We start from the raw sequence: 57,671 nt of genomic DNA on the forward strand, positions 1-57,671 counted from the left end.
CCCTGAACCGGTTATGAGGACTCTGTTCCCCATGTCTGCACCTCCCTCTGATAATTTCATTATGTGGAAAAGAAAGAAATATTGCAAAAGATATCAAAAAAACACCTTCTCCGACAGAAAGCAGAGAAGGTGCTTTTTAAAAGTCCATATTATCCTTCCAGAAGGAGGGCTTCCGGATCTTCAATAAGTTCTTTCACTTTTACGAGAAATCCGACAGCATCTTTACCATCAATAATTCTATGATCATAAGATAATGCGATATACATCATCGGACGGTTCTCAAACCGTTCGTTATCGATAGCTACCGGACGCATTTGTATCTTATGCATTCCCAGTATACCTACCTGAGGAGTGTTTAATATAGGCGTAGACCATAAAGAACCGAATACTCCTCCGTTTGTAATTGTAAAAGAACCTCCCTGTAAATCGCCGAGTCCGAGTTTCTTGTTATGTGCTTTTTCCGCGAGTGCCCCAATTTCCTTTTCAATTCCGGCAAAATCCATACGGTCTGCATCGCGGACCACCGGAACCACCAACCCGTCATCTGTAGAGACGGCTACACCAATATCAAAGAATTTCTTTAATACGATATCGTCACCATCAATTTCTGCGTTCACGTACGGATATTTTTTAAGGGCGCCAATGACAGCTTTAGTAAAGAAAGACATAAACCCGAGCTTCACACCATTGTCATCGAGAAATTTATCTTTCCTTCGTTTACGAAGTTCCATTAAATTTGTCATATCCACTTCGTTAAAAGTAGTCAGCATAGCTGCGGTCTGCTGGGCCTCAACGAGACGGTTAGCGATCGTTTTACGCCGGCGGGACATCTTAATCCGTTCAACAGGTTTAGATGGGTCTCCTTTTTCTTCTTTTGCTCCTTTTTCAGGTGCCGGCTCAGGTTTGGAGGATTTTTGTTTTGCTTCAAATTCATCAATATCTTCTTTTCTTACCCGTCCAAGCGGGTCACGTGGATTAATGTCATCGAGGTTGATCCCCTTTTCCCGGGCATACTTACGGGTAGCAGGAGATGCAAGCGGCCGGTGATCGCTTTCTGAACCACCAGACTCTCCCGTCTTCTCTTGTCCTGTTTCATCTTTTTTGTCCGCCTGGGCTTCATTCTCAGGTTGGCTTTCCTTTATTTCCTTCTGTTCCTGCTTAGTATCGCTTGTGCTTTCCGAAGCTTCTCCACTAGTATTAATTTTGGCGATGACATCGCCTACTTTCACAGTATCTCCAGGCTCAAATAAAGTTTCTTCTAAAGTCCCCGCTTCATCTGCGGCAATTTCAACGTTTACTTTATCTGTTTCAAGTTCTACTATGTCTTCCCCTTTTTCTACATAGTCGCCCGGCTGCTTAAGCCATTCGGCAACTGTGCCTTCTGTAACCGATTCTGCTAATTCAGGTACTTTAATTTCAAGCATTATTCAGGACTCCCTTCGAGGTTTCGTGTGACAGCTTCAGTAATAATTCTTTTCTGCTCTTTTTTGTGTACTTTAGGATCTCCTTCAGCAGGACTGGAGCGCCGTTTCCGGCCGATAAAGTACACGTCGCATTCCTGCCCTGTATCTTGCAAGTAAGGCAGAATATAATGCCAAGCCCCCATATTTTGCGGTTCTTCCTGGAGCCAAACGAGCTCTTTTACATTCGGATACTTTTCCAGTTGCTCTTTAATATCTTTAGACGGGAACGGATAAAGTTCTTCAATTTTGACTGCCTGGAGCCAGTCAAGTTTATCTTTTTCTTCTCTGATTTTTTCATCGAGCTCCACCGCTACTTTACCGGAACAGAACACCAGCCGTTCCACTTTCTGCGGATTTTTGCCAAGATCTTTATTTACGATTACAGGTTCAAACTTCCCTTCACTGAAATCCTCAGGAGATGAAGAGACATTCTCATTTCTGAGAAGGCTTTTAGGCGACATCAACACTAAAGGTCTGATCTCATTTTCTTTTAACAGTTTTGCCTGCCGGCGAAGCAAATGGAAGTACTGGCTGGCTTTAGTTAAATTGGCCACGTGCCAGTTATTTTCAGCAGCAAGGGTTAAAAACCGTTCCATCCTACCGCTGGAATGCTCAGGCCCCTGTCCTTCATACCCATGAGGAAGAAGGAGGACAATGCCCGATTTCTGGCCCCATTTCGCCCGGCCGCTTGAAATAAACTGGTCAAATATAACCTGAGCACCATTTGAAAAGTCTCCGTATTGGGCTTCCCAGATGGTTAATGTTTCCGGTGATTCTACATTGTAGCCGTACTCGAACCCTACACATGCAGCTTCAGATAAAGGACTGTTGTGTACTGCAAAAGAGGCTTTAGCTGACGGCAGAGTGTGAAGAGGTGAATAGATATTATCGGTCTCATAATCATGTAAAATCAGATGACGGTGAGAGAAAGTCCCCCGCTCTGAATCCTGGCCAGTAAGCCTGATCGGAACCCCATCTGAAATAATCGAGCCAAATGCCAGCGTTTCTGCCAGTCCCCAGTCGATTTTCCCGTCGTCTTTCAAAGAATCTACACGCCGCTTAAGAATCTTCTCAAGCTTCGGAAAAACATTAAATTTTTCCGGAAAAACAAGCAGGTCATCGTTAATCTGGCGCAGCGTTTTAAGCGGCACCTTAGTATCTATTCCTGCAAGAGTGCTTCTGACATAAGCTGGCGGCTTCATCGTTTCGTCTATATGTTCTCGTTTATTTTGCTTAATTTTATCAAACTGGTTTTCCAGCTTAGAGATAAATTCAGATCTTAATTCTTGAAATTTATTTTCTTCAATCAGTTTTTCATCAACAAGTTTTTTTCCGTATATTTCAAATACTGTCGGATGGTCTTTGATTCTTTTATACAAAGATGGCTGGGTGGCCAGAGGTTCGTCCATCTCATTGTGGCCGTACCGGCGGTAACCGATTAAATCTATGACAATATCTTTAGTGAATTCCTTACGGTAAAGATACGCTAAATGGATAGCTGCAAGGCAGGCTTCAGGATCATCTGCATTCACATGAATCACAGGAATTTCATACCCTTTCGCCAAATCACTGGCATATTCAGTTGACCGTGAATCGTCGCTCACAGTCGTAAATCCAATCATATTGTTAGCAATCACATGGATTGTCCCGCCTGTTGAGTAACCATTTAACTGACTGAGGTTTAACGTTTCAGCTACAATCCCCTGACCAGGAAAAGCAGCGTCACCATGGATCAGAATCGGAAGAGCTTTATTCTTTTTCTGCTTAGGAAACCCGGGTGATTTCCGGTCCTCCTGTGCTGCTCTTGCGAAGCCTTCAACCACCGGATTGACAAATTCCAGATGACTTGGGTTGTTTGCAAGAGTAATCGTTGCGTTTGACTTGCTTTCTTTAATTTCCCGGTCAGCGCCTAAATGGTATTTTACATCACCGGTCCATCCGTAGTTAATTCCTACAGACCCTTCAGAGGGCACTAAATCTTTATTAGGGGCATCGTGGAATTCTGAAAAGATCATTTCATACGGTTTGCCGAGTACGTGGGCAAGGACATTTAATCTGCCTCGGTGCGCCATACCAACCATCAGTTTTTCAGTGCCGTCTTCCACTGACTCGCGTACCACCTCATCAAGCATAGGAACCATGGTATCAAGCCCTTCAATGGAAAAACGCTTCTGTCCTTTGAATGTTTTATGGATAAAGTGTTCAAAACCTTCTACTTTATTTAATCTTTCCAGCATCTGCACTTTTTTTGTGTCGGTTAATTCAGGAAGGTAGTCTCTCGATTCAACCTTTTGGAATAACCAGCGCCGTTCTTCAATGTCCTGAACCTGGTCAAATTCAAAAGCAAGCCGTTTAGTATAGGTTTCTTTTAAATGCTCAACAGCTTCTAGACCATTATTTAACGAGGAATAATGGTGCGGGGACAGAAGTTCAGGAGGTACTTGCCGAATTTCTTCGTCAGTAAGACCGAAATCTTCGTAATTAAATATGTTGCTTTTCTCCTTCAAATTAACAGGAATAATGTCAGCCATTAAATGGCCATTGCGCCTTATGGATTCTGAGAGCTTCATTGCCCGGATAGCAGTAAAATAAGTATGAGTGCTTGTTTCTTTTAAGTCCTTGCTCTGGACCGGGGCTGCGGGCTCGGTTTCTTCTTTATAACCCCCCCATTTTCTGAAAAAACTTTGTAATTCTTCTTCTACTAATGCCGGGTCATCCTGGAAATCTTCATATTTTTCCAGCATATAGCCCAGGTTTGGCCCGTAAAACTGGGACCACCCTTCGCTCAATCTAATAGATTGATTTGCCATGTCGGTAACCTCCATTGATAATAAATATGTACATCAACCTATTTAACAATACACAAATAGGATAAAAGCGTTTACAAAGCTATTCTATCACTTTACCACTTTAACCTCAAAGGGTTAGTTTCTGAAAATAGCGATTTTTGACGTAATTTATCTACATTATCTCTTTCCCGCTTAAAATAAAATAAACCGCCTAACTGCATTTTTGTTAATTATACCTAATGCTTTCAATAAAAAAACTCAACTAAACCTGAATAGACCCAGTTGAGTTTGCTTACTTTATATAATTTTTTTCCAGAATTTATCTAATCTCCGGAGTGCTTCTTCCAATTCATCCATAGAATAAGCGTACGATAAACGTATATATCCTTCGCCAAAAGAAGAAAAGGCGTCACCCGGCACCACTGCAAGCTCTTCTTCTTCCAGCAGTTTTACAGCAAAATCAAAAGAACTCATTCCCGCTTTTTTGATAGACGGAAATACATAAAAAGCTCCTGACGGGGCTACAGCCGGTATGCCTATTTCCTCCAGTTTTTTTGTCATAAAATTTCTTCTCGTTTCATACTGGCTTTTCATCTCTAACGGATCATTCTGCCCGTTTTTAACAGCTTCCAACGCTGCATACTGAGAAACGGAACTTGCACAGCTCACGTTATACTGGTGAACTTTCAAAATATGCCTGCTGATCTCCTCCGGTGCAAAAACAAACCCTATTCTCCACCCTGTCATAGAATGGGATTTGCTGAGTCCGTTTATGACAATTGTTTTCTCGCGCATGCCTTGGAGGCCGGCAATAGATTGATGTACTGAGGAATAATTAAGCTCTGAATATATTTCATCCGCCATAACAAACAGATCTTCGTTTTTTAAGTAGTCTGCAAGATCTTTTAACTGCTCTTCATTAAGAACAGCACCTGTCGGATTGGAAGGATAGGGAAGGATCACTGCTTTCGTTTTTGGCGTCCTGTGTTCTTTTAATTGGCCGGGTGTAAGTATAAATTCTGTCTCTGTTGTGTCAATAAGTACTGGATTTGCCCCGCTAAGGCGGATGATTGGTTCATACGCCGGGTAAACAGGTGCGGGAATAAGAACTTCATCACCGGGTTCCAGAATAGTACGCATCGTAATATCAATTCCTTGGGATGCACCGGTGGTGACGATCACTTCTGTATCAGGTTTATATGTTAATCCATATTTACGTTTAACAAAATCACAGGCGTAATGTCTTAACTCCGGTAAGCCAGCATTAGGTGTGTACCGCGTTTTGTTACTGTCAATAGCCTCTTTTGCAGCCTCTTTTACGTGTTCAGGCGTATGAAAATCAGGCTGGCCCAATGTCAGCTGAACCGCTTCCGGATACTCCTGAACACGATTGAAAAACTGCCGGATTCCTGATATTTCAATGGCTTTTGCATGTCTGTTAATTCTTGATTCCATATAAACTGCCTCCATAATACTGCGTTTTAAATAAGGTGAGAAAGAATAGTAATCTTCCAGCAAATTTCATTCGGCCTCCTGGATGAATGAAAATAGAGGAAGTTTCCACTCTGAAGTTAGACAGGGCTGACCCATGCAATCACTAACAGCGTGATAATAAAGTGAAAAACATACAATCCTATGGCACCGGTAAACACGCGCCAGAACCACTCCCCAAACTTTCTGTTTACCGATAAACGTTGTTTAACTATATTTAATGATAAAGCTGTAATAATTATAAGGTACAAGACGAGATACAGAATTTCCACCAGCAAATTAGACCCTTGAAGCGGCTGGGCTACTGTATCCGTCATTAAAAGAGTCACATTTGCTCCTAAAGCAATAAATTTAGCTATAAACAATTGAAAAAAAATAATCATATTCAGCCACCACGACCATGTTTTTTTTAACAAAATTCCGGCAGCCGCCGGAATAAACAGTAAAAATAAACTATCGGACACCAGAAGCGTGAACATCCTTTCTCCAAAGCCCCATAACACGCCTATATACAGATAATAGCCGTAGTAAGCCAGGACAAACAGTAACAGAAATATGGCGTAGATATTAATTAAGATAGTCAGTTTGCGTTCCATATATAAACTCCTTCTTGTAGGACCCTTTCATATTACTGGTTTAACAGGTCTGCACCCGACCGCCCAATAAGATAGGCTGCTATAGCAAACGCCTCGGTCTGGTCTCTGACACGGTCTAAACCTTGAGGAGGCTGCCGCACCTGCAAATTATATCTGTCGGTAATCTGCAAGGTGTTCTGGTTCGCCTGCCTTAAAAAGCTGGAGGTTTCCTGTAAACCATATCTGCCGCTTTGCATCACTTCATAAAAAGAAACGAACCCGTGCATAACTCCTCTGTATCTTGTAGCCCTGACCGGAACCCCCTCTTCGGCAAGCCTTTCAGCATAAGCCTCGCCCTCATCTCTTAATGGATCAAACTCAGCAGTAATAATTAAAGCCGGAGGTAATCCGCTTAAATCCTCTGCATGAAGAGGAGAAGTATAAGGGTTGGTCCACATTACTTCTTCAGGTGTATAGAAATCCCGCGCCCGGTACATCACTTGCCTGGAAAGTAAATAATAGCCGCTGTCATAAATTTCCCTAGATTCAAAAGGAACGTCCTTAAAAGTTGTTAACGGGTATAACAGTACTTGGGAAAGAATGTCAGGGCCATCCCTGTCTCTTGACATCATCGCAGTCACCGTTGCTATATTCCCACCTGCACTGTCACCAGCGACACTCAGCCGGTCTATATCCCCGTTAAACGTATCAGCGTGGTCTACCGCCCATTCAATAGCCGAATAACTGTCTTCTACAGCTGTAGGAAAGATATAGTCAGGGGCAACACGGTAACTCGGAGCGATGACCACACTGCCGGTTCTTGCAGCGAGTGCCCTGATAATATTATCATGAGTATCAATATTTCCATATCCTTCCAGAAATGCCCCCCCATGATAGTACATAATAATCGGGAAAGGTCCTTCTCCCTGTGGCCTGTACATTCTCATAGGTATTTGAACGTCTCCCTGCACGGGGATATAAAGGTCCTCTCTTAATAACGGCGACCCGCCCCCTCCGCCCCCTGTCACAATACGGGGAGGCCTGATATTAATATCAAGGCTGACTAAATTATTATTTATTGCATGAAGAACGACAGCAGTTTTGGCCGGCAGTCTCCCTTCATCAGTGGACTGCCATAAATAGACAGCTACAGATATAATAATTAACATAGAAGCTACAAATAATGCGGTTAATAAGAACAGATGTTTAAAAATTTCCTTTGCCCATCTCATGTTGACCAAAAACCTCCTGGTAGTCTAATCCACTGAGCCGCGATTTTATTGAATATTTTTAGTTTAATATAAAAGTGAAAGCTTCCAGTCAGGCCAGCCTCAGCTTTTTTATATTTTCAAGGCGCTTCATTTATAATTATGCCTGTTCTTAATATATGCTTTTAAAATTATAGCCGGGATGCTTATCCTGCCATTTCACCTGGATGTAATTTATCAGAAACTGTTAGTTTAAAAGTTTTGACAGGAAATTGTATGTTTATTTATATTTTAACACTTTCAAGAGAAGCTTTGTATTTTTTAATATGTAGCCTGTTAACTTACAGTTTAAACTAAGCTTTTCCTTATCATTAAAAATATGGACAGGTTTACGGATAAATCCAGAAATTGTTGGCAAGCTAATTATACTTTAAATGATAAAAGAGGTGTGCGGAATGAGGATGCAATTAATAGCTAAAGACAGTGCTATTCCTTGCGAGGTCACGGCAGATGCGGATAATGGGATATATACTATTCGAAAAAACGATACTTCCGGCGAAGTGTTTAATGACTTAACATCTTTGATATCCTGGGTGCAGGAATACTGGGGGCCAGATCAGTTTGTGGCGCATTCACAGTATAATGAATTGCTGGCTAAGCTTTCTGACCTTGAAAAAGATGACCTGTAATAAAAAGGCTTAGTCTGAAGCCGGTTAGACAGCCAGACTAAGCCTTCCAATAACTATCTCAATGATAAGAAAAGAAAACCGGTGACAAACAGCCAGTCAGTAAAATTATGCGCGTCGGCCCTGTTTGAGGAAAGGTTTTCTTCTTTTTTCGTGTTTTCAGGGAGATCATAACTGAAAAATGGTAAATCGAGAGGTTCTCTTTCTTCAAGAGCGCTGAAACTTATCAGCCGGTTCTCCTCACCGCGTACCGTCAGTAACCCGTTATCAGAAATCGTAAAGGTTATTTCTTCATTTTTATTTGTACTTACCGGTACCTTCACAGGAAAAATAAAATCTGCCATAGGAGATTCATTCTCAAAGGTGAGCCACTGCGTCTCGTAATGTGCAAACGCATAATCAAGCAGTTTTAAGGTGTCAGCCACTCCATGATTTCTTGATGGACTGCTTAAAGTAATTATAATCAGCTCTGTATCGTCTTTAACTGCTGCAGTCGCAAGGGTATAACCTGATTTACGCACATAACCATTTTTAATACCTATGACCATCTCTTGATCCCTGAGAAGCGGATGGTGATTATAAAGTACCGTTTCCCAGCCTTCTCCCACCCACTCAACAGATCCCGTGCTTACAAGATCTCTAAATGCTTCATTTTTCATGGCGTAAGCGCTTATTTCAGCCATGTCTTTCGCTGTAGTAACATGTTTCTCGTCAAAGAGCCCGTGAGGATTAGTAAAATGTGTATTTTTAACACCAATGTGGTTTTGTAAAAAATCATTCATCTTATCAGCGAAGTTATCTACTGATCCTGCGATATGTTCGGCTAATGCAATCCCCGCGTCATTCCCTGAACTGACCATCAGCCCATGCAGAAGCTGCTGGACAGTCACTTCTTCTCCTTCAAGCAGGTAAACGCGTGTCCCTATAGCATTTACCGCTTTCTCGCTGACTGTTACTACGTCATCCATCTCCTGCGTTTCTATCGTTATTATAGCGGTAACCATTTTTGTAATACTGGCTGGATACATAGGCTTATTAATGTTATTTCCAAATAATACTTCACCCGTGTTTGCATCCATTACCGCATACGCTTCACTGTAAATGCCGCCTGTCATTCCGCTTGATGACGAACTGGACACAAACAGGGGTGAAACCGTAAGAAAAATCATGGAAATAACTGCTATAACTAGTAATTTAAGACTAAAAACCTTCATTTAATCACCTTTTTATTTATGATATTTTTATCATAAACAACTTAACATAAGATGAACAAGTCAATCATTATTACAATTACATTACAAAATAATACTTTTCCAGTATATTGTAATTCTTAGTGGGGTCAGACCCCCCATTAAATGGAAATAGAGGATCAGTCTTCCTGATCCTCTATTGAATAGTCTAGGTTTATTTATCTTTTACAAGCAGAACATCGAATGCCGGATCTCCTTTTAGCAGCCCGACAGCGATTGCTGTATAGTTTTCTCCCTGTTTAAGCTCTACGTTAGGGATATTAAATACGGCTTCTTCCTGACCTGCTGGGCGGATATCCAATGAGTACTCCCCGGCTGGAAGAGTATCATACTCACTTGCTTCAGGGAAACCTAGGCCGGACACCAGCAGCGTATCCAATGAATACACATCGACTTTTGGGGCATCGGGTGATAAGTGGATCACTCTTAACTTGGCTTCATCCTCAGTTGCAGTTAAATCATCCTTGTAGACAGCTAAAGCCAGGTCTTCCAGTTTTCCGCTTGCAGCCACAGTATAAGCTTCACCGCCCATAACTGTAATATTTTCTTCTAAGACAGCCTCAGCCTTTTTAGGCTTGTCCCCGGCAGCGTAAATTTTAATGTCATAACTTCCCTCTTCAAGAGGAAGGTATTCGCTTATTTCTTTAAATTTTATCCCACTTAAGATTCTATCTTTGTTAACATAGACATCAACAGCCGGTGCATCCGGAGAAGCATGCAGAACGCGTACTTTTGCTCCATCAGCTGTTTCAGCGGCCTCTGTGCTGATAGCAGCCGGAAGGAACATGGTTAAAAATGCCAGAAGGCTGAATACTATTAGAAAATGCTTTTTCATTCTATTCACTCCATTCGATGTATTTGACAAGGTTATCCTGTCCTATATTGATGGAATTTATGTAAGTTTTTATTTGTATGTTAACTAACTCCTCTCATACTGCTGCCGCTGAACGAGATAACCTAATAAATATAAGTGAGGGATAATTTTTATGAAAAAACTAGCAGACAATTTAAAAAAATTAGACGGAAAATCTTACCGTGCCCTAAAATCCATTCAAGGAACATACAAAGGCGGGTTTTACCATTTATATTTAGATTATGTGCAAGGAGATCCTTTTGCGGCGCCCTCAAGGCTTCGCTTTTTTGTACCTGAAAAACATACAGATTTTAAAACCGGACAATTTAACAATAAAGTCCGCGAGACAGCATTTAAACATTTCTTTGCAAAAGAATGCCAAAAGCAGATTTTTAAAACAAAAAACCCTGTTCATGGAACAGGAAAAAGCGGCATGATATTTATTGACAGCCCCGGCCAGGAGATGATTGACCGGACAGCAGTAAAAATAACAGAACAAGGAATAGAATTCCGGCTTTCTGCAGGGCTGCCAGCACAAGGAAGAAGGATCCTCGGCCACAAAGCAGCTGACCTGCTTACTGACGCCATTCCGGAAATAATCAAGAAAACGATAAACCAGTATGACCGCAAGTCTCTGGAAGAAATATTGCTGCTTGCTGATGATCAGGAATTTATCCGCCACGAGCTTAAGACAAGAGGCCTGATTGCCTTTATTGCCAATGACTCAATTCTTCCCCGTCAAAGCGGAGTCAGCAATAAACCGTTAAATAATGAAAAGGTCATTCCTTTTAAGAGCCCGGAAGATTCAGAAGTAAGCTTCAATTTGCCTTCAGGGAATACTGTCAGCGGCATGGGAATAAAAAAGGGAATTACATTAGTGATTGGTGGTGGTTACCACGGTAAAAGTACACTGCTTCAAGCCGTTGAGCGGGGAGTTTATAACCATGAGACAGGAGACGGCCGTGAATATGTACTGACCGATGAAAGTGCCGTTAAAATCAGGTCTGAAGACGGCCGTTATGTTGGTAACGTCAATATCTCACCTTTCATTAACGACCTTCCCTTCGGTAAGCAAACGACTGACTTTTCATCAGAAGATGCCAGCGGCAGTACATCGCAGGCAGCCAATATTATGGAAGCTCTCGAAATGAATACGAAACTTCTGCTTATTGACGAAGATACAAGTGCAACAAACTTCATGATCAGGGACGGGCGGATGCAGCGGCTCGTCAAGAAAGATAAAGAACCGATTACCCCTTTTATTGACCGTGTCCGCGATTTATACGAAAAGAAAGACGTCTCTACCATTCTTGTCATCGGGGGTTCGGGGGATTATTTTGATGTGGCAGATTATATTGTGATGATGGATGAATACAGACCTTACAATAAAACATCTGAAGCTAAATCATTGGCTGAAGAAATGATTACAAACCGGACAAAAGAAGTATCGGCATTTGTGAATACAGAGCAGCAAAGGGACCTCCATCGCCGAGAGATCGAAAAATTGTTTGATAAAAAAGAAAAAGTTGAAAGCAAAGGGCTGCACACTATCCGGATTGGTAAAAGCAACCTTGCGCTGAATGATGTCGAACAGCTTGTAGACTCCAGCCAGACACAAGCTGTCGCCCTTATGATTAAAAAGATAGTAAAAGACAGAAATGGCTCGCGTGAGCTAAAAAAAGCTATAGACGATTTATATGAGCAGATCGAAAAACACGGATTGGATATCCTTTCGCCATTTCAAAATCAGCATCCGGGAGACTTTGCACTCCCGCGGAAATTCGAAGTGGCAGCGGGGTTCAACAGAATAAGGAAATAGCTAAAAAGGCAGGTGCATTTACTTTGCACCTGCCTTTTTTATATGCTGACGTTATCTCTGAGCTGTGTTCTTGGATTGTGTTTATCAGACGTTAAAAGGATTTTTTGATGATAATTATTCAAACATACTGATAGAAGGGCTAAAATCGCCGATAGAATCCCATTTTTCTTTAATAGAAAAAAATCTACAGCATCTTTTATTTAAAAATTGACTTAAATCCCCCGTACCCTTCTTCTTCAAGCTGGTCTGCTGGAATAAAGCGGAGGGAAGCGGAATTGATGCAATACCGTAATCCACCAGGTTTGGGCCCGTCTGTGAAAACATGTCCCAGATGAGAGTCTGCTTCGGCACTTCTTACCTCAGTCCTGATCATAAAGTGGCTTGTATCTTTTTTCTCAACTACAGCATCACTTTTAAGAGGCTTTGTAAAACTGGGCCATCCACAGCTTGATTCAAACTTATCGTTTGAACTGAACAACGGTTCGCCGGATACAACGTCTACATACAGCCCTTCTTCAAAGAAATCCCATAAAGGATTTTTAAACGGAGGTTCCGTACCGTCTTCCTGTGTCACTTTATACTGTATTGGTGTCAGTTTGTTTTTTAAATCTTCTTTATTCATTTCTGTACCCCCCACTCCCTTTTTATAAAGCCTTCCCGTCCGCTGCCTTTTCTGTACATTTTATAATGAAACGGGTTCTTTTTATGATAATCCTGATGATATTCTTCTGCCGGATAAAAGACCGATGCTTCCCGAATTTTCGTGGCAATTGGCTCTTTAAATTTTCCGCTTTCTTCAAGTCTCTTTTTCGATAATTCTGCAATATGTTTCTGCTCTTCGTCGTGATAAAAAATGGCTGTCGTATAAGATTCCCCCCGGTCATGGAACTGGCCGCCAGGGTCTGTAGGGTCAATCTGCTGCCAAAACAGCTCAACAAGCTTTTCATACGGAAAAACAGCCGGATTATAAGTAATTTGCACAGCTTCCAGATGTCCCGTCGTTTCTGAACAAACTTCTCTATATGTGGGATTGCGGGTATGTCCGCCCGTATATCCTGAGATAACAGAGTGGATTCCCGGCTCTTCATCAAAAGGAGAGACCATGCACCAGAAACACCCTCCGGCAAATGTCGCTTTCTTTAACTCCTCTTCCGCCATAAAATAACCTCCTTGTCTGCTAATTGAGTGACTTATCCAACTTGGCATCATTATAACATGGGAAATGGTGGATTCCTCGCCATATGCTTTTTGCTGGATATAAGGTTCACTATCCTGGCATTCTTCACTTTCCGTACTTTAAATACCCTCATTTTCTTCCTTTTTTGTCAAAACGCCTGCCTCTTGTTAAAGAACTATGTTTTTTGTATGATTAATCAGTATGTGCGTACGCAGTTTCAAACCTCCTGCGTTATCATCACTAAGGAGACGATAGTTATGCCCAATGAAATGATATGGTTTATTTTTGCCGCTGTTAATTTTAGTATGCTTCTTTTATTTTACCGGTTATTTGGAAAAACAGGTTTGTTTGTATGGATCGGTTTTTCAACTGTCGCAGCCAATCTGCAGGTTATTAAACTGGTTGAACTTTTTGGCCTTGTTGCTACTCTCGGTAATATTATGTATGGAACAGTGTTTTTAGCTACTGATATTCTTAATGAAAAATATGGAAAGAAAGAAGCAAGAAAAGCTGTCTGGTTCGGTTTTTCATCTCTTCTAGCCGTAACAATCATTATGCAGTTTGTTCTTGCTTTCCAGCCCCATGCAGATGATATGGCTCATGAGCACTTATCTTTTATTTTTGAGCTCCTTCCACAGGTTGTCGTGGCGAGCCTGCTTGCTTATTTGATCAGCCAGCTCCTGGATGTGCAAATCTATGCTTTATTTAAAAAAGTTTTTCATAAGCCATCGCAGCTATGGATGCGCAATAGTTTCAGCACCGCAATCAGCCAGTTTATTGATACGGTTATTTTTTGCAGCATTGCATTTTATGGATGGTATGAATTTGGCGTCTGGCTGGAAGTACTTCTGACTACTTATTTTATTAAGTTTATTGTGGCAGCAATTGATACGCCATTTATATATATTGCAAGAAAGCTTAATCCAAAAGAAAATTAAAGCGAAAGAACATGGCTGGGACAAAAGAATAGTAATCACAAAGACATCCGAACAAAATATCAATTTTTGTTCGGATGTTCTTTCGGGAAAAGCAGTGATTTCTGTCCGCCTGGGGACGTTTGCCCAGGGACTTGTCTTCAGCAAAATCAACTTAACCTGTATATCTCTTTAATATAAAATCTACCTGACTTCCATACATTTCGCCAAACATATTTAAATGTACAAATAAATAAAACAGCTGATACAAAGGTTTTCTGTTATTATATTCACTATCCACCGGCAACCGGTCTTTATAGGCATCGTAAAAGTTATTTGAAAAGCCTCCGAACAATTCTGTAAAAGCCAGTTCCATTTCATGATGCCCGTAAAATACTGAAGGATCGATCAAATAAATATCACCGCCAGATGAGGTCATCCAATTACCGGACCATAAATCCCCGTGTAACAGCCTGGGGGTAATATCTGAACCCGGGATCCATTCATCCAGCCTTTCTAACAGTTTTTCTACCCTTTTCTTACGTATGGCAGGCAATAGTCCGTTTTTTTCGGCGATTTCCGCCTGGCTCCTCAACCTCTTTCTTTTATAGTAGGTGCACCAGTCAGTCCACCAGCCATTTTGCTGTGGTATTTCACCTATATAAGTTAATTTGCTGTAGCCGAAAGACGTGTGAGTCATCTCATGTAAATTAGCTATTGAATTTCCCAGTAATTGATCACCCCTGCCGGGGGCCTTGCCATCCTCTATCCATTCCATCACAAGGCCATGCCGTTCCGGGCTTTCAGTTGTGAATACCCCAAATACTTTCGGAGTATAAACTTCATTAGCCTTTCCAAGTAGCCTTAGACCCTCTGCTTCTATATTAAAAAAATCAGCAGGCATGGATCTGTGTGTCTTTATAAACAGCTCATGGGTTTGTGTAGTTATATGGTATGACTCGTTTATATCTCCTCCAGAAACTGGCTGGACATTTAAAAGACCGCTATTTAACCCTGTTTGCTTTAAAGCTTCTTTTATCCATGATACCTCCGTCATAGCGGGACCTCCTTTAGCAAGGCATTTTTTTCGTAAAAATTTTGAATTTTCGTTATAATTAAACTGTAACTCTCTCTCATAAGGAGGTGTTTCTATTTTAAAGAAAGACGCAGAACAAATCTGGGCAAAAAATAAGTATGAAATTATGATGAAAGGGTATAAGTCCTACAAAAATATTCAAGCGTCATTAAAAACGGCTTCCTCTCCAGAAAATTATAAAAAAATTTACGAGCAAATTCAAAGTATTAAATCTGACCCTTTTCTGCATAAAGATGTTATTAATACTCTCGAACATCTCTGGGGTTATTTTAAAGTTAAAGCTCACCCTGGTGATAAAGAGCAGTTTTTCATCTTGTTAAACAGGTGCAGACAGCAGCCAGTCATTTCCTACCTCTATTACCCGGAAGACGTCCGGTACACTCTCGCCTTTATTTCTTATTTATTAGAAACACATCCAGACCCTTATTTACTTCAGTCCACTTTGTTTTTACCTCAGAATGAATGGAATACTTTACCGGATTCGCCCCCAAGTAAAATATGACATGATAAAGGAGGGAATTCCATGAATGAAGAGCACACCTGCCCCAACTGCGGCGGGACACTGATCGATGATATATGGGAAACAATTAATACAAGTGCTGATGGTTCTTATACGATTCACTCTTATCTCGCAAAAAAATGTTTGTTAAAATGCGGTTATTTTACTCCTTTAATTAAGGAAGAGTAGACGGGGGCGTCTACTCTTCCTTTTTTACCTCGGAGTCTCCCTTTTAAACAGGAAGCTGATCGAGAACATTTTTGTAAGCAAAACCACGAACAGTTTCTTCACTGTACCTTTTTTGTAATTCATTAATCAGGTTCTGATATTTTCCGCTGTGTTCCAGATTTTTCACAAAAGTACTGATACCATCGAAGTCCGATCCCAATGCTACGTGCCGTTTACCCCCCAAAGCGCAAAAATGGTCTATATGGGCAATTAAATCGTCAACGCCTGCAACTTCACCTTTAACAAACTCAGGACAATAAACAACCCCTATTAATCCATTCTTTTTAAAAATGGCTTCAGCCTGTTTATCATCGAGGTTACGTCTGTGCGGGCACACACTTTTCGAGTTGGAATGAGTGGCGACCGGATAATTAGCAGCTTCTGCCGCATCCCAGAAAGACCGTTCAGAGAGATGAGACAGATCTGTCCATACTTTTGCCTCGTTATTCATTCTCACCACTTCAAAGCCGAGCTCTGTAAGCCCTGCCCCCCGGCGTTCTCCCACGCCATCAGCACAAAGGTTGGCGTTATTCCAGGTTAAACCGACTGATTTCACACCTAGCTGATAAAGGGTCCTCAATTTTGTTAAATCGTTTCCGAAAGCATCCGCTCCCTCAAGGGATAATAGCGCGCCTGTCTCATTTTCGTTTAAACTCCGCAAATCATCCCAATCGGTTATTTTTTTAATCTCCGGGTGCTTTGCTATTATTTCGGTATGGAACAAATCAATTTGTTCAAGTGCTGTCTGAAACTTTTCATCACTTGGAATGTACGGTTCCACAAAAACAGCAAAAACCTGGAGTCCTATCTCCCCCTTAGCTAATCGTTCAGCATTTACATTTAGAGCAGGAGCATCCTTAAAAGATAATGTCCGGTCTTCATGCAATTTCAGCAAGGCGTCGCAGTGTAAATCAAAAACTCTCATCCCTAAGCCCCTTCCGGCATTATTCTGTTGGTCTTACCATCTTTTCAAGGTTAATATATTCATCAAATTGCTCTTCTGTTAAATAGCCTAGTTCAACAGCTGTTTCTTTGAGAGTTGAATTATTCTTAAAGGCCGTTTTAGCAATGGCAGCCGCCTTTTCGTATCCAATGTGCGGGTTAAGGGCAGTCACAAGCATAAGAGAATTTTTCACATGCTTTTCTATAATTTCCTCATTTACTTCAATTCCAACCATGCACTTCTCATTAAACGAATCCATCGCATCACTTAAAAGCCTTACTGACTGAAGGAAATTATAAATAATTACCGGCTTAAAGACATTTAATTCAAAGTTCCCCTGGCTTGCCGCAAATCCAATTGCCGCATCATTTCCAAACACTTGTGACACTGTCATAGTTAAAGCTTCAGACTGAGTGGGATTGACTTTGCCCGGCATAATTGAGCTTCCTGGTTCATTAGCAGGAATAGTAATTTCACCAATGCCTGAGCGTGGCCCGCTTGCAAGCCAGCGCACATCATTAGCAATCTTCATCAGGTCAGCCGCAAGGCCTTTAACAGCCCCGTGGACATAGACAATCTCATCATGGCTTGTTAAAGCATGAAATTTGTTTTCAGACGAACAGAATGTTTCTCCTGTTATTCTGCTGATTTCTTCTGCTGTATAGTCGCCGAATTTAGGATGGGCATTAATCCCTGTCCCAACTGCTGTTCCGCCTATCGCTAAATTGCGCAGCTGTTCGGATGACTGTTCGATCATTTCTTCTGATTTTTTAAGCATATGAGCCCATCCGCTAATTTCCTGGCCTAAAGTTAGCGGAGTGGCATCCTGCAAATGCGTACGGCCAATTTTTATAACATTATCAAATAATTGTGATTTTTCTTCCACCGTCTTTTTCAGTCGCTGCAAAGCAGGAAGCAGACGTTCTTTCACATCTTTTAACGCGGCAATGTGCATCGCAGTCGGAAAGGTATCATTGGAGCTTTGCGAACGGTTAACATCATCGTTCGGATGAATTTTTAATTCACTTCCATTTTCTGAAAGCACTTCATTTCCGCGATAAGCCACCACTTCATTCATATTCATATTGGACTGTGTCCCGCTTCCTGTCTGCCAGACAACCAGTGGAAAATGTTCGTATGTACCCTGTTCTCTTAATTCACGACAAACATCCTGTATAACCTCTCCTTTTTCTTTTTCAATGTTACCAAGACGGAGGTTTGCAGCTGCCGTCGCTTCTTTTAGTATAGTAAAGGCTTCCACTACTTCTTTCGGCATTTTTTCAGACCCGATTTTAAAATTCTCCAGACTTCTTTGCGTTTGAGCCCCCCACCATTTTTCAGACGGGACTTTCACTTCACCTAACGTGTCTTTTTCCATACGATAGCTCATCATACATCCTCCTCATTTTTAAAAGTCTGTTTGGTTCTTCTGTCCACGACTTGCCTTAAATAAGAATCATACTTACAGTAACCACTTGCTGAATAATATAAACAATCAGCAGAATCACTCCAATAGTAAGTATAACCCGGAACACAGCCCCTACAATTCTCAATAGGACAATCCCTACAACAATTAATATTAAAACTGTCAAAATATCCACTTTACTCACCCCTTATGCCCTTATGTTTAAGTTACTTTTCTTTATAAGAAAAATCAAGAATGAACATTTGTTTCCTTCTTTTTAAAATAATAACTTTATAAAGGTTTGAAATTTCAAAATATTAAGTTTATGATATTTGTATAACTGATTTTTTGGAGGTGGCGAGTATGGAAGTTTTACAACCTAAGCAAGAGACTTATCAGTTAAATGATTATGAAAAAGCCAGAGAGTCATTTCAATGGGATGATGTAAAAAAAGAATTTTCATGGTATAAAAGCGGCAAAATCAATGTGGCATATGAGTGTATCGATCGCCATGCAGATGAAGGAAAAGGAAATAAAACTGCCCTGCTTTATTCGGATGCTTCAAGAAATGAAAGTTATACATTTAACGATCTGAAAAAAAGAACAAATCAGGCCGCTCACATGTTCCGCAGATTGAATGTGAATAAAGGTGACCGGGTATTTATTTTCATGCCGCGTTCTCCTGAACTCTATATCGCTCTTCTCGGTGCAGTTAAAATGGGGGCAGTAGTAGGGCCTTTATTTGAAGCATTTATGAAAGAAGCTGTCCGCAGCCGTCTGGAAGATAGTGAAGCAAAAGTAATTGTGACGACTCCGGAACTCGTATCGAGAGTTCCGCATGAGGAACTCCCCCACCTTGAGAAAATCATTCTTGTAGGAGAACATGCCGCCACAAACGATCCGTTTTATTCTTTCTCCGAAGAAATGAAAGCGTCACCAAATGACGACAGCGCTATTGAGTGGGTGAATTTGGAAGACGGACTTATTCTCCATTATACCTCAGGATCTACAGGTAAGCCTAAAGGGGTTTATCACGTGCATAACGCTATGCTCCAGCATTACCAGACAGCTAAATGGGTGCTGGATTTGCGGGAAGATGACATTTACTGGTGTACAGCGGATCCTGGCTGGGTGACAGGGACCTCTTACGGTATTTTCGGCCCCTGGCTAAATGGCGTAACAAATGTTGTACGGGGTGGACGTTTCTCTCCTGACGACTGGTATAACACAATTGACACGTTCAACGTCACTGTCTGGTACAGTGCCCCTACGGCATTCCGTATGCTGATGGCAGCGCCGAAAGATATACTTGAAAAGTACGATTTAAACTCCCTGCGCCATATTTTAAGTGTGGGTGAACCTTTAAATCCGGAAGTTGTGCGATGGGGATGGGATGTCTTTAAACATAGAATTCATGACACGTGGTGGATGACCGAAACAGGCGGTATGCTGATTTGTAATTATTTAAGTGAACCTGTGAAACCCGGCTCCATGGGCAAACCCTTCCCTGGCATTCATGCTGCCATTATAGACAATGAAGGGAATGAATTACCGCCGAATGAAATGGGCCATCTTGCTATTCAAACAGGCTGGCCTGCCCAGATGAGAAAGATTTGGAAAAACGATGAAAAATTCCAGGAGTATTTTTCTATCCCCGGCTGGTACGTCTCTGGAGATACAGCTTTCAGGGATGACGAAGGCTACTTTTGGTTCCAGGGCAGGAATGATGATGTGATTATGACTGCAGGAGAGCGTGTAGGTCCGTTTGAAATTGAAAGTAAACTGGTTGAACACCCTGCAGTAGCGGAAGCTGGGGTTATTGGTAAACCTGATGAGATGCGGGGACATATTATAAAAGCTTTTATTGCCTTGAGACCAGAGTATAAAACATCAGACGAATTGAAAAGTGAAATTCAGAAGTTTATTAAAACTGAACTTGCCGCCCATGCCGTACCAAAAGAAATAGAATTTAAAGATAAGCTTCCAAAAACCCGAAGCGGTAAAATTATGCGGCGTGTACTTAAAGCCTGGGAAATGAACGAACCGGCCGGTGATTTATCTACAATGGATGATGCTTAGTTAACAAAAACCCCTGGAGGCTCATTCTCCAAGGGTTTTTTTGTCCTTAATCATTATTGTCTCGCGAATACATGATTTCCTATCCGCTGACTAACCGTCAGATTGTTCACCCAATTTGAGGTCGCAGTAGCGGGGTTATAAAAGTAAACGGCACCGTTAGTCGGATCGTATCCATTTACTGCGTCTTCTACAGCACGGATAGCTTCCCTGTCTGCCGCCCGGTAAATTTCTCCGTTCTGAACCGGTTCAAATGCGTAAATATTGCCCGAACCATACGTTTCATAAACCACACCGCTGATTGATGAAGGGAAATCAGGGTGAGCAGTTCTGTTTAAGACAACCGCAGCCACCGCCACTTTTCCTTTATAAGGCTCTCCTCTGGCCTCTGCATGGACTAGACGGGCCAACAATTCTTTTTCTTGTGAAGAATAAGCTTGAGATGCGGGTGCTGCTTTATTTATAGTAAGAGACTGGCCAGGATAGATCGCTGAACCGGATAGTCCGTTCCATCCGCGTAATTGTGAAACAGTTACACCATATCTATTGGCAATGATCCATAACGTTTCCCCGTGCCTGACAGTGTGAGTAACCGAACCTCCAGGGATACTAAGGGATTGACCCGGATAGATCATATTGCTGGATAAATTATTTTCTCTTCGCAAGGCTTCAGCAGTTACACCGTAGTTTTGGCCGATCGTCCAAAGGCTGTCTCCTGACCTCACTTCATACGTTGAGGCAGACACACCATTATGGGAAGTAAATAGCAAAACTCCAGCCAAAGCAATTGAGAACATCCATTTCTTCATAAAAAAAAAGCCTCCTTTTTTTAATAAAAAACTACAAGTATTATAGTAATGAATTAAATCCAGCAATTCCTTAGTAGATTGTTAGATAAATTCCCATAAACCTCCATATAATGTTGAAAGCCAGCTGGATAAGAAGTAATATTAAACTAGATGCCGAATTTCCAGCACTTATTGACCATTCTCCGGCATCAAAAGAGGTGAGCTAAATTTTTGCAGCGAACGCAGACACTAACGAAATGCTGAAGGCTATTTTAAAAAGCATTGATGAGGGAATTCATGTGATAGACAGGGAAGGACGAACCATTTATTATAATCGAATAGCTGCGGATCATGATGGCATGAATGCCGAAGAAGTGATTGGAAAGCCCCTGCTCGAAGTGTTCCCTTCTTTAACTTTTGAAACAAGCACCATGCTAAAAGTTGTTAAGACAGGCAGACCAATGTATAACAAGCACCAGACTTACCGGAATATTAAAGGAAAATTAATCGATACTGTAAATACGACGATTCCCATTATCGTCGGTAAAGACATTCTCGGAGCGGCTGAAATTGCTAAAGATTATTCAAGAGTAAAAGAATTATCCAATAAACTCATCGAATTACAGACCCAAATGGATAAACGGATTGAAAAACCGAAAAACGTCAGTAAATACTCAACTAACTATACATTTGAAGATATTATAACTGCGGATCCTGCTATGAAGAAAACCATAGCCAGGGCTGAGCGGGTGTCTAAGACGACGTCCCCTATTCTTGTATATGGGGAAACCGGAACAGGCAAAGAACTGCTTGTCCAGGGCATCCATCACCGGTCTGCCCGGTGCCGCGGTCCTTTTATATCGCAAAACTGCGCTGCTATTCCTCCTTCCCTGCTGGAAAGTATGCTGTTTGGCACAACGAAAGGCAGTTTTACCGGGGCAGAAAATAAAGAAGGGCTGTTTGAATTAGCCCATGGAGGCACACTCTTTTTAGATGAAATTCATACCCTTCCTTTCGACTTGCAGGCTAAGTTGCTCCGTGTTCTCGAGGACGGTGTGGTCAGACGGGTTGGCTCTCACAAAACCGTTCAAACTGATGTAAGGATCATTACAGCCACTAACGAAAAACCTGCTGATTTGCTTAAGAAGAAATTGATCAGAAAAGATCTTTATTACCGTTTGAATGTTGTTTCTTTATCTCTCCCGCCGTTAAGAGACAGAATAGATGACCTTCCTATACTGATTCAGACGTTTATAAATACTTATAACCATAAATTCGGACTGCAAGTAAAGAAGATTGATAAAGAAGCTTTAAGTGCTTTTTATCTTTATGACTGGCCCGGAAATATTCGCGAATTGCGGCATGCCATCGAATCGGCTATGAATATGAGTGACTCGGAAGAACTTACGCTTGAACATTTCCCCCCATACCTCAGTGAACTTGGAAGAAGTTCTCTCACCACCTCAAATCCTGAAGGTTATGACGTTGAAAAAAGGGGATTAAAAACCAGTGTTGAAGATTTTGAGAAAAGAGTTATTTTGGATATTTATGAGAAGGAAAACGGAAACGTAAAACGAACTGCTGAAAAATTAAGAATCCCTAGACAAACTCTTCAGTACAAACTCCAAAAATATAAACTTATTTAGCGAAGTGCCGGAAAACCGGCACTTCTTTTAATTTTCAATTTTAAATAAGTGTTATCAAAGGCTCGAAAGCCGTTTTAGTTTTGGCATGAAAATTGCATTATATAAATAGTGAGAATTTTTTTACAATAAAGGAGGCGCTCTACTATGAAACTTGACTTGTATAAAGCCGAAAGACACTGGCAAGAGATTGAACTTTGGAAAGACGTAACCGAAGACCAATGGAATGACTGGATTTGGCAATTAACAAATACGATCCGCACGCTGGACGATTTAAAAAAAGTAGTAAATTTAACTCCTGACGAAGAAGAGGGCGTCAAAATTTCCACAAAAACGATCCCTCTAAACATTACTCCTTATTATGCATCATTAATGAACCCCGATGACCCAAGGTGTCCGATTAGAATGCAGTCTGTTCCAATTTCTGCCGAGATACAAAAGACAAAATATGATTTAGAAGACCCTTTATTTGAAGACGAAGACTCCCCTGTGCCAGGTCTCACACATCGTTATCCTGACCGGGTACTTTTCCTTGTAACTAATCAATGTTCTATGTATTGCCGTTATTGTACACGCCGCCGTTTTTCCGGGCAGATCGGAATGGGTGTCCCTAAAAAACAGCTGGACGGTGCCATCAATTATATCAGGAACACGCCGGAAGTCCGTGATGTGCTGATTTCCGGAGGTGACGGCCTGTTAATTAATGATCAGATACTCGAATATGTGCTTAAAAACTTGAGAGAAATCGATCATGTGGAAATTATCCGGATTGGAACAAGAGCCCCTGTCGTATTCCCGCAGCGAATTACCGAAAACCTTTGCAATATCCTGAAAAAATACCATCCAGTATGGGTTAACACTCATTTTAATACGTCCCTTGAAATAACTGAGGAGTCGAAAAAAGCCGTTGAAATGCTTGCCAACGCAGGTGTCCCTGTCGGGAACCAGGCAGTTATTTTAGCTGGGATTAATGACAGTGTGGAAATTATGAAAAAATTATGCCATGACCTCGTTAAAATCCGGTGCAGACCATATTACATTTATCAATGTGACTTATCGGAAGGAATTGGGCATTTCCGTACCCCGGTTTCTAAAGGGCTTGAAATTATCGAAGGGCTGAGGGGGCACACGTCAGGTTACGCAGTCCCATCTTTCGTCGTTGATGCTCCAGGGGGCGGTGGTAAAATTACTCTGCAGCCGAACTACATGATCTCTCAAAGTCCTGATAAAGTCGTACTGAGAAATTTCGAAGGGGTAATAACGACCTACCCGGAACCAAAACACTATCTGCCCGGCACAGCGGAGGATTATTTCTACAAATACTACGAGAAAAAAGACCAAAAGAGAGCCGGCGTTTCAGCTTTAATGAATGATGAAGAATTTAACCTTGTCCCTGAAGGTATCCAGCGGTTGAATCGCAGAAGTTCCTACAGTCAGGATGAATCTCATCAGTCTCTTAAAGACCGGCGTTCTAAACGGGATGAAATGATTGAAAAAAAATGGGCTAAAGAACAGCAGAACTACAACAAGGAAAAAGTCTGATCAGAGGAGAGTGTATGTATGCAGTGTAAATGGTGTCAATCAGAGCAGGCTGTTGAGTCACGTGAGCCGGCATACTGGGAACTGCCTGATGGAACCCGGGCTGTTGAAATTCAGAAAGTGCCTTCAATTAAATGCCCTGACTGTCATATAGTTTATATCGAAGAAGATCAAATAGAAAAAATTGAAACTCAGTTTATGCTTATTGATACGAAAAAACTGGGGGCTAAGTTTACGTTTAATGAGCTTATGGAACAGCCTACTCTTTTGAAAAAAAATTACTTTACAGTTAAGGAATAAACAGAGATAAAAGGGTGGGACAAAAAAATAGTAATCATAAAGAAGGCCGAACAAATCTTATAATTTTTGTTCGGTTTTTCGCTTTTGTACTTATTAAAAATTAACTCTGATAAATAATAATGGCAGTGATTTCAGTCCGCCAGGCGGACGCTTGCCCAGGGGCTTGTTCTTTTAATCTGCCGGTTCACTCTTGGCGAAGGCTGTCTTTAGTTTTATCCCAACCTCGATATTTTTACATAAAAGAGGGTGTCTCAATTAAGGTCCTTCTTTCAGACCTTTGAGAAACCCTCTTAGCTTTTCCCTGTTAGTTTTTCAGTTTTTTTACCCATATGTTCATATCTTCATATCCAGAGGAAATTTTACAGTTATTCACCAGGGTCCCTTTATATGTATAATCCAGGCGTTTAACTGTCATATTCATTCCCACAGAAACAGCACGTGTGATAGAAAAAGCGTTAAAAATCCGTTCTTTGACCAGGCGGGTTTCCAATTCCAGAATAAGTCCATGCAGGATGTTCCGGCCCCGGTAATCAGGATCAACAGCGCAATCAGTTATCTCAGCGCTCTGGTATCCTGTTTTCATAGCAGAGGCAGCTCCGATGACCTTTCCCTGATCTTTAGCAGTTACAAAGGTATAGTTATTATTCATTGAGGCCTTAATATAATTTTGATCAAAAATATTTGTCGGGTATACATCAAACACCCGCTTATATAAAGAAGTTAATTGATCCAGATCTGATTCTTCAAGATGACTGAACAGGATCCCTTTCCAAGACTGCGAAGGTACAGCCTTATCGTTTTTCACTATATTTAAAACATCTTTGTTTTTAGTGGCTGAGGCCGATTTGTTCCGCTCTTCCTTTAAAAACAATGAAAAAATTTTTGCTGTTTTTCCTTCAAAAAAACCGGGGAGATCTGCTTCATGCTGAAACCCCAGATCTAATAAAGTGTCCTGATGGTTTTCTAATGTATAAACAGTAAACTTACCTGCCGGTGCATTTTTAATTTTTTCTTTAACCTTCTCCTGCTCTTGCGCAGATAAGTCAGGCAAGTAAGCAACCAGTCGGTCATTCCATAAATCCACGTCCCACAACGCTTTGAGTCCCATAAACAATCCTCCCGCTTTTAATGCTTCTCTCTGACAGGGAAAAACAGTCTTTCCTCCCTGTCAGATGTTAACATTTTAGTATTCCCCCACAACCGGATATCTAACAGTCTTGTATAATACACTTCAATACAATTATTTAAAAGAGCTATTATTGAAAGAAACAAGTTTTATTTCTGTCATCTCTTCTATAGCGTATTTAATACCTTCTCTGCCGGACCCGCTTTTTTTCATTCCTCCATAAGGCATATGATCCACCCTGAAAGTAGGGAAATCATTGATCATAACGCCTCCTACCTCCAGTTCTTCTGAGGCGTGAAATGCATGTGAAATCTTTTCAGTATACACTCCTGCTTGAAGGCCGAAATCCGAATTGTTTACTAAACCAATGGCTTCCTCCCACTCTTTAAAAGGTGAAATTGTTACCACAGGCCCAAATACTTCTTCACAAGAAACTTTCATGGAGGGGGCGACATTTTCAATTACCGCTGGAGTAATCATCCCGTTATTCTCCTCACCGCCCGTAACAATTTTGGCCCCTTGCTCCGCAGCTTCGTTAATCCAGGACAAAACCCGGTCTTTTTCTTCCGGGGAGATCATAGCTGAAATTTGCGTCCCTTCATCAAGGGGATCGCCTAAAACCATGTTTTCTGCTTTTTCTTTCATCTTTTTAATTAATTGTTTGTAACAGGATTCATGCACAAAAATCCGCTGGACAGAAATACACACCTGACCCTGGTAAGTGAACGCCCCTGTTGCGATCCTGTCTGCAATAGCTTCAATGTCTGTCCCTTCATCAATAATAACAGCGGAGTTAGATCCAAGTTCCAGCGTGACCTTTTTTAAGCCAGCTTTATTTCGAATAGACATCCCCACTTCCGGGCTGCCCGTAAAAGTAATTACTTTTACTCTGTCATCTGTTACCAGAGCTTCGCCAACGACACTTCCTTTTCCTGTAATCACATTCAAGGCTCCCTTTGGAAGACCTGCTTTCTCAAATAATTCAGCTATAAAAAATGCAGACAGAGGAGTTTGAGATGCAGGCTTAAGTACGACCGGACAGCCGCTTGCTATGGCAGGACCGAGTTTGTGCGCTACCAGATTCATAGGAAAGTTAAACGGCGTAATAGCCGCCACTACTCCTGCAGGCTCTCTAACAGCATAAGCCGTACGGTTTTCTCCGCCGGGAACGGCATCCATATTAACCATTTCATTTGGAAGCCTTCTTGCTTCTTCACTTGCAAGCTTATATGTCATTAGTGATCTGGCTACTTCTCCCCTTGCTGTCTGAATTGGTTTAGCCGCCTCAACAGCTATCAGCCTGGCACACTCTTCACGGTTCTCTTCAATAAGCCTGCTCACATTCTCCAGAATTTGCGCCCTTTCATGGGCAGGCATTTTTTTCAGCTGCTTTCGTGCGTTGTACGCTGCTTGAACGGCTGCATCAACTTCCTGGTGGGTTGCCAAAGGAATTTCTGCAATTTTTTCACCGCTGTAAGGAGAATAAAGGTCCTGAACATTCGCTGCTCCAACCCATTCTCCATTAATGAACAGGCTTTTTCTCATAAACTGTCCCTCACTTTCTTTTTTTACAATGCCGGTCCATGACCGATCTCATTATTTCGAGTCCTTCTTCCAGTTGTTCTTCACTGATAACTAAAGGAGATAAAATTCTTAAGACATTTCCATAGAGACCGGATCCCATTATAATTAATCCGTTGCTGATACATTCCCTGATTATCGTCTGTGTAAGCTCCTTATCAGGCTCTTTCGTCTGCCTGTCTTTTACAAGCTCCATTGCCATCATAGCGCCTAATCCACGTACATCGCCAATTTCTTCATAGTCGTCCTGAAAAGCTGAAAAGGCTGCCTCTACCTTCTGCCCTATGTCAACGGCCCGGTCTGGAAGCTTTTCCTCGATCATCATCTTTATTACTTCGTTAGCTGCCACACAACCAAGAGGGCTTCCTCCGTACGTACCCCCTATTTCACCCGGCCCTGGTGCATCCATAATTTCGGCTCTCCCTGTAACAGCACTTATCGGCAGGCCGGCAGCAATAGATTTAGACATTGTCATGATATCAGGGACCACCCCAAAGTGCTCGACCGCGAACAGTTCACCTGTTCTTCCGAAGCCCGACTGTACTTCGTCTGCTATAAATAAGATTCCATGCTCTTCACAAATTTCCTTTACTTGTTTGACAAATTCTATACTCGGCACTACAAATCCACCTTCACCCTGGACAGGTTCCATAATAACAGCCGCCGTTTCTTCGGCCGATACTTCTGACAGAAAGAAATTCTTTAAGCGGGTAATACACTCCCGATCCACGTCTTCATTTGTCATTCCTTCAGGTTTCCGGTAGTAATAAGGGTAACTCATTTTATACGTATCAGCTACAAATGGCCCAAACTGATACTTGTACGGTTTAACTTTGCTGGTCAAAGACATGGCCATATAGGTTCTTCCGTGAAATCCTCTTTCAAAGGATAAAATTGCTTTTCTGCCTGTATACTTTCTAGCAATTTTTATAGCATTTTCTACCGCTTCAGCTCCGCTGTTTAAAAAGAAACTTTTTTTGTGGTGGTCTCCTGGGGTAAGCCGGTTTAAATTTTCTGCCAGTTCGATGTACGGTTCATACATCATCACATGAAAGCAAGGATGCAAATATTTTTCCACCTGGTCTTTTAATGCCTGAACCACTCCAGGCGGACAGTGCCCCGCGTTTAATGAGCCAATTGCTCCGGCAAAATCTATAAAGGTCTGGCCATCCACATCCGTTATGAGGGCACCCTCTGCCGAATCGGCAAATGTATAGGCTGTATTAAACGGCCCTCTCGGAACATGCTCATTTCTCCGCTCTAACATCTGATTAGCTTTTGGCCCCGGAAGATTATAAGACTTTATAGTTTTGGTCATGTGTGAGACCTCCCCTTTCTTTCTTCAACATTACACCATTCAATAATTGTAGAAGCGATCACTTCAGCGCATTGCCGTACTTTTTCAATTTCAATGTATTCATTAGCCTGGTGAGCCATACGTGTAATCCCAGGCCCAAACACAACTGAAGGAGTTGAACCGACAGCCGTTATTATGCCTCCGTCTGTTCCCCAAGGGGCCGCTTCGACTTCAGGACTCTTACCTGTAATCCCCTTGTACTGCTCAGTAAGAATTTCCATAAAAGGATGGTTAACATCTATCGATCCCGGCAGCCACCTTGCCCCAAACCATTCAATTTCTACAGGATGATCTTTGAACCATTTATCCTCAGCTTCCATTGCACGTATGGCCCTCGTGAATTCTTCCTGCGCTTCCTGCACTGTTTCTTCAGGTGAAATCCCAACTCGCCCTTCTACTTTTACTAAATCAGGAACTGAAGATGGCCATTCCCCTCCTTCAATGACGCCTACATTTATCGGAAGTGGAATTGGCGCTTTAGCGAAAAGCGGATCAGTCACCCGGTCATTCCTTACCTTTTCAAGCCTTTCTAATGCCTGAATGACCTCTAGGGCCTTTAAAATAGCATTTATCCCTTCATAGCTTGTGCCCCCATGTGCCGATTTACCTTTCACTTTCAGCCGGAACCACATTGAGCCCTGTTGCTTGGGAAAAATTTTCATATTAGTAGGTTCTGGAATGAGTGCTGCATCAGCAGTGTATCCTCTTAAAATAGCAGCCAGCGTTCCCACTCCTCCGCTCTCTTCTTCTATGACGCTGTGAAAAATGACATCGCCTTTTATCGGGATTTCGAGTGAGGAAATAGCCTGAAGGGCAAACAGCATAGCTGCATTACCGCCTTTCATATCTGTTGCTCCCCGGCCGTATATTTTCCCGTCTTTAACTAATCCAGCATATGGGTCTTCTGCCCAGTCAGACAAATCTCCTTCCGGCACAACATCAATATGTCCATTAAGCAGAATAGATTTCCCTTTCCCTTCTCCTTTTCGAACCCCAACTACATTGGGACTTCCTTTAAAGTGCTCCCTGCGGGAAAGGAAGGCATGATGATTAAACAATTCATCTCCTCCTGGTTCCCACATATCCACTGTGAAATCGAGATCTTCAAGCCATCGTGCTGTTTTATGCTGGATTCCGCTTTCATTCATCTGGACAGACGGTTCCTGGATCATCTGCTGAAGCATCGAGAGCAATTGTTTTTCATGGTCGGCCATCCATTGCCTGATTGCCTTATGTGTTGCTGCCGGCTTCTTAATCAAAGTCGCTCACCTTCTTTCAGTCCGGTATTTATTCGCACAAACGGCGCGCCAGTACATTCTTTGACTTTTTCAACTGTATATGGCTCAAACACCTCATCCAGTACAAGCCCCTCTTTCTCCACTGATATGACAGCCATGTCTGTAATAATCTGGTTAACACAATGTGCGGCTGTTAAAGGAAGAGAACATTCCTTAACTATTTTTGGCCGTCCGTCTTTACTGACGTGATTCATCAATATCATGACTTTCCTTGCTTTTTGGGCAAGTTCCAATGCCCCTCCCATTCCCGGTACTCTTTTTCCCGGTACGATCCAGTTCGCCAGGTCTCCTTTTTCGCTCACTTCCAGAGCTCCCATGATGGTAAGATCAAGGAGTCCCCGTCTCACAATTGCAAAGGCTGTGGCGCTGTCAAAATAAGAACCTCCTGGAATAGTGGTAACTGGAAATCCGCCAGCGTTACATAAATGGGGATTTTCTTTGCCTTCTGAAGGGGAAGGCCCTGTTCCAAGAATACCGTTTTCCGCGTGGAACATGACGGGCAAATCCTCTGTATAATCAGCCACAAGTGTAGGAATCCCTATACCTAAATTGACGATCATCCCTGGCTTTATTTCTTTGGCTGCTCTCGCTGCAATTTTATGTCTTATGTCTTTTCCCATGCCCATTTCCAGTCAACTCCTTTGCTCTGCACTATGAAGTCTACGAACGCCCCCGGCGTGATGATTTCTTCCGGAACTAGCTCTCCATATGGCACGATCTCATCGACCTCTGCGATAGTAATATCACCAGCCATTGCCACTAAGGGGTTGGTGTTTCTTGCACTCGTATCAAAAACAAGGTTTCCGAAAGAATCGGCTTTTTTCGCGTAAACAATCGACACATCTGCTGTCAGTGCGGCCTCTGCAAAATAGACTTTGTTATTTATCTCAATTTTCTTCTTCCCTTTTTCCACTATGGGGTTCCCCTCCCCGACATCCACCAAAACCCCGCCTAAACCTACTCCTCCTGCTCTGATTTTTTCGGCAAGCGTGCCCTGAGGGAAAAAATTTACTGTCAGGGTACCATCTGTCATTTGACTGCCTGCATTAGGATTAGACCCTATATGGCTGGCATATAAGACCGAGATTTTTTCGTCAGTTACAAGCTGGCCAACGCCGATATGAGGAAAACCGGCATCATTACAGATTAGGGTTATATCTTTAATATTAAGGTCTAATATCGCCTTAATCAGACCAGGCGGGTTGCCCACTCCTCCAAATCCCCCGGCCATCAAAGTCATGCCGTCTTTAAAATAATGTTCTACATCCCCGATAGTCACCTGTTTGTCTATTTGCTGGACATGATGATTCATTCTGCAGCTCCTTTCATATCACAGTATTAAAGTACCCTTGGATCTGAAGCTCAGATTGAACTTCCTTTACTGATTCTTCAAAAATAGTGACCAGGTCATTAATTTCCTCCTCAATAATCGTAAGAGGAGGGGCAATAAGGACAGCATCACCAGCTTTCCCTTCGATTCCTGCCGAGGCGGGATAAACAAGTAGTCCTTTATCCATGCATTTACTGATTATTTTCTTTGAAACACTTACTTCTGACGAAAAAGGCATATGGTTAAACACATTGGAAATGAATTCGACTCCTGTCAGCAACCCTTTTCCTCTCACATCTCCAATTATCGGATAATGCCGTTTAAGATTCTTAAGACGGCTCATTAGCTTGTCGCCTGTTTTTTCAGCCCGTTTTGTAAGATTATATTTCTCAACATAGTTAAGGACAGCTAAGCCTACTGCAGTGGCCTGCGGATTCGCACTGTAAGTGTGCCCGCTCATAATAATTTTCGATCCTTGTCTTACAGGCGCGAGAACTTTATCACTGATAATAGTCGCAGCAAGCGGGGCGTAACCACCGGTTAAACCCTTCCCTACAGCAATAATGTCAGGCACAACAGCCCAGTGATCAATGGCGAACCGTTTTCCAGTACGCCCGAACCCTGTCATCACTTCATCTGCTATGAACAGTACATCGTATTTATCGCAGATCTCTTTTATTCGTTCATAGTATCCCGGCGGAGGAACAATGGCACCTCCGGAAGCACCTATAACAGGTTCAGCAATAAAGGCAGCTATATGGTCTGCACCTTCTCTCAAAATTGCCCTTTCTAATTCATCTGCGCACATAAGTCCGCATTGGGGGTGTGTCTGTTTAAATGGGCACCTGAAGCAGTATGGCGGCTCAACAGATGGAAAGTCTTCAAGTAAAGGGGTAAATCGCGCTCTTCTTCCAACATGCCCTGACATAGATAATGAACCGAGTGTGATGCCGTGATAACTCATCCAACGTGAGAGGACTTTAATCTTGGATGGCTTACCTTTTTCCTGCCAGTATTGAATGGCCACTTTAAGTGCTGTTTCAGTCGCTTCAGATCCGCTGTTCACAAAAAACGTCCAGTTTACATCCCCTGGTGCCCAGTCTTTCAGCTTATTTGCCAGTTTTTCTGCAGGCTCGCTTGTAAATTGGGATCTATAGACAAAAGATACTTTCTCAGCCTGTTTTTTCATTGCATCTGCAATCTCCGGAATGCCGTGCCCAATATTTGCTGTTACCGCACCAGACGAACCATCGATATATTTTTTTCCTGTCTTGTCATACAAATAAATCCCTTGGCCGTAATCGGCTACCGGGTAACTTTCATCAAGAAATGGTTTAATCAGATGACTTTTCATAATTTCCTCCTCTCTGTAAACCGTTAGCAGACTGATCATCGATAATCCCTGTATACACATATTTAATATTGTTTAATAATAGTGTATTCTAGAAATAAAAGTCTGACTATTCGCTCAACTAACACAAAAATCACCGGTTTTTTTATACATCGTGTATAAAGACAACCTGGAGCCGGGAGGAATGGAATTATGCTCACAGTTCATGAAGCTTTGGAACTTCCAGCTTTTAGAGGAACTAAATTACTCGCTGGGCAGGAAGGACTTGATCGTTCAATTAAATGGGTTACTACGATAGAAATTATTGAGGATATCACCCGTTTTCAGGAAGGTGAATTGATTATTACAACGGGATTCGGCCTTGAGGATAATGAGTCTTCCCAGCAGCGCTTCCTCGAATTAATCAGGTCTGGAAAGCTGGCAGGGATAGCTATTTGCAGCGGGTTTTATATAAATGATATTCCCGTAAGGTTTATTGATGAAGCTGCTGCACATCAGCTTCCACTGCTTCACATCCCTCCGAAGGTAAATTTTTCTGCTTTAACAAAAGGAGTTCTTGAGCAAATTGTTAACAAGCAGACCCGGCTTCTTGAAAATTCCCTGCTTGTCCATCAGGAAATGACGAAACTTGCTTTTAATCTGGATGGCCTGCCAAATACACTCAAAAAAATCAGCCCGTTGACGAGGGCAAGTATATATGTTTTCAATGAGTCATTAGAAATATCAGCTTTCGTGAAGAAAGAGGCTCATGACTTTTCTGTAAAAACCGAGAATCTTACAGCAGGTAAAGAATCTGTTGCCATAAAAAGCCTCATTGAAAATGTAGAAACAGATAAAAAACCTTTCCACATCGGAGACTATATTTGCACCTTTTCAGCAATTAAATCTGAAACAGTCATATACGGATACCTGTTATCAGTTCACCATTTTAAAGACTGGTCGGAAATGGATGGTGTTATTTCAAATCATATCGCTACTTTAATAGGAATTGAAATGGTTAAAAAATATGCCGTCGATGAAACAAAAGTGAGGATACAAGGGGAGTTTGTAGAAGAAATACTGCATAAAGAGCATCTTCACTACATGGAAACTTTAAAAAGAGGCGAACGGCTTGGCTATGACTTAACACTTCCCCATTTTGCCGTATATGTGAAAGTCCCTTTCCAGACGTTTGACAAACCGCTCAGCTCCCAAACCGGGACCCGCCTTTATTACTATGCAAGCCAGGCTTTGCATGCTTCTGGCAGACAAATTATCCTGCTTCCTAAAATGAATGAATTATATGCTTTGGTGGAGTCTTTGTCAAAAGACGAGGCGGAAGAGAAGGCTCTCTTTCTTTCTTATTTGGAAGATTTACAGGCCAAATGGAGCGGATATTCATCGGAGCCTTTAAAAATAGGAGTTGGAAAAACTTATTTAAATCTGGCATCTTTTTCAGAGAGTGCACGGGAAGCTGAAAATGCGGTATATTATTCCGATCTATTGTTAAACCATTCTTCAGTCGTTCACTATGATGATTTAGGTTTCTATCAGGTGCTCATTCAGATGGAAAATTCCGGGGTTTCTTTGGAGGAATATTATAAAAAATATCTTGGTGAGCTGATTACCCCAGGCCGCGAGAGAAAAGATCTCATTAAAACACTTGAAGGCTACCTGGCTAATAACTGTCATCTGCAGCAAACTGCTTCAAGTTTATTCATCCATCGGCACACTTTAAAATACCGTCTGGCGCAAATAGAGAAGAAAACCGGCTTAAACCTGCAATCAGCCGACTCTCGATTTAACCTTCATCTGGCCATCGTAGCCTTTAAATTTTCTGAATTAACGAAAACAAATTAGCTGATTCATAAACGACAATCTATTCTTCTTTGTAAATGCAACTTGGTGAATAGTCACTGAAGCAATGCTCTTTCCGGTGGAAAAGGAAGTCAGCCAAGACCCTGCAGAGCAAAGCTCGAAGCGGCTTGCCGACTTCTCCACGGAAAGCGAGTTTGCGCAGGAATCATTAACTCCTTTATACAGATAACTAATAAAAATAAAACAGTTCTCCAAATATAAGCTCTTTTTCAGTGGCTTCAAGAAAACACAGCGAACTTCCACACGGATGTGGTGACTTCGGCGTTTTCACAGGACGTGAAGGGGTTAGCCGAAGATCCTGTAACCGATGTGGCACTTATGCCTGTGTTTTAAGCCTTTGCCGGGAGTGAAACGGCGGACTGAAAATATCTTTTAAATAAAACATCCGAACAAATGTTGTCCGGATGTTTTTAAGAATAATAGTTCCTGCTTCTTTTTTCTGTAAACATTGCTGAAGAAATTTTAAAATTAATGGCTGACTTTCAATTCACTGACGCCTTTTAAGTTGTATTTATCTCCCAAAATGACGATGTCTACAGGTTTATCTGTTTCATTTGTTACTATGACGTTTGTCTGGTCCACATGAATCATAAGACGGGCTCCACGGAACCGGATTTTAAATGAGAATGAATCCCACTGGCCGGGAATAAACGGGTTTAAAACAAGCTGATCATTGACGACTTTCATCCCTCCGAATCCCTGGACAACAGACATCCACGTTCCTGCCATACTCGTTGTGTGACAGCCGTCTTCCGTATCGTTATTATAATTATCAAGATCTAAACGTGCCGTTCGTAAATACATTTCATAAGCTTTCTCTTTATACCCCAGTTCACAAGCTAAAATGGAATGGACACAAGGAGAAAGAGAAGATTCATGTACAGTCATTGGCTCATAAAAGTCAAAGTTTCTCTTTTTAGTCTCGATATCAAATTCATGATTCAGGAAAAACAAACCTTGAAGAACATCTGCCTGTTTGATAAAACAAGAGCGTAAAATGCGGTCCCATGACCAATTCTGATTCAGCGGCAAATGCCGGGAATCGAGATCATTCACAGTCATAAGTTTTTTATCAAGAAATCCGTCCTGCTGAAGGAAAACACCTTCCTCTTTATCTTCCGGGTAATACATTTTATCAATAATATCGACCCATTTTTTCATTTCCTCTTCTTGCAGCTTAAGCTTGTCGATCCACTCGTTATAAAGACCTTCATTTGTATCCTTTAAATAATCGAGAACATATAACGTATATTCCAGTGTCCAGCTTGCAATTCTGTTCGTGTACCAGTTGTTGTTTACATTATTTTCATATTCATTTGGCCCTGTGACACCAAGCATCATATACACGCCTTTTCGAGGGACAAAATGTACCCGCTCTTCCCAGAAGCGTGAAATTTCTGCCAAAACTTCAATTCCGTATTCTCCGAGATATGATTTATCTCCAGTGTAATTTACATAATTGTAAATAGCATAAGCAATAGCCCCGTTCCGGTGAATCTCTTCGAACGTGATTTCCCACTCGTTATGAGACTCTTCACCATTCATGGTAACCATCGGATAAAGAGCGCCTTTCTCAAAACCAAGTTTCCGGGCATTCTCACGTGCTTTTTCCAAGTGGTTATGACGGTAGATCAATAAATTTTTTGGAATCCTTTCCTCTGCAGTTGCAAGGTAAAACGGCAGGCAGTAGGCTTCGGTATCCCAGTAAGTACTTCCGCCGTATTTTTCACCAGTGAAGCCTTTAGGACCAATATTAAGTCTTGCATCTTCGCCGCTGTATGTCTGGTTTAACTGGAAAATATTAAACCTGATCCCCTGCTGGGCAGCCACATCACCTTTAATAACAATATCGCTGTCCAGCCACTTTTCTTTCCAGGCGTCAGCCTGCTCGCTTAACAGCTGATTAAAGCCTTTTTCGACCGCTTTATTTAATTCCTTTGAAGACACAGTTTCCAATTGCTCGGTGTCATGGTCCCGGTTTGTAACGTTAGCTGCGTATTTATATACTGTAATGCTTTCATTTTCAGTCAAAGGCGCCTTATATTTTACACCTGCATATTTAACGCCCTCTTTCCCGATACCTTCTAAATCTAAAACTTCGCCGTTTTTTACAATATGTGTTTCCATAGTGGAACAAAAATGAAAATCCAGTTTTTTTGTCTTTACGGTTACTGAGGCACGATTTTCTTTTAAGTAAGTATTTACTGGATCCCAGAACTTCTCGTCGTAGTTGGCATCTGTGTTCTTAATATCTCCGTCGAGATAGGAGGTTACTTCCATAGTTCCGCTGAAATTGAGCGGTTTCACTTCGTATTTTATTGCACCTATTTCTTTTTGGACAATACTGACAAACCGGGTAGCAGTCACTCTTATCTGTCTTCCCTGTGTAAGTTCAGCTTTAAAGGAACGTTTTAAATAGCCTTCCCTCATGTTTAACTCTCGAACAAAGTCGCTTACTATTAATTCATTTAAATCCAGCTCTTCCCCGTCAATAACTATACGCAGACCAATCCAGTTAGTAGAATTTAATACTTTTGCAAAGTATTCAGGGTAACCGTTTTTCCACCATCCTACACGGGTTTTATCAGGATAATAAACTCCTGCCATATAACTTCCCTGCAATGAGGAGCCGGTATATGTTTCTTCAAAGTTAGCCCTTTGTCCCATATGCCCGTTTCCAATACTGAAAATACTCTCGGATATTTCATGCTTGGCCGGGTCGAACCCTTCCTCAATAATTGACCATTCATTCTCTTTTAAATAAGGTTTCATAAGAACCCCTCCCAAATATTTGCACAAGTAGCGCAATCGTTTGCATGCTCTATTAAAAAAAATCATTTTTCCAGTCTGCTCACTGTCATTTCTTCCATCGTACGGATATAGTCATCTGCTCCTGCTAATACAGCTGAATCTCCAACGCCTACCACGTACATCCCGGCTGCTTTTCCTGCTTCTATCCCTGATTGAGCATCCTCAAAGACCACGCAGTTTCCTGGTGTCACAGAGAGTTCTTCTGCCCCGCGTAAAAAAACCTCAGGGTCAGGCTTTGCTTTTGAGATGGAATTTCCGTCTACAATAGCATTAAACTTTTCATAGAGGCCAATCTGCTTTAAAATTAACGGTGCGTTTTTACTTGCAGAGCCTAATGCATAAGGAATATTATGTTCCTTTAATTCCTGCAAAAATCTTAATACTCCGGGTAAAATTTCGCTTTCATCCATTACGGAAATAGCTTCTACATACCGTTTATTCTTTCTTGCGGCCAACTCCTGTTTTTCTGACTCACTTTTATTGAGTCCGCCAATCTCCAGAAGAATATTTAACGAATCCATACGGCTGACGCCTTTAAGTCTTTCATTATCTTCTTCAGTAAAGTTAAATCCCAGTTCGTCAGCCAACTGTTTCCAGGCTTGAAAATGGTGCTTAGCTGTGTCAACTATTACTCCGTCTAAATCAAATATGACTGCGTGCGGTTTCCCCATCTTCTTTTCCTCCTTCACTATGACTCCCTTTCCATTCTAAAACAGGGTGCAAAAAAAGGAAAGCGTTTTTACAGAAAAAGAAGTTACAAATTTTTGTCTTGTGGGTAACCTAAATCCTCTTTCTGCATGCCCCTGCTCTCTTTTCTTAACAGTGAAATTTTGTCGACATTAGGCATTTGATAGGAATATTTGATATTAATTGGAGAAAGTCTTCCTATCTTTTTCAGAATGATTGATAATAAAGTTAACACCCAGACTGAACGGAGTGGGAGTATGCAGAAAGAGAACTGTCTTGAAATAAAGCGTAAAGAATTGCACCAAGCAGCAGCAAAATACGGACTGGCCGCTGATCAGACCATAAGACACTCTCAGGAACTTGATAATTTAATTATTAAACACCAATCCACACCCCAGAAAAGTCAATAACGATTAATCCAGAAGAGCGTCTGCCGCATTAACCATACCATGTCCGTAGAAAGGATCAAATCCTCTTGGTCCTAGGTCAGTTGAAGTCTTACGAATTTTCTCGTACACTTCCTCATTAGACAGATCAGGATTATGAGATCTAATTAAAGATGCAATGCCTGCAACATGCGGGGCCGCCATAGAGGTCCCGCTCATCATAACATATTCGTCACCTGTAAAAGTACTTGGAATATGTTCGCCTGGTGCTGTGACATCTATGTGATTACCAAAGTTAGAATAGAAACTCCTCCGATTCCGCATATTTAAGGACCCAACGGCGAGTACTTCTTCATATGCTGCGGGGTACATAGGAATACGTACATTGTCATTACCAGTAGCTGCAATGATTACCACATCCCTGTCGTACGCATATTTTACCGCATCGTGCATTAATTTCGAATCATGGTCATCACCAAGGCTTAAATTTATAACTTTAGCACCGTTATCAGTTGCCCACCTGATCCCTTTGGCAATAGAAAAAGAATTCCCCATGGCCTCGTCATCAAGTACTTTTACTGCCAACAGAGGAATCTCCCACGTTACCCCTGCAACGCCAAAGTCGTTATTAGTCTCTGCTCCCACAATTCCCGCTACATGGGTTCCGTGCCCGTTATCATCCGAAAAAGCCTTATTGTTCTCAAAAGCATTATACCCTTTTATTATTCTGTCTTTTAAGTCAGGATGGTCCGGATCAATCCCGCTGTCTATTATTGCTGCAAGCACCTCTTCCCCGCCCTTTGTTTTCACCCATGCTTCTTCCAGGTTCAACTGATGGAGGTTCCACTGATAATCCGCATAAAATTCATCATTTGGCAAGAATTCAACTTCGTCATTTACCGTTCTTTCTCCAATCGATTGTTTTTCAAATGTGTAATTGGGTTCCATAAATACAACTTCAGGGTCCCCGGCCCATTCTTCTATAAGTTCATAAGGATTTTTTGTTAAATTACGGACGACTGCCGTTTGACCTGTCTGATCAATTAAATTAACATTATGCCTCTCTGCCCAATCTTCCCCTTCGACATCGTCTTCTAAAATAACTACCACTTCACCTTTTTTATATTCATCTCTTGATAAAGCGGTCTCTTCAGCATTTATATACAGTTCCCAATTTAATTCAGGGATTTTCGTCACAGCCAAAGTCTCGTCAGCTTCTGCTTCTTCTGTTGAAAAGGCTGCATTCATCTCAGAATTGCCTATAAAAAAATTTCCGTTATGGTCTGCAAGAGCTGCAAGGTCTTTTATAAAATGTTCGATAAATGTTAAATCCACTTCCGATACATAAATTCCTTCACCCTTTCTTAAACTCATGAGCATTTTTTTAGCCCCCTCTGTAACATAAGGAGCAGAATACCCCCATTTCTCAGCGGATAGATCCAGCCTATTCCATAACTCTTCATCTCCAGGTAAGGTTCCTTCTTCGTATTCCTTCTCTTTTGTCTCAAAATCATAAGAGGCAAAACCATCTATGTGCTGATGATTTATAATTTCGGCGGACAGCCAGTCAGCTTTCTCTTCGTCACTAAAATCAGCCATACGTTCCAAATCATTTTCAACCTGGTCCAAAAACATCTGAATAGTCATAGCAAGGTCCTCGGACTGTTGCTCGTTGAAAGCTTTCTGCTGAAGGAGACGATCGTTGTCAGGAAGAGCTCCACTGTTCAAATGCTCTGAACGAAACCATAATCCTATTAACAGAAGTAAAATTATACTAAAGAAAATTGACATCCTGTAAATACCTCTCATACCCTCAACTCTCCCTTTCTCGGTCCTCTGATTAAACTTTAGAGTAACCAATAAAGTAAAAGTTTATAAATGAAAGTACACAGCATGCCTTTAATAAAACCCCCGGTAAATTGTGAAACTTAACCGGGGGTTTAAATCAAAACGTATAATAAGGTGAAATCATAACATATACGAGCACGCCTGTTGCGCTCACATAAAGCCATAACGGCATTGTCCAGCGGACCCATTTACGGTGAACCGCCCTCATATCTTTATATCCTGTAAAAAAGCTCATTAAAGCTAAAGGAACTATGACTGCCGCCAGTATAATATGGGTAATCAAAATAAAATAATAAAAGCCTGCAATAAATCCAGTCCCTCCATAAGGAGTTGACTCAGCCATAAAATGGAAAGTTACATAAGAAATGAGAAATACAGCAGTGGTAGTAAAAGCCGCATAAATAAAGCGCTGATGCAGTATAATTTTTCTCCTGAGAATGGCCAGTAAAGCGAGCATCAGAAAAATAAAAGTAAACGAGTTTAATACGGCGTTTAACAGAGGCAACCGTGTTACCCAGGGAGGGAAATCTCCTACATACCCAGGGAGGAAGGACAGCAGGATGACCAGCATATTTACAACAAGAGTAATAACTATAACAGTGCGTATATGATATTTAACAAGTAAGTTCCAAAAACGTCTAATCATTCTCATCCCCTTTACTAACTGGCACAGAATACCGGCAGATTCCTTTTTGTAAGCATAGCAATAAAGGGAAGGTTATCCGGTATCAGCTTTCATGCATTAATGCAAGCAACCGCTTCTTTAAAAAGCGGTATCAGAAAAATATTTTCTCACATTTATTCATAACATTACACAGTATACACCTATTTTCTGAAAGATTAAAGAGTGAAAAGCTGTTTATAAATGCTAAACCCCCAAATACCAGACCAGGTCCGATATTTGGGGGCAGCGCAAAAGAAAAATATATCATTTTAGGCCATTTTTGTCTGTACCCTCTTAACTCGTTTCTCTTCTTTCACTTCTTTAATATTTTTAGCCATAGCAAGAGAAGTAATAAAAGCGACTAACAGGAAACCGGCAAAAATATAAAAGGTGAGGTTGTAACTGTTTGTAACCTCTCTTACATACGAGACGACCATCGGTCCGACTACCCCAGCCATTGACCACGATGTCAAAAGCAGACCGTGGATGGCCCCAAGCTGCTTCGTACCAAACAGATCGCCTATAAAAGCAGGAAGAGAAGCAAAACCGCCACCGTAAATAGAAATAACAATTAATACTAACACTTGGAATAAAATGGCGTTTGTAACTGTAGGAAGCATAAGAAATGCTGCAAGCTGAACAGTAAAAAAGATAGTGTATACTCTCGCACGACCAATATAGTCTGAGGCAGAGGCCCACACAATCCTTCCACCTCCGTTAAACAGCCCCATAATTCCTACCAGGCTTGCTGCAGCAATTGCCGTCATTCCGACTTTCTCCTGCGCCATTGGCGACGCAACAGAAATAAGCATGATTCCTACTGAAATATTTATAAACATCATCACCCAAAGCATCCAGAAACGTTTTGTCTTGACTGCTTCTTTAGCTGTTAACTGGGCTAAATCCTCTTTTACAGGGGTCTTCTCTTTTTCTTCTTTTTCAAGCATTGATTTAGGTTTCCATCCTTGAGGAGGTCTTGCAATATAAAGTGCTCCTGAAACCATTAATACAAAAAAAGTAGCTCCCAGGATAAAGAAAGTTGCAGAAATACCAGCAGTATTAATTAACTGAGCAGCTACAGGACTAGCGATCAATGCCCCAGCTCCAAAACCGAATACTGCCATACCTGTCGCTAACCCGCGGCGGTCAGGAAACCACTTGACTAACGTTGAAACCGGAGAAATATATCCCAGTCCAAGCCCCATACCACCTATAGCGCCGTAAGAAAACAGGAAAAGTGCGAGCGATTCAATCTGTACAGCAATTCCAGAACCGATTAATCCCGCAGAGAACAGGACGGCTGCACACAATGCCGCTGTTCTTGGGCCTTTTTTTTCTACAAACGGACCAAAAAAAGCCGCTGATATGCCCAGAAAGAAAATTGCAATCGTAAAAGCGAGGGAGACCTGTGTCTGTTCCCAGCCAAGCTGGGCTGCTAAAGGATTTTGAAAAACACTGTAGGCGTAAGCTGATCCAATGGATAAATGGATGGCTACCGCTGATAAGGCTATTAACCACCTGTTTTTTTGTTTCATAATAATACCACCTTCCAAATCATCGTCTCTGTTGTTCCTACTATGACTTTAAATGAAAAATGCAAGGTGTAAAAGGACTTTGTTAATATTTTCACAAAATCCCCGAAATTTTTTTACGAATTTGTGAAAGTTACCATTTTTGACTGGATTTAATCAATTTATTAATAAAAGAAGTTTCAAAGCTAAATATGAACTTTGAAACTTCTTTTATAATTATAACTTGGAAGGATTGACTTCATTAACCTTCTCATTTCTTGTACTTTGTTCCAGTTTGTCTATAAGCTGGCTGATTTCCTGCTTATTTTCTTTAGATCCGAAAACCCGGCGCTTTTCTTTCTTTAAGACTCTGATAAGCAGTTTTTTCTCTTTTTTTGTCAGAACCACGGCTGGATCCTCCTTTTTTAAATACTTTTAATCTATTAAAGTCTGCACTGGTATTTTAATACACTTGCTTTTCGTCACATGCTACCAGGAAATTTACCCTTTATTCATTAACAGAAATACTTTTTTTTATATTTAACTTACGGGCATGCGCTTTAAGAATTAAAAAGAGCATAAGAGCAGCGGCAAAGAATAACAACGAAGACATATAGAACACAGATGAAATACCTGCAATTCCTGCTGCTATGCCGCCTGTAACCGGACCAACCACATTTCCTAAAAATCTGAAGCTCTGATTATATCCAAGCACTTCCCCTTGCATTGAAACAGGGACCGCTTGGCGTATATAGGCTGTAGCGCAAGGTATAATACCCCCTATTGCCATTCCGAAAATAAACCTGAGAATAACCAGCTGCCATATATTTGTTACAAATGCTTGTGGCAGAAAAAATATACCGCCAATTATTAAACAAATAAGAAGAATACGCGCGTGGCCGACTCGGTCTCCCTGGCTCCCCCAGAACCTTGTTGCAATAAGATTACCAAGTCCTGTTACTGAAAAAGCAAGCCCGGCAAGAAAAGCTATATTTTCTGTTGTTAACAGCTGCCCTGCATACAGGGCTAACTGAGGCTGAATACTGAAGTTAGCCGTCTGGACTATAAGAGAAGCGACCATAACCATAACCAGAATCCGGTCTGCCAGAACATACTGAATCACTTCCTTCATCGTCCGTTTAGGCTCCTTGGCTTGATTTTCTTTAACCGTCACTTCTTTAATACCGAATAAAACAAAGGTAGTTGCAAGACTAATGACTATTCCGGTTATAAAAAAAGTATAGGTGAAGCCTACCGAATCAGCAAGAAGTCCACCAAGAAGAGGACCGAACAGTCCTCCGGAAACAGTACCCATCTGCAAAGTTCCAAGTACTTTTCCAGCGATTTCTTTCTCGGTCTGAGCCGAGATCAAAGCCATAGAGGTGGGAATAAAGCCTGTGACTACTCCCATAAACATCCTTAATATGAAAAGGCCCTCCACAGAATTTATAAAACTCATCAGGAAAATAGATAAAGCTATACCGTAGCCTGTAATTAATAATATCTTTTTTCTGCCGAATTTATCACCGAAACGGCCCCACAAAGGAGAAACAAAGAATGCCACCAGAAAAGTGATTCCAAATATGAACCCTGACCACCTCTGGACGTAGGCATCAGAAAATGAGTCGAAAGTTTCAATATATAAAGAAATAAACGGCAAGACCATAGTGGCACTCGCAGCGACAAAAAAGTTGGCTATCCACATGATAAGCAGATTGCGTTTTTGCATAATAATCACATACACTTTCTCCCTATATTTCGAGAATCAAAATATAATTATAGCGCAATTGCTGAGAAAATGAAAAGGGACAGCACTCAGCTCTCCCGGATTCCTGCTTTATATATGCAGATTAACTAAGCCATTTTTTTAATAAAGCGGTCAACCCATAAAGACCAAGAAATATTCCCACTAAAAAAAATACTATTTGCACAAAGGGTTCACGACTGATCCAGCCAAGCTTATGAAAAATCCCTTCTATTTCAAAATAACCAGTGAAACCATAGGAAGCCATTAGAGCCCCTGAAGCAAGAAAGAGGATGGGGAAAACGTAAGAAAAGGGTGAACCTGAGTCTTTTTTTTCATAGCTCCCCTTACCTTTGCCGGCTCTGTTCTCCAAACTTTTCTCATCGTTTCTCCGTTCCCGGTCTTTTACGTCCCTGCTTAAGAGAACAACAATAAGCACAGCGATCGTAATTGAAATAACTAAATAAACTAATGAGCGCGATAATAAACTCACAAATGCAAAAAATAGAAGAATAATTAATATACGGTAACTTTTAGCCCGGTTCATCCTGTTTCCCTCACTATACTGCTGATTTTAGTTCTTATCCTTCTTCATTTTAACATGGGGTAGGTGATTATGACATGAAAGGGCGACCTATTCCCTGCGGTAGATAACCGCAGGTGAACAGGCGGAAGATCCTTTTTCTGAGAATGCAATAACCGCTGTCGCAATTATGCTCCATCTTCTGAGAGACGGATGTTTAATCATCACTGCGCTTTTAAAGAACCAAAACAAAAAGCACCCTGAATATTAGCTCATATCTAAAATTCAGGGTGCTTGAAATAACTGAAGAAAGGTTTATTTATGTTTATCCAGGAATGCCAGAATCTTTTCATATACGTTTATTTCATTTTTCTTTTTGGAAAAACCATGTCCTTCATCTTCAAGTACGAGGTAGTCAACTGCTGTCCCCTGTTCACGAAGAGCGTTTACTATCTGATCTGATTCTTCCTGTACTACTCTTGGATCGTTTGCTCCCTGGATAACTAACATCGGCTGTGTCATCGAACTTAAATAAGTGATAGGTGAATCTTTAGTTAACCTGTCTTTATCCTTTTCCGGATCACCCACCCACCTGTTCATAATCGGCTTCCAATGATCCGGCACTGAATTAATAAAAGTAAATAAATTTGACACACCAAAGATATCGACTACGGCTTTAAAATAGTCAGGATGACGCCCGGCAAGAAGGAGCGTCATGTATCCACCATAACTCCCTCCGACAATAAACAGTTTGTCACGGTCGCATTTTCCCGTCTTAAAAAGCCACTCAATGCCTTCAACACAATCAAGACGGGGCCCTTCTCCCCAGTCCTGTTCCACCAGCTTTTTAAATGTCGCTCCGTAGCCGGTGCTCCCTCGGAAATTAGGTGCAAAGACAGAATAACCCCTGTTAAGGAACGACTGAAACATTGACCTGAACATTTTTCTCTCGGCCGCCTGAGGCCCCCCATGCGGCCAGAAAATAACATGTCCATTATCATTTTCTTTCTTAGCTTTAAACCATAGTGATTCGATTTCTTTATTGTCAAAACTTTTGTAAGAGACAATTTCAGGCGACACCATCTGATCTTCGTTAATTCCCATAACTCTGTTTTCAGTTACAACATCCCACGAAGTTCCTTTTTTCTGTCTGAATATATTGAAAGGCTGTGTGCTTGACCGGCCCAGAATATAGAGGCTCCCCTCGGCGGATAAGGTGAACTGATCTATCGTGTCAACAGGCAAGTCGACTCGTACCGGCTCATTTTCCGAAAAGTCCCACTTGTAGAGCCGGTCTTCCACCCCGGGGGCTGACACAATATAAAGCATACGGTTTTGTTCGTCCCACTTTATTTGTTCGATACTTTCCCCCTCCAGTTTAAGAGTCTGCACGGGTTCTTTCTTCATAAAATCATAAACGACTGCATAGGAAAATTCACTGTTTTCATTAGTTACATAAACGATTTGACTGGCTGATAAAAAGGCAGCATCTGAAAATTCATGCTCCTCTTCCGGAGTTTCAGTTAAGGCCCAGGCTTCCCCTGTCGAAGTATCTTTTATATAACCGACCTTATAAGTATTGGCAAACATCTTAGTTATGATAATATATCTTTCGTCCTTTGAAACCGCTGTAATATAATTAGGAGATTCTTCTCCTTCGTGAATTAAAGTGTGTGAGGCATCCGGAATACTGTAGACATATGAGTTTAAAAATTGAGGATTCCCCTCGCTTGTAGAATAGTAGACTCGTTCCCCGTCTTCTGACAAGAAGGCAAAGAAATACTTTCCTTTACCTTCATTTCCGCCTATAAGCTTTTTAGCTTTTCCCCCTTCAAACGGAAGAGCATAAATATGATAATTTTCGTCACCTTCATTATCAAAACCCGCCAAAATATACCGGTTTTCCGGATCTGTTTTCAGGAAACTGGCCGCCTGGCCACTGTCAGAAAAAAGATAAGGAAAAGGCCGATCGGGGTCCACAGCCCAAACAGCCATGCTTCCGTTTAAGTTAGAAGTAAATAAAAGTTTTGTTTCGTCTTTTGTCAAAGTAAAATTAGTAATATTATAGGTTTTAAAAAACTGTTCTACTTTCGGCTTTCCAAATGAAATCATAGAATATCCTCCAGTCTTTTTCTATTTATTTAAAAACTCCGACAATTGGTCAAACTGATTTTTAGCTATCTCGTAACCATGGTCATAAAGGGCTTCAAGCTTGTCCTTTTTTCGTTCAAGCCTTGTCACCTCGTGAAGATGGTCAGGCCTGAACACAAAAGCTTTACCTTCCTTTTCCATTTTTTCAACCAGGTCCAGCTGTTTATTATAAATATTAGACCTCAGTTTCACTACGTCAATCAGTCCCGGGTAGTCCTTATATTTTCTCGTAAAATACCACATCCCTCTTTTCGCAGGTTTTTTCGAATACCCTCTTGGCTGTGTAAGCACGATAATATGCTTTTGATTGCCGTCTTCCATTGAACGCTCTAAAGGAATAGGGTCACTGATGCCCCCATCAAGCAAACAACGGCCTTCATGTTCCACAACAGGCGCCACCATAGGAAGAGATGAGGAAGCCCTTAGCACTTTATTAAAAGCACTTTCAAGCTCCTGTTTCTCATAATAAATCGTTTCACCTGTATGGCAATCCGTGACCCCTACATAAAAATACTGTTCAGATTTAAAAAATACCTTATAATCAAACGGGTGTTCTTTATTGGGAATCCGGTCAAAAATTAAGTCCATATTAAATAATTCACCGGAACGGACGAGCCGCTTTACAGAAATGTAGTCGGGATGGTGGGCGTATCCTATAGTTACAGCTTTATTTCGTTCCGCCTGCCTGGAAATATATGAAGCAGCGTTGCATGCACCAGCAGATACCCCTACGATATACGGAAAATGAATATTTTCTTCCATAAAGTACTCTAATACCCCGCCTGTAAAGACGCCTCTCATTCCCCCTCCTTCTAACACTAGTCCTGTCTTTTCCAACTTGCCCTCATCCTCCTTGGTTTTTCTCACTCTATTGTATCTAAATGGTAAATCATGCTCAATTAATTATACATTATCATATAAATAGTTCATTGAATCTCCATTTATTTTTCGAGAAAGCGCTCTCACCAAATGATAAAATTAATAGATAGAAAAGTATTTAGACTTCAAGGAAAGGACTGAAAAGGATGCCTGTCAAAAATCAAATTGAAACAACTTGCGGCTATTGCGGAACAGGGTGCGGTTTAACAATAGAAACGGAAGATGACCGGATCATACGTGTAAGGGGAAATAAATCCGCTCCGGTAAACCAGGGGCAAACGTGTATAAAAGGAGCCTTCGGTTACCATTACATTCATTCAGAAGACCGGCTTACGGCACCTCTAATAAAAAAGAACGGGGAATTTAAAGAGACTTCCTGGGATGAAGCTATGACTCACATTGCAAACAAGCTGACGCAAATAAAAGAACAATTTAGCGGGGATGCTTTCTCCATGTTTGCCTGCGCCCGAGCGACTAATGAAGTCAACTATGTCACCCAGAAATTTACCAGGGCTGTCATGGGGACAAATAATATTGATGGCTGCAACCGGACGTGACATGCTCCATCTGTCGCCGGTCTGGCGACTGTATTCGGAAACGGTGCTCCAACCAGTTCAATTATGGACGTAGAAAAAGCAGATGTGCTGCTGTTAATCGGCTCTAATACGGCGGATGCTCATCCGATTATTGCTAACAGGATGAAGAAAGCTGCAAAGAAAGGATTAAAAATAATAGTTATCGACCCGAGAAAAATAAGCATGACAAAATCAGCAGAGATGCATCTGCCTCTTAAAGTAGGTTCAGATATCGCATTAATGAACAGTATGATGAATGTCATGATTGAAAATAAGTGGTACAACGAAGATTTTGTAACACAGACAGCATTGAATTTCGAGGAACTTAAACAGCATGTTGCCAATTACCCTCCTGCCAAAGCAGAAGTGATTACCGGAGTTCCACAAGAAGACATTATTGAAGCTGCCAGACTTTATGCTCAGGCGGACCGGGCATTGATCTGCTATACACTGGGTATTACTGAACACCATTGCGGAGTCAACAATGTCTTTGATATTGCTAACATGGCGCTCATTACCGGACATATTGGACGTGAAGGGACTGGAATTATGCCTCTGCGCGGGCAGAATAATGTCCAGGGGGCTGGTGACATGGGATGTCTGCCTAATCAGCTTCCGGGCGGCATACCTCTTGCAGATGACTCTTACAGGAATAAAATTGAAAAAATGTGGGGGCAGGCGATAAACCCCCATGTTGGTAAAACACAGACAGGCATGCTTGAAAAAATGGAAGACGGATCAATGAAAGCTTTATATGTAATTGGTGAAAATCCTGTAGTGGCTGATGTGCATCAAAACCATACGACCGAACTTTTTAAAAAATTGGACTTTCTGGTCGTCCAGGATCTCTTTATGACAGAAACCGCCATGCTTGCTGATGTGGTCCTCCCTGCGAAAGGCTGGGCTGAAGTGGAAGGGACATATACAAATACTGACCGGAGAATCCAGCGTGTACGAAAAGCAGTTCCTGCTCCAGGAAAAGCTCTCGATGATTGGAAAATATTATGCGGAATATCTGAAAGAATGGGTTATCCGATGGATTATGACTCAGCGGAAAACATTTGGAATGAAGTAAGGGAAGTCGCCCCTCATCTTTACGGGGGTATGCCTTATGAACGTTTAGACAGGAAATTGAGCCTTCAATATCCCTGCCCGGATGAAAAGCATCCTGGAACTGCCCTGATTCATCAGGAACTTCACGCAAAAGGTGCCGACAGACAAACAGCTCCGTTTACTCCGGTAGACTACACAGCACCAGTGGAAATGCCAGATGAAGAGTATCCTTTTACCTTGACCACCGGCAGAAGGTATGAGCCTTACAATACACACACTCAGACAAAATATTACCCTGATACTCTTAAAAGAAAACAATTTGAAGAAACTGTGGATATACACCCTGTGGATGCAGAACGGCTGTCTTTAGCTGACGGGGAGTATGTACGCGTCAGTTCGAGGCGTGGAGAAGTAACAGTTAAAACGAGAGTGACTGAAGAAGTGCAGCCTGACCTCGTATTTATGAGTTTCCACTGGAACGAGGTGCCGACTAACGTCTTAACCATTAATGAATTTGACCCTATTTCAGGGACAGCAGAATACAAAGCGTGTGCCGTAAAAATCGAAAAACTAACCTGAAATAAATAAAAGAAGCTGTCCTTGAGGCAGCTTCTTAATTGTTTATGTCAGATGTACTTTCTGATCACCTTACTTTTCATCAAAGTAATACATTAACGCAAGAGCCCCCGGCCCGGTATGTGTGCTTATTATAGGGGTAGTTTCAATAATAGATATATCATCAAATCCTGAGACATCTCTTAATGACTCTTTCAGTTGTCTCGCGAGATCTTTTGCTTCAATTTGAGCGATACCTACTCCTTTGACAACTTTATCCTGGGCTTCTTCCTGAAATTTTTTCTTCATAAATTTCAACATTTGCATGTGGGTTCTCACTTTTGTTACAGGGGTGTAAACGCCATCTTCCAATGAAGCGATCGGCTTAATTTTCAGAAGGGAGCCGACGAAAGCCCGGCCTTTTCCTATTCTGCCGCCTTTCATTAGATACTCCAATGTATCTACCATGATGTACAGCGAACTGTTGGAACGGACTTCTTTCAGCCGTTCAACGATTTCCTCTACACTATTTCCTTCCTTAGCCATCTTTCCAGCTTCTCTCACTTGAAACCCCAGAGCAACGGAAATAAATTGCGAGTCCACCACCGTGACTTCACTGTCTGTCATTTCTGAAGCAGTCTTAGCAGATGTATATGTGCCGCTCATCCCGCTTGACATATGGATGGAAATAATAGAAGATCCATCTTTCCCCAGTTGATCATAAACTTCCAGAAAAGAACCTGCAGAAGGTTGTGAACTTTGAGGTATATCCTTTGCCTTTACGAGCTTTTCTGAAAACTCAGCTGATGAAATATCCACACCATCCAAGTAGGACGTCCCGTCAATTGTTACCGACAAAGGAACAACAGTGACATCCAGCTCTTTTATTTCTTCTTTTGGTATATCTAAGGTCGAATCAGTTACAATTTTTACTTTTCCACTCACATGAGCACCCCTTTTACACATCCAGATTACAATTTTATAATACTATAGATAAAACCCAATGTTAAGTTATGGCTGTCTTTTGCATGAATTAATTAATATCGTCAAAGTCAAATAGGAGATATTTATGTTAGAATAAGAATGTTTCCGCTAAATTTCGAGCTGATTCTGCATTATTATTTACTTTATATTATTCTTGCAAGGAGGAACTCACCATTGGGCAACCAGTTCGATGCTCCTTTTATTGCTATTGAAGGACCGATTGGAGTAGGAAAGACTTCATTAGCAACAAAGCTGTCGGAGCATTATCACTATTATCTCTTAAAAGAAATCGTAGATGAAAACCCTTTTCTTTCAAAATTCTATGAAGATATTGAAGAGTGGAGTTTTCAAACGGAGATGTTTTTTCTCTGCAACCGGTTTAAACAGCTGGAAGATACATATACTCGATATTTGGCAAAGGGTCATCCTGTCGTTAGTGATTATCACATTTTTAAAAATCATTTATTCGCCAAACAAACGCTGAAAGACCATCATTTTGAAAAATACGACAGGGTTTATAATATTTTAACTGACGATCTTCCTAAACCAAATATTATCATTTATCTGCATGCCAGTCTCCCTACGCTGCTGGACCGTATTAAATTAAGAGGAAGGAAAATAGAACAGTCTATTGATCCTGCTTATCTTAAACAGCTCTCTTCAGATTACACTCAATTTATGAGAGATCATAACCGGGTTTATCCGCATGTCCCAGTCCTTCCATTTAATGGGGACAATATGGATTTTGTCCAGAGAGATGGTGATTTTCAGCGTATTACTGATCAGATTGATTACGCGTTAACTCATAAACGTTCATTATTATAAATTATTGGAGTGGCTAATATGGAACCAATTAATCACCGTCTTCCTGCCAGTGCCCTTATTACACTGGCAGGAACTGTCGGAGTGGGCAAATCGACTTTAACCAAGGCTCTTTCAGAAGCACTTGGTTTTAAATCTGCTTTTGAAAAAGTGGATGGAAATCCTTATTTGGAAGACTATTATTCTGATTTTAAAATGTGGTCCTTTCACTTACAGATGTATTTTCTTGCCGAAAGATATAAACAGCAGAAAAGAATGTATGAAGAAGGTTTAGGCTACGTCCAGGACCGTAGTATTTATGAAGACTCCGGAATATTTGCAAGGCTGCAGTATGATCAGGGAAATATGACTGACAGGGACTTCAATACCTATTCATCCCTTTTTGAAGCCATGGTCATGTCTCCGTATTTTCCCAGACCTGATGTTTTAATATATATTGATGGCAGCTTCGAAAGTATTATGAATCGTATAAATAACCGTGGCAGAGAAATGGAAATCAATACACCAGTCACTTTTTGGGAGGATTTATATAACAGATACAGGAATTGGATTGCAGAATTTAGTGAATCTCCAGTTTTACATTTGGATATTGATAATTATGACTGTTATGATCCATCTTCCCTCAAAGAAATCGTGTCTGCTCTTGAAGACATTCATTTAAATAAAGATATTAATTATATAAAATTATAAAAAGCTGGCGGACATCGGATGTCCGGCCAGCTTTTTATTTTACGGGTGAAAAGAAAACGGACTGACGGACTGTATACATGCATGATGGCAAACCGCACATCCATTGCATAATTCCTGATTAAGTTCCAGACGCCCGGTTTTGTCCAGTGATAATGCTTTTTCAGGACATTTTCGTATACAGGAATCGCATAGTACCCCTTCGTATGTTAAGCAATGATGGGAATGAAATGTGACTTTCGCAAGCTCCTGCCCATTTTCCCCTGTCAGTGCATCAGTGGGGCATACCTCTGTACATTTTCCGCACATCGTACACGGATTAACTGTTAAGTCAATATAAGGGGTAAAGGCGTAAGCAGTACCGCCTTTTTCATTAAAAAGCTTAATAATACTTTGCGGGCAAACATCCTTGCATTTCCCGCACCTTGTGCATGCTGACAGAAAAGACCATTCGGCACCTGGAGGCCGTATAATAGTTGAATCTTCCTCATAGGCAGAATTTACGAATTCTGCCAGGAACCGGAAAGATGATTTCATATTCACTTTTATAAAGTCTCTTCGGTTCATTAATTCCTCCTGTGTTTTCATGTTTCTGCCTGGGAATGGCCGGCCACTTCATCTTCAAAATTAGTATAAACGAGACAAAGGTGAGTCAGGCCGGATATTTTTGACATTCTGTCAGCTGTCTTGTAACTTTCATCTAAGGTTCGTTTTTCCAGAGTGAGAATAAATTTAGTATTGTCTATCACTTTATGAATTTCCACCCCTGAGAATTCCTCCAGCTCAGTACGGACACGCTCCCTCTCTTTTTGTGTGAATTCTGCAATAAAGCTGGAAATGACCATAATTCTTACCTCCTTAATCACCGGCGTCTCTGTTGAAACCAGGCTTGTCGTCCTTCTGTTCCCCATGGCACTGTATACAGTAGGTACGGTACACGTCGTTTTCACGATTATTATCTATATAATGATCGTCTGGAAGCATGGCAGCTCCTGTATCTTCATTTTCGTGGCAAGTTAAACAGCTGGCTTCCTGCTGCTCTGCATTCCACCTGTTCACATGGTCTTCGGGCTGAACAGGAGGTGCTGAAACGAGGACCATTGTCGCCGCGTCAGCTCTTTCTTCTGTTAACTGGGGAAGCGTAAAGCTTTCAGCTTCCGCTTCTTCAGCCTCGTCATTTCCGCTGCATGCTGCCACTGTAAATATGAAAGCGGCAGACAATAAAAGTAATAGAGTTTTAGATAATAGTAATTTAAACATTTCCAGCCCCCCTAAGCCTTTTCCAGTTTTGCGGCACATTTTTTATAATCAGGCTGTTTAGAGATTGGACAGTAGGCATCAAGCGTTGTTTCATTTATTAATGTTTCTTCAGCAAAGAAGGGTACAAATAAATAGCCTTTAGGCGGTTTTCCCCGTCCGTTTAATGTCGCTTTCACTTTTGTTTCCCCCCGCACCGTTTTAACTTTCACCCAGTCTCCTTCACTGATTTCAAGTCTCTCGGCGTCCTCTGGATGAATCTCGCAAAAAGCTTCCGGCACCGCACGATGGAGTTCAGGAACTCTTCTTGTCATAGAACCGCTGTGCCAATGCTCGAGTACTCTCCCTGTACAAAGCCAGAAGGGGTAATTATCATCTGGGATCTCAGGCGCATCCTCAAACGGCCGGAAAATAACTGATGGTTTTTTATCATCGGACTTATAAAATGATAATTTATCATATTTCCCCTGCTCTCCAAATTCTTTAACGCCTATCTGGTCAAATCCTTCTTCCTGCGTGCCATCTGCATAACGCCACTTTGTTTCCATCCATTCTCCGTTAACTTCGCGGACAGGCCAGCATATTCCATGCTGCTTTAAATATTCATCATAAGGAGCAAGCTGCTTAGCTTTCGTTTTTAACTTTTCCCCAAGCTCCTGAACATCTATACTTTCATGTAAATGAGGGCTGGAGAATTTTCTGTATTCTTCCCATACATTTCGGCAGACCTCTGTCTGATCAGCTTTCAAATCACCCGTTTTATCGTCCCATATGTCTGTTCCGCCTTTACCGAATAACAAATCAAACGCATCCTGGCCTCCGATTTTTTTACCTTCCAATACACGTTTAGCGACTTGGACTAATGCCCATAAATCCCATTTAGCTTCTCCAGGCGGCTCTGTACATTTCTCAAAAATAGCATTTCTCCGCTCTGCGTTTCCAAACATCCCTTCTCTTTCAACCCACATAGCTGCAGGCAGTACCACATTAGCCATTTCGGTAGACCGAGTCGGGTAGACTTCGCTTACGACGATAAACGCATCGAGAACTCCTTTTCCATCCTCATCAACTCCGCGGTATCTGTTGGCTTTGGGCATGGTCTGGCCCCAGTTATTTGACATGCTCCATAGAAAATTAACTTTTCCGTTTGCAAGTTCTCTAAACATTTTCACGGTATGAAAACCCGGCTCACTTATATCTTCAAGGTACCCTTCAGGCAGATTCCATATCATCTCTGCAAACCGGCGGTGATCAGGATTGTTGACCACCAGATCCGCGGGAAGCCTGTGTGAGAAAACCCCAACTTCCCGAGCGGTCCCGCAGGCGCTCGGCTGACCGGTTAATGAAAAAGGTCCGCTTCCAGGCTTGCTGATTTTCCCGGTCAATAAATGAATGTTATATATTAAGTTGTTCATCCATGTCCCTCTTGTATGCTGGTTAACCCCCATAGTCCACGTAGACATGATTTTTTTATCCGGGTCTGCAAATTCTTTTGCCAGCGCTTCCAACTGTTCTCTTGGTACGCCTGAAATTTCTTCCACATAGTCTAACGTATATGGATCCACCATTTGTTTAAATTCTTGAAAACTGACGTTCCATGACTCTGTTGCTGCTGCTCCTTTTTCTGTTTCATCATAATCATCTTCAAGTGAATGCCCTAAATCTTCCGTTCCTGCTTTAAACTGGCAATGCTCTTCTACAAATGTTTTATCATAGGCCTCATGTTCAATTAAATATCTTATTATTCCATTGGCGATAGCCAAATCTGTCTGAGGCCTGAAAATTAATGTTTCTTCGGCAGCTTCTGACGTACGGGAGTAGCGGGTCGTTAGATCATAATGTTTGACGTGGTCGGCAGTCTGTTTTCTGTGCAAGAGTCTTGAATATAAAACCGGATGCATTTCCGCCATATTAGCTCCCCATGTTACAAATACATCTGCTTTGTCCAAGTCTTCGTAACAGCCCATCGGCTCATCTGATTGAAAAGTGCTCATGAAGCCCGTGACAGCGCTTGCCATACAGAGTCGGGCATTTGGGTCTATATTATTATTTAACAGTCCTGCTTTCCAAAGTTTGCTTGAAATATATCCTTCATGAATTGTCTGCTGGCCTGATCCCCAAAATGCTATAGACTGGGGATCTTTTTCGTGGGATTTTCTTAAGTTATCAGCAATTAGATCCAGCGCTTCTTCCCAGCTCGCTTCCCTGAACCCTTCCATCGTCCCTTTTTTATTATTATCTTCCCTGATCAGCGGCTTAGTCAGCCTGTCTTTTCCGTACATAACTTTGCCCAGATAATAGCCTTTAATACAGTTTAACCCTTTGCTTGATCTGTTTTCAGGATCTCCTTTAACAGAAATTACTTTTCCCTCTTTAATGCCTATCTGTACGCCGCAGCCGGTACCGCAGTATCTGCAGACACCTGTTTTCCATTCATCAGGCTCAACTGACAGCTTACCTTCAGCCGCAGCTCTCATCTGTTCAGTTTCTCTGACGACAGGTTTCGAACAGCCTGCAGCTGCTAATGCTGCTGTCACTGCTGAGGCTTTCAGCAAGCTTCTCCTCGAAACTTTCATAGGATCCCTCCTTAATTTTAATAACGGTTTAACTTATCTATATTGTATAAAGGAGGGTAAATTAAAAAAGTGATAAAAATCACGTATAGCTAATATTTTTTAAAAATATGAAAAGTTAGTGAAAGAGTAACCAGACAACACGCTTCACGCTTTATTTTTGTTAACCGTAAAACTGTTTCCGGCCTTCAAAGCCATCTTATCCCGCCCCTTCTGAAATGGCTTTCAGGCCGGCTCTGATTAGTTTTTTTGCTGCCTGATTTACGTGGCGAGGTGAGAGTGTTATTTAATGACAATTTTTTGAAATTAATAAAAAACTGTGTTTCAGGCAGCTGTCAGGCTGCCAAAAACACAGTGTAAAGTAAGTAGTATAGTTAACTGCCGGATTCTTCGGTACTTTCCTTTTCCCTTTTCAGCTTTCGCCTGTAAACAATCTTCGACATGTTAATACTGATTTCATAAAGAAGCAATAACGGAATAATAACTAATACATCCGAAATAAAATCAGGCGGCGAAATAAGAACACTGACGACAATTAATGCAAAATAAGCGTATTTACGGTTTTTCCTCATCGCCTCAGGACTGATTATTCCAATACTTGTTAGAAACATAACAACAAGCGGCATCTCAAATAATATACTGAACGGGAGGGTCATACGGAGGACAAACTGAAAATACTTATCTGCTGTAAACATGGTTTCAAATGTTCCGCTTCCAAGATCTATAAGAAAGTTCAGGACAATCGGCAATACAACAAAGTAGCCGAATGCCAGACCACCCGCAAATAAAATAAATGAAGCAGGCACATAAATAATAGTGGCTCTCTTTTCTTTTTCAGTTAATGCAGGTTTAACAAACAGCCAGATTTGAAAAATCAACACCGGAACAGTCAGTGCAAGAGCAAGAACCGCCGCAATTGTAAAATAAATAATTATAATATCCAAAGGACCCAGTACAGCTAAGGTCATCTCAAGATCCTTTGTAAACCATTCGTAAATATCCCTCACAAAAATAAAGACCCCGATAAAGAAGACGATAAAAGCTCCTAACACGATCATTATTCTTGTCCGCAGTTCATCCAAATGGTCCAGGATGTTCATGTTTTGATCAGTCATCGCTGGTCTCTCCTTAAACATGAAAAAGATGTAAGATGGAAGACACCTCACACCTCTTCGTCTATAATTTATCGTTGGTCATCCGATTTTTTGCCATTTACTGATTCATCATCATCATCTTTTGTAAGATCTTTTGTAGAATTCTTAAATTCCTTTAATGTCTGGCCCATCGCTTTACCTATCTCCGGAAGCTTTTTAGGCCCG

Annotated in this window: 51 protein-coding genes and 2 pseudogenes (2 of these 53 cut by a window edge); 15 read left to right on the forward strand and 38 right to left on the reverse strand. The window is 41.4% G+C overall.

Features of this window, described 5'->3' with window-relative positions:
* The 6 genes from BMW59_RS00280 to BMW59_RS00305 all read right to left on the reverse strand — a co-directional run.
* Positions 1–33: the start of a phytoene desaturase family protein gene (locus tag BMW59_RS00280; protein ID WP_177174125.1), read on the reverse strand. It extends 1,452 nt beyond the left edge of the window; 33 of the gene's 1,485 nt are visible here — the first part of the coding sequence; its start codon is at positions 31–33; its stop codon lies off the left edge, out of view.
* A 116-nt stretch (positions 34–149) separates the two neighbouring features.
* Positions 150–1,424, reverse strand: coding sequence for a 2-oxoglutarate dehydrogenase complex dihydrolipoyllysine-residue succinyltransferase (gene odhB / locus BMW59_RS00285; protein WP_093047017.1), 1,275 nt, complete (start codon positions 1,422–1,424; stop codon positions 150–152).
* Positions 1,424–4,273 carry a 2-oxoglutarate dehydrogenase E1 component gene (locus tag BMW59_RS00290; RefSeq protein ID WP_093047018.1) on the reverse strand — a complete coding sequence of 950 codons (2,850 nt, stop codon included), beginning with the start codon at positions 4,271–4,273 and terminating at the stop codon, positions 1,424–1,426. Before BMW59_RS00290 ends, odhB begins: the two co-directional genes overlap by 1 nt.
* 276 nt (positions 4,274–4,549) lie before the next feature.
* The gene (locus tag BMW59_RS00295; protein ID WP_093047325.1) at positions 4,550–5,707 is read right to left on the reverse strand and encodes an aminotransferase A; all 1,158 of its coding nucleotides are present in this window, start codon (positions 5,705–5,707) and stop codon (positions 4,550–4,552) included.
* 116 nt (positions 5,708–5,823) lie between these two features.
* Complete coding sequence (locus BMW59_RS00300; RefSeq protein ID WP_093047019.1) at positions 5,824–6,339, reverse strand: hypothetical protein; 516 nt, start codon at positions 6,337–6,339, stop codon at positions 5,824–5,826.
* A gap of 32 nt (positions 6,340–6,371) precedes the next feature.
* Positions 6,372–7,550, reverse strand: a complete 1,179-nt coding sequence (locus BMW59_RS00305) for an alpha/beta hydrolase (RefSeq protein ID WP_093047020.1) — start codon at positions 7,548–7,550, stop codon at positions 6,372–6,374.
* Between the two features lie 431 nt (positions 7,551–7,981).
* Here BMW59_RS00305 and BMW59_RS00310 point away from each other — a divergent pair, with 431 nt between their 5' ends.
* Positions 7,982–8,215, forward strand: a complete 234-nt coding sequence (locus tag BMW59_RS00310) for a hypothetical protein (protein ID WP_093047021.1) — start codon at positions 7,982–7,984, stop codon at positions 8,213–8,215.
* A 53-nt stretch (positions 8,216–8,268) separates the two neighbouring features.
* Here the strand turns inward: BMW59_RS00310 and BMW59_RS00315 are convergent, their stop codons facing one another.
* Complete coding sequence (locus BMW59_RS00315; RefSeq protein WP_093047022.1) at positions 8,269–9,426, reverse strand: D-alanyl-D-alanine carboxypeptidase family protein; 1,158 nt, start codon at positions 9,424–9,426, stop codon at positions 8,269–8,271.
* 190 nt (positions 9,427–9,616) lie between these two features.
* Positions 9,617–10,297 (reverse strand): DUF4397 domain-containing protein, encoded by a 681-nt coding sequence (locus tag BMW59_RS00320; protein ID WP_093047023.1) that lies wholly within the window; start codon positions 10,295–10,297, stop codon positions 9,617–9,619.
* Positions 10,298–10,448: 151 nt separating this feature from the next.
* On the opposite strand from BMW59_RS00320, the gene BMW59_RS00325 reads away from it, so the two are divergent.
* Entirely contained in the window at positions 10,449–12,134 is a 1,686-nt protein-coding gene (locus BMW59_RS00325) for an ABC-ATPase domain-containing protein (protein WP_093047024.1), read from the forward strand.
* A gap of 196 nt (positions 12,135–12,330) precedes the next feature.
* On the opposite strand, the pseudogene msrA reads toward BMW59_RS00325, so the two are convergent.
* Positions 12,331–13,292, reverse strand: a pseudogene (gene msrA, locus BMW59_RS21965) (peptide-methionine (S)-S-oxide reductase MsrA).
* A 276-nt stretch (positions 13,293–13,568) separates the two neighbouring features.
* On the opposite strand from msrA, the gene BMW59_RS00340 reads away from it, so the two are divergent.
* A complete protein-coding gene (locus BMW59_RS00340; protein WP_093047027.1) occupies positions 13,569–14,249 on the forward strand; it encodes a queuosine precursor transporter in 681 nt (226 codons plus the stop codon).
* Positions 14,250–14,400: 151 nt separating this feature from the next.
* Here BMW59_RS00340 and BMW59_RS00345 read toward each other — a convergent pair whose 3' ends face one another.
* On the reverse strand, positions 14,401–15,282 hold the full coding sequence (locus BMW59_RS00345) for a fructosamine kinase family protein (protein WP_093047028.1): 882 nt from the start codon (positions 15,280–15,282) through the stop codon (positions 14,401–14,403).
* 145 nt (positions 15,283–15,427) lie between these two features.
* Between BMW59_RS00345 and BMW59_RS00350 the strand changes: the two genes are divergently transcribed.
* Positions 15,428–15,823, forward strand: coding sequence for a DUF1722 domain-containing protein (locus tag BMW59_RS00350; protein WP_093047029.1), 396 nt, complete (start codon positions 15,428–15,430; stop codon positions 15,821–15,823).
* Positions 15,824–15,844: 21 nt separating this feature from the next.
* Positions 15,845–16,009, forward strand: a complete 165-nt coding sequence (locus BMW59_RS21450; protein ID WP_177174127.1) for a hypothetical protein — start codon at positions 15,845–15,847, stop codon at positions 16,007–16,009.
* 43 nt (positions 16,010–16,052) lie between these two features.
* Here BMW59_RS21450 and BMW59_RS00355 read toward each other — a convergent pair whose 3' ends face one another.
* The 3 genes from BMW59_RS00355 to BMW59_RS21455 are packed head-to-tail and all read right to left on the reverse strand — an operon-like array spanning position 16,053 to position 18,592.
* Entirely contained in the window at positions 16,053–16,973 is a 921-nt protein-coding gene (locus tag BMW59_RS00355; RefSeq protein ID WP_093047030.1) for a dipeptidase, read from the reverse strand.
* A gap of 19 nt (positions 16,974–16,992) precedes the next feature.
* Complete coding sequence (fumC, locus tag BMW59_RS00360) at positions 16,993–18,381, reverse strand: class II fumarate hydratase (RefSeq protein WP_093047031.1); 1,389 nt, start codon at positions 18,379–18,381, stop codon at positions 16,993–16,995.
* Positions 18,382–18,436: 55 nt separating this feature from the next.
* Positions 18,437–18,592 carry a hypothetical protein gene (locus tag BMW59_RS21455; protein ID WP_177174128.1) on the reverse strand — a complete coding sequence of 52 codons (156 nt, stop codon included), beginning with the start codon at positions 18,590–18,592 and terminating at the stop codon, positions 18,437–18,439.
* Positions 18,593–18,759: 167 nt separating this feature from the next.
* On the opposite strand from BMW59_RS21455, the gene acsA reads away from it, so the two are divergent.
* Positions 18,760–20,475, forward strand: coding sequence for an acetate--CoA ligase (gene acsA, locus BMW59_RS00365; RefSeq protein ID WP_093047032.1), 1,716 nt, complete (start codon positions 18,760–18,762; stop codon positions 20,473–20,475).
* Between the two features lie 53 nt (positions 20,476–20,528).
* Here acsA and BMW59_RS00370 read toward each other — a convergent pair whose 3' ends face one another.
* Positions 20,529–21,281, reverse strand: a complete 753-nt coding sequence (locus BMW59_RS00370; protein WP_093047033.1) for a cell wall hydrolase — start codon at positions 21,279–21,281, stop codon at positions 20,529–20,531.
* A 236-nt stretch (positions 21,282–21,517) separates the two neighbouring features.
* On the opposite strand from BMW59_RS00370, the gene BMW59_RS00375 reads away from it, so the two are divergent.
* The 3 genes from BMW59_RS00375 (at position 21,518) to BMW59_RS00385 (ending at position 24,742) form a co-directional block, all read left to right on the forward strand.
* On the forward strand, positions 21,518–22,906 hold the full coding sequence (locus BMW59_RS00375; RefSeq protein ID WP_093047034.1) for a sigma-54 interaction domain-containing protein: 1,389 nt from the start codon (positions 21,518–21,520) through the stop codon (positions 22,904–22,906).
* 144 nt (positions 22,907–23,050) lie between these two features.
* On the forward strand, positions 23,051–24,445 hold the full coding sequence (gene kamA / locus BMW59_RS00380; protein WP_093047035.1) for a lysine 2,3-aminomutase: 1,395 nt from the start codon (positions 23,051–23,053) through the stop codon (positions 24,443–24,445).
* An 18-nt stretch (positions 24,446–24,463) separates the two neighbouring features.
* On the forward strand, positions 24,464–24,742 hold the full coding sequence (locus BMW59_RS00385) for a YokU family protein (protein WP_093047036.1): 279 nt from the start codon (positions 24,464–24,466) through the stop codon (positions 24,740–24,742).
* Positions 24,743–25,046: 304 nt separating this feature from the next.
* On the opposite strand, the gene ablB is transcribed toward BMW59_RS00385, so the two are convergent.
* From ablB to BMW59_RS00420, 7 genes are all read right to left on the reverse strand, one after another.
* Positions 25,047–25,850, reverse strand: a complete 804-nt coding sequence (gene ablB, locus BMW59_RS00390) for a putative beta-lysine N-acetyltransferase (RefSeq protein ID WP_093047037.1) — start codon at positions 25,848–25,850, stop codon at positions 25,047–25,049.
* A 132-nt stretch (positions 25,851–25,982) separates the two neighbouring features.
* Complete coding sequence (locus BMW59_RS00395) at positions 25,983–27,413, reverse strand: aldehyde dehydrogenase family protein (protein ID WP_093047038.1); 1,431 nt, start codon at positions 27,411–27,413, stop codon at positions 25,983–25,985.
* Positions 27,414–27,423: 10 nt separating this feature from the next.
* Positions 27,424–28,767: a 4-aminobutyrate--2-oxoglutarate transaminase gene (gabT, locus tag BMW59_RS00400; protein WP_093047039.1), complete on the reverse strand. Its 1,344-nt coding sequence runs from the start codon at positions 28,765–28,767 to the stop codon at positions 27,424–27,426.
* Positions 28,764–30,065 (reverse strand): peptidase, encoded by a 1,302-nt coding sequence (locus BMW59_RS00405; protein WP_281244185.1) that lies wholly within the window; start codon positions 30,063–30,065, stop codon positions 28,764–28,766. Before BMW59_RS00405 ends, gabT begins: the two co-directional genes overlap by 4 nt.
* Complete coding sequence (locus tag BMW59_RS00410; RefSeq protein WP_093047040.1) at positions 30,062–30,730, reverse strand: 3-oxoacid CoA-transferase subunit B; 669 nt, start codon at positions 30,728–30,730, stop codon at positions 30,062–30,064. The genes BMW59_RS00405 and BMW59_RS00410 overlap by 4 nt, the downstream gene beginning before the upstream one ends.
* Positions 30,709–31,416 (reverse strand): 3-oxoacid CoA-transferase subunit A, encoded by a 708-nt coding sequence (locus BMW59_RS00415; RefSeq protein WP_093047041.1) that lies wholly within the window; start codon positions 31,414–31,416, stop codon positions 30,709–30,711. The genes BMW59_RS00410 and BMW59_RS00415 overlap by 22 nt, the downstream gene beginning before the upstream one ends.
* 13 nt (positions 31,417–31,429) lie before the next feature.
* Positions 31,430–32,791, reverse strand: coding sequence for an aspartate aminotransferase family protein (locus BMW59_RS00420; protein ID WP_093047327.1), 1,362 nt, complete (start codon positions 32,789–32,791; stop codon positions 31,430–31,432).
* A 186-nt stretch (positions 32,792–32,977) separates the two neighbouring features.
* Between BMW59_RS00420 and BMW59_RS00425 the strand changes: the two genes are divergently transcribed.
* Positions 32,978–34,624, forward strand: coding sequence for a PucR family transcriptional regulator (locus BMW59_RS00425; protein WP_093047042.1), 1,647 nt, complete (start codon positions 32,978–32,980; stop codon positions 34,622–34,624).
* A gap of 486 nt (positions 34,625–35,110) precedes the next feature.
* Here BMW59_RS00425 and BMW59_RS00430 read toward each other — a convergent pair whose 3' ends face one another.
* On the reverse strand, positions 35,111–37,414 hold the full coding sequence (locus tag BMW59_RS00430; RefSeq protein ID WP_093047043.1) for a glycoside hydrolase family 65 protein: 2,304 nt from the start codon (positions 37,412–37,414) through the stop codon (positions 35,111–35,113).
* Positions 37,415–37,476: 62 nt separating this feature from the next.
* The gene (pgmB, locus tag BMW59_RS00435) at positions 37,477–38,124 is read right to left on the reverse strand and encodes a beta-phosphoglucomutase (RefSeq protein ID WP_093047044.1); all 648 of its coding nucleotides are present in this window, start codon (positions 38,122–38,124) and stop codon (positions 37,477–37,479) included.
* Between the two features lie 228 nt (positions 38,125–38,352).
* Between pgmB and BMW59_RS00440 the strand changes: the two genes are divergently transcribed.
* On the forward strand, positions 38,353–38,550 hold the full coding sequence (locus tag BMW59_RS00440) for an aspartyl-phosphate phosphatase Spo0E family protein (protein ID WP_093047045.1): 198 nt from the start codon (positions 38,353–38,355) through the stop codon (positions 38,548–38,550).
* 3 nt (positions 38,551–38,553) lie between these two features.
* Here BMW59_RS00440 and BMW59_RS00445 read toward each other — a convergent pair whose 3' ends face one another.
* From BMW59_RS00445 to BMW59_RS00475, 8 genes are all read right to left on the reverse strand, one after another.
* Positions 38,554–40,317, reverse strand: coding sequence for a S8 family peptidase (locus BMW59_RS00445; protein WP_177174129.1), 1,764 nt, complete (start codon positions 40,315–40,317; stop codon positions 38,554–38,556).
* Between the two features lie 154 nt (positions 40,318–40,471).
* Positions 40,472–41,026 (reverse strand): DUF420 domain-containing protein, encoded by a 555-nt coding sequence (locus tag BMW59_RS00450; protein ID WP_093047047.1) that lies wholly within the window; start codon positions 41,024–41,026, stop codon positions 40,472–40,474.
* A 281-nt stretch (positions 41,027–41,307) separates the two neighbouring features.
* Positions 41,308–42,573, reverse strand: a complete 1,266-nt coding sequence (locus BMW59_RS00455; protein ID WP_093047048.1) for an L-lactate MFS transporter — start codon at positions 42,571–42,573, stop codon at positions 41,308–41,310.
* 213 nt (positions 42,574–42,786) lie between these two features.
* Positions 42,787–42,957, reverse strand: coding sequence for a hypothetical protein (locus BMW59_RS21460; RefSeq protein ID WP_177174130.1), 171 nt, complete (start codon positions 42,955–42,957; stop codon positions 42,787–42,789).
* A gap of 100 nt (positions 42,958–43,057) precedes the next feature.
* A complete protein-coding gene (locus tag BMW59_RS00460; RefSeq protein WP_281244194.1) occupies positions 43,058–44,278 on the reverse strand; it encodes an MFS transporter in 1,221 nt (406 codons plus the stop codon).
* Positions 44,279–44,399: 121 nt separating this feature from the next.
* Complete coding sequence (locus tag BMW59_RS00465; protein ID WP_093047049.1) at positions 44,400–44,840, reverse strand: hypothetical protein; 441 nt, start codon at positions 44,838–44,840, stop codon at positions 44,400–44,402.
* Positions 44,841–45,131: 291 nt separating this feature from the next.
* On the reverse strand, positions 45,132–46,928 hold the full coding sequence (locus BMW59_RS00470) for a S9 family peptidase (RefSeq protein ID WP_093047050.1): 1,797 nt from the start codon (positions 46,926–46,928) through the stop codon (positions 45,132–45,134).
* Positions 46,929–46,949: 21 nt separating this feature from the next.
* Complete coding sequence (locus BMW59_RS00475) at positions 46,950–47,804, reverse strand: patatin-like phospholipase family protein (protein ID WP_093047051.1); 855 nt, start codon at positions 47,802–47,804, stop codon at positions 46,950–46,952.
* 188 nt (positions 47,805–47,992) lie between these two features.
* Between BMW59_RS00475 and BMW59_RS22345 the strand changes: the two are divergent.
* Both BMW59_RS22345 and fdhF read left to right on the forward strand, forming a co-directional pair.
* Positions 47,993–48,154: pseudogene (locus BMW59_RS22345) on the forward strand (hypothetical protein); the annotation flags it as partial.
* Positions 48,155–48,157: 3 nt separating this feature from the next.
* Positions 48,158–50,053, forward strand: a complete 1,896-nt coding sequence (gene fdhF / locus BMW59_RS22350; RefSeq protein WP_342739453.1) for a formate dehydrogenase subunit alpha — start codon at positions 48,158–48,160, stop codon at positions 50,051–50,053.
* 69 nt (positions 50,054–50,122) lie between these two features.
* On the opposite strand, the gene BMW59_RS00490 is transcribed toward fdhF, so the two are convergent.
* Positions 50,123–50,995 carry a DegV family protein gene (locus tag BMW59_RS00490; protein ID WP_093047054.1) on the reverse strand — a complete coding sequence of 291 codons (873 nt, stop codon included), beginning with the start codon at positions 50,993–50,995 and terminating at the stop codon, positions 50,123–50,125.
* A gap of 192 nt (positions 50,996–51,187) precedes the next feature.
* On the opposite strand from BMW59_RS00490, the gene BMW59_RS00495 reads away from it, so the two are divergent.
* Positions 51,188–51,838: a deoxynucleoside kinase gene (locus BMW59_RS00495; RefSeq protein WP_245732885.1), complete on the forward strand. Its 651-nt coding sequence runs from the start codon at positions 51,188–51,190 to the stop codon at positions 51,836–51,838.
* An 18-nt stretch (positions 51,839–51,856) separates the two neighbouring features.
* Positions 51,857–52,525: a deoxynucleoside kinase gene (locus BMW59_RS00500; RefSeq protein WP_093047056.1), complete on the forward strand. Its 669-nt coding sequence runs from the start codon at positions 51,857–51,859 to the stop codon at positions 52,523–52,525.
* Positions 52,526–52,564: 39 nt separating this feature from the next.
* Here the strand turns inward: BMW59_RS00500 and BMW59_RS00505 are convergent, their stop codons facing one another.
* From BMW59_RS00505 to BMW59_RS00530, 6 genes are all read right to left on the reverse strand, one after another.
* The gene (locus BMW59_RS00505) at positions 52,565–53,110 is read right to left on the reverse strand and encodes a 4Fe-4S dicluster domain-containing protein (protein WP_093047057.1); all 546 of its coding nucleotides are present in this window, start codon (positions 53,108–53,110) and stop codon (positions 52,565–52,567) included.
* Positions 53,107–53,367: a chaperone NapD gene (locus BMW59_RS00510; protein ID WP_177174131.1), complete on the reverse strand. Its 261-nt coding sequence runs from the start codon at positions 53,365–53,367 to the stop codon at positions 53,107–53,109. The genes BMW59_RS00505 and BMW59_RS00510 overlap by 4 nt, the downstream gene beginning before the upstream one ends.
* A gap of 13 nt (positions 53,368–53,380) precedes the next feature.
* On the reverse strand, positions 53,381–53,782 hold the full coding sequence (locus BMW59_RS00515) for a nitrate reductase cytochrome c-type subunit (RefSeq protein WP_177174132.1): 402 nt from the start codon (positions 53,780–53,782) through the stop codon (positions 53,381–53,383).
* Between the two features lie 11 nt (positions 53,783–53,793).
* Positions 53,794–56,355, reverse strand: coding sequence for a nitrate reductase catalytic subunit NapA (napA, locus tag BMW59_RS00520; protein ID WP_093047060.1), 2,562 nt, complete (start codon positions 56,353–56,355; stop codon positions 53,794–53,796).
* Positions 56,356–56,726: 371 nt separating this feature from the next.
* A complete protein-coding gene (gene tatC, locus BMW59_RS00525; RefSeq protein WP_093047061.1) occupies positions 56,727–57,467 on the reverse strand; it encodes a twin-arginine translocase subunit TatC in 741 nt (246 codons plus the stop codon).
* A 68-nt stretch (positions 57,468–57,535) separates the two neighbouring features.
* Positions 57,536–57,671 carry the 3' portion of a twin-arginine translocase TatA/TatE family subunit gene (locus BMW59_RS00530; RefSeq protein ID WP_093047062.1) on the reverse strand. The gene runs 62 nt beyond the window's last position, so 136 of the gene's 198 nt are visible here — the last part of the coding sequence; the start codon falls outside the window, past its right edge; the stop codon is at positions 57,536–57,538.

This window comes from Salipaludibacillus aurantiacus (assembly GCF_900111295.1).
GTDB classification, from domain to species: Bacteria; Bacillota; Bacilli; order Bacillales; family Salisediminibacteriaceae; genus Salipaludibacillus; species Salipaludibacillus aurantiacus.

Bases quoted from the DNA above. Each gene is read 5' to 3' on its own strand.
- BMW59_RS00325 (WP_093047024.1), top strand. From the start codon at position 10,449: ATGAAAAAACTAGCAGACAATTTAAAAAAATTAGACGGAAAATCTTAC.
- BMW59_RS00340 (WP_093047027.1), top strand. From the start codon at position 13,569: ATGCCCAATGAAATGATATGGTTTATTTTTGCCGCTGTTAATTTTAGT.
- ablB (WP_093047037.1), bottom strand. From the start codon at position 25,850: ATGGGACTCAAAGCGTTGTGGGACGTGGATTTATGGAATGACCGACTG.
- BMW59_RS00320 (WP_093047023.1), bottom strand. From the start codon at position 10,297: ATGAAAAAGCATTTTCTAATAGTATTCAGCCTTCTGGCATTTTTAACC.
- acsA (WP_093047032.1), top strand. From the start codon at position 18,760: ATGGAAGTTTTACAACCTAAGCAAGAGACTTATCAGTTAAATGATTAT.
- BMW59_RS00490 (WP_093047054.1), bottom strand. From the start codon at position 50,995: ATGTGTAAAAGGGGTGCTCATGTGAGTGGAAAAGTAAAAATTGTAACT.
- BMW59_RS00355 (WP_093047030.1), bottom strand. From the start codon at position 16,973: ATGAGAGTTTTTGATTTACACTGCGACGCCTTGCTGAAATTGCATGAA.
- BMW59_RS00415 (WP_093047041.1), bottom strand. From the start codon at position 31,416: ATGAATCATCATGTCCAGCAAATAGACAAACAGGTGACTATCGGGGAT.
- BMW59_RS00385 (WP_093047036.1), top strand. From the start codon at position 24,464: ATGCAGTGTAAATGGTGTCAATCAGAGCAGGCTGTTGAGTCACGTGAG.
- BMW59_RS00290 (WP_093047018.1), bottom strand. From the start codon at position 4,273: ATGGCAAATCAATCTATTAGATTGAGCGAAGGGTGGTCCCAGTTTTAC.
- BMW59_RS00515 (WP_177174132.1), bottom strand. From the start codon at position 53,782: ATGTTTAAATTACTATTATCTAAAACTCTATTACTTTTATTGTCTGCC.
- kamA (WP_093047035.1), top strand. From the start codon at position 23,051: ATGAAACTTGACTTGTATAAAGCCGAAAGACACTGGCAAGAGATTGAA.
- BMW59_RS00350 (WP_093047029.1), top strand. From the start codon at position 15,428: ATGATGAAAGGGTATAAGTCCTACAAAAATATTCAAGCGTCATTAAAA.
- odhB (WP_093047017.1), bottom strand. From the start codon at position 1,424: ATGCTTGAAATTAAAGTACCTGAATTAGCAGAATCGGTTACAGAAGGC.
- napA (WP_093047060.1), bottom strand. From the start codon at position 56,355: ATGAAAGTTTCGAGGAGAAGCTTGCTGAAAGCCTCAGCAGTGACAGCA.
- BMW59_RS00440 (WP_093047045.1), top strand. From the start codon at position 38,353: ATGATTGATAATAAAGTTAACACCCAGACTGAACGGAGTGGGAGTATG.
- BMW59_RS00375 (WP_093047034.1), top strand. From the start codon at position 21,518: ATGCTGAAGGCTATTTTAAAAAGCATTGATGAGGGAATTCATGTGATA.
- BMW59_RS00465 (WP_093047049.1), bottom strand. From the start codon at position 44,840: ATGAACCGGGCTAAAAGTTACCGTATATTAATTATTCTTCTATTTTTT.
- BMW59_RS00455 (WP_093047048.1), bottom strand. From the start codon at position 42,573: ATGAAACAAAAAAACAGGTGGTTAATAGCCTTATCAGCGGTAGCCATC.
- BMW59_RS00310 (WP_093047021.1), top strand. From the start codon at position 7,982: ATGAGGATGCAATTAATAGCTAAAGACAGTGCTATTCCTTGCGAGGTC.
- BMW59_RS00430 (WP_093047043.1), bottom strand. From the start codon at position 37,414: ATGAAACCTTATTTAAAAGAGAATGAATGGTCAATTATTGAGGAAGGG.
- BMW59_RS00450 (WP_093047047.1), bottom strand. From the start codon at position 41,026: ATGAGAATGATTAGACGTTTTTGGAACTTACTTGTTAAATATCATATA.
- BMW59_RS00425 (WP_093047042.1), top strand. From the start codon at position 32,978: ATGCTCACAGTTCATGAAGCTTTGGAACTTCCAGCTTTTAGAGGAACT.
- BMW59_RS00500 (WP_093047056.1), top strand. From the start codon at position 51,857: ATGGAACCAATTAATCACCGTCTTCCTGCCAGTGCCCTTATTACACTG.
- BMW59_RS00395 (WP_093047038.1), bottom strand. From the start codon at position 27,413: ATGAGAAAAAGCCTGTTCATTAATGGAGAATGGGTTGGAGCAGCGAAT.
- BMW59_RS00295 (WP_093047325.1), bottom strand. From the start codon at position 5,707: ATGGAATCAAGAATTAACAGACATGCAAAAGCCATTGAAATATCAGGA.
- BMW59_RS00315 (WP_093047022.1), bottom strand. From the start codon at position 9,426: ATGAAGGTTTTTAGTCTTAAATTACTAGTTATAGCAGTTATTTCCATG.
- BMW59_RS00345 (WP_093047028.1), bottom strand. From the start codon at position 15,282: ATGACGGAGGTATCATGGATAAAAGAAGCTTTAAAGCAAACAGGGTTA.
- gabT (WP_093047039.1), bottom strand. From the start codon at position 28,767: ATGACCAAAACTATAAAGTCTTATAATCTTCCGGGGCCAAAAGCTAAT.
- BMW59_RS00410 (WP_093047040.1), bottom strand. From the start codon at position 30,730: ATGGGCATGGGAAAAGACATAAGACATAAAATTGCAGCGAGAGCAGCC.
- BMW59_RS21450 (WP_177174127.1), top strand. From the start codon at position 15,845: ATGAATGAAGAGCACACCTGCCCCAACTGCGGCGGGACACTGATCGAT.
- fumC (WP_093047031.1), bottom strand. From the start codon at position 18,381: ATGAGCTATCGTATGGAAAAAGACACGTTAGGTGAAGTGAAAGTCCCG.
- BMW59_RS00370 (WP_093047033.1), bottom strand. From the start codon at position 21,281: ATGAAGAAATGGATGTTCTCAATTGCTTTGGCTGGAGTTTTGCTATTT.
- BMW59_RS00445 (WP_177174129.1), bottom strand. From the start codon at position 40,317: ATGTCAATTTTCTTTAGTATAATTTTACTTCTGTTAATAGGATTATGG.
- tatC (WP_093047061.1), bottom strand. From the start codon at position 57,467: ATGACTGATCAAAACATGAACATCCTGGACCATTTGGATGAACTGCGG.
- BMW59_RS00510 (WP_177174131.1), bottom strand. From the start codon at position 53,367: ATGGTCATTTCCAGCTTTATTGCAGAATTCACACAAAAAGAGAGGGAG.
- BMW59_RS00300 (WP_093047019.1), bottom strand. From the start codon at position 6,339: ATGGAACGCAAACTGACTATCTTAATTAATATCTACGCCATATTTCTG.
- BMW59_RS00305 (WP_093047020.1), bottom strand. From the start codon at position 7,550: ATGAGATGGGCAAAGGAAATTTTTAAACATCTGTTCTTATTAACCGCA.
- BMW59_RS00470 (WP_093047050.1), bottom strand. From the start codon at position 46,928: ATGATTTCATTTGGAAAGCCGAAAGTAGAACAGTTTTTTAAAACCTAT.
- pgmB (WP_093047044.1), bottom strand. From the start codon at position 38,124: ATGGGGAAACCGCACGCAGTCATATTTGATTTAGACGGAGTAATAGTT.
- BMW59_RS00460 (WP_281244194.1), bottom strand. From the start codon at position 44,278: ATGCAAAAACGCAATCTGCTTATCATGTGGATAGCCAACTTTTTTGTC.
- BMW59_RS00505 (WP_093047057.1), bottom strand. From the start codon at position 53,110: ATGAAAACACAGGAGGAATTAATGAACCGAAGAGACTTTATAAAAGTG.